The organism is Symbiobacterium terraclitae (assembly GCF_017874315.1).
Lineage (GTDB): Bacteria > Bacillota > Sulfobacillia > Symbiobacteriales > Symbiobacteriaceae > Symbiobacterium > Symbiobacterium terraclitae.
On the sequence record NZ_JAGGLG010000026.1, the window covers coordinates 1 to 57,671 of the forward strand.

General features: G+C 69.3%; 50 protein-coding genes, 3 tRNA genes and 2 pseudogenes (1 of these 55 running past the window's edge). 33 read left to right on the forward strand and 22 right to left on the reverse strand.

All coding sequences use genetic code 11. The features are described 5' to 3' along the window. Positions 1-1,010: 1,010 nt before the first annotated feature. The 7 genes from J2Z79_RS13465 to J2Z79_RS13495 form a co-directional block, all read right to left on the reverse strand. A complete protein-coding gene (locus tag J2Z79_RS13465; RefSeq protein WP_209467418.1) occupies positions 1,011-2,033 on the reverse strand; it encodes an SGNH/GDSL hydrolase family protein in 1,023 nt (340 codons plus the stop codon). Between the two features lie 19 nt (positions 2,034-2,052). Beyond that, entirely contained in the window at positions 2,053-3,018 is a 966-nt protein-coding gene (locus J2Z79_RS13470) for a GNAT family N-acetyltransferase (RefSeq protein ID WP_209467419.1), read from the reverse strand. Further along, positions 3,000-4,490: a GDSL-type esterase/lipase family protein gene (locus tag J2Z79_RS13475; RefSeq protein ID WP_209467420.1), complete on the reverse strand. Its 1,491-nt coding sequence runs from the start codon at positions 4,488-4,490 to the stop codon at positions 3,000-3,002. The genes J2Z79_RS13470 and J2Z79_RS13475 overlap by 19 nt, the downstream gene beginning before the upstream one ends. Positions 4,491-4,497: 7 nt before the next feature. After that, on the reverse strand, positions 4,498-5,700 hold the full coding sequence (locus J2Z79_RS13480; RefSeq protein WP_209467421.1) for an MFS transporter: 1,203 nt from the start codon (positions 5,698-5,700) through the stop codon (positions 4,498-4,500). A gap of 524 nt (positions 5,701-6,224) precedes the next feature. Next, positions 6,225-7,685, reverse strand: a complete 1,461-nt coding sequence (locus J2Z79_RS13485) for a nicotinate phosphoribosyltransferase (RefSeq protein WP_209467422.1) — start codon at positions 7,683-7,685, stop codon at positions 6,225-6,227. Positions 7,686-7,782: 97 nt separating this feature from the next. Continuing rightward, on the reverse strand, positions 7,783-8,658 hold the full coding sequence (locus tag J2Z79_RS13490) for a LysR family transcriptional regulator (RefSeq protein ID WP_209467423.1): 876 nt from the start codon (positions 8,656-8,658) through the stop codon (positions 7,783-7,785). A gap of 135 nt (positions 8,659-8,793) precedes the next feature. Further along, positions 8,794-10,098 carry a hypothetical protein gene (locus tag J2Z79_RS13495; RefSeq protein ID WP_209467424.1) on the reverse strand — a complete coding sequence of 435 codons (1,305 nt, stop codon included), beginning with the start codon at positions 10,096-10,098 and terminating at the stop codon, positions 8,794-8,796. A gap of 202 nt (positions 10,099-10,300) precedes the next feature. Between J2Z79_RS13495 and J2Z79_RS13500 the strand changes: the two genes are divergently transcribed. The 6 genes from J2Z79_RS13500 (at position 10,301) to fdhD (ending at position 18,379) form a co-directional block, all read left to right on the forward strand. Then, positions 10,301-11,008 (forward strand): ZIP family metal transporter, encoded by a 708-nt coding sequence (locus J2Z79_RS13500; RefSeq protein ID WP_209467425.1) that lies wholly within the window; start codon positions 10,301-10,303, stop codon positions 11,006-11,008. 507 nt (positions 11,009-11,515) lie between these two features. Further along, positions 11,516-14,572 carry a formate dehydrogenase-N subunit alpha gene (gene fdnG / locus J2Z79_RS13505; protein ID WP_209467466.1) on the forward strand — a complete coding sequence of 1,019 codons (3,057 nt, stop codon included), beginning with the start codon at positions 11,516-11,518 and terminating at the stop codon, positions 14,570-14,572. A 4-nt stretch (positions 14,573-14,576) separates the two neighbouring features. Then, on the forward strand, positions 14,577-15,368 hold the full coding sequence (locus J2Z79_RS13510; protein WP_209467426.1) for a 4Fe-4S dicluster domain-containing protein: 792 nt from the start codon (positions 14,577-14,579) through the stop codon (positions 15,366-15,368). Continuing rightward, a complete protein-coding gene (locus tag J2Z79_RS13515) occupies positions 15,365-16,546 on the forward strand; it encodes a polysulfide reductase NrfD family protein (RefSeq protein ID WP_209467427.1) in 1,182 nt (393 codons plus the stop codon). Before J2Z79_RS13510 ends, J2Z79_RS13515 begins: the two co-directional genes overlap by 4 nt. Positions 16,547-16,582: 36 nt before the next feature. After that, on the forward strand, positions 16,583-17,617 hold the full coding sequence (locus tag J2Z79_RS13520) for an aldehyde ferredoxin oxidoreductase N-terminal domain-containing protein (RefSeq protein WP_209467428.1): 1,035 nt from the start codon (positions 16,583-16,585) through the stop codon (positions 17,615-17,617). A 15-nt stretch (positions 17,618-17,632) separates the two neighbouring features. After that, entirely contained in the window at positions 17,633-18,379 is a 747-nt protein-coding gene (gene fdhD / locus J2Z79_RS13525) for a formate dehydrogenase accessory sulfurtransferase FdhD (protein WP_209467429.1), read from the forward strand. Positions 18,380-18,533: 154 nt separating this feature from the next. Here fdhD and J2Z79_RS13530 read toward each other — a convergent pair whose 3' ends face one another. Further along, positions 18,534-19,220 carry a DUF881 domain-containing protein gene (locus J2Z79_RS13530; RefSeq protein WP_209467430.1) on the reverse strand — a complete coding sequence of 229 codons (687 nt, stop codon included), beginning with the start codon at positions 19,218-19,220 and terminating at the stop codon, positions 18,534-18,536. Between the two features lie 162 nt (positions 19,221-19,382). Here J2Z79_RS13530 and J2Z79_RS13535 point away from each other — a divergent pair, with 162 nt between their 5' ends. From J2Z79_RS13535 to J2Z79_RS13545, 3 genes are all read left to right on the forward strand, one after another. After that, a complete protein-coding gene (locus J2Z79_RS13535) occupies positions 19,383-20,564 on the forward strand; it encodes an MFS transporter (RefSeq protein WP_209467431.1) in 1,182 nt (393 codons plus the stop codon). Positions 20,565-20,612: 48 nt separating this feature from the next. Beyond that, positions 20,613-20,711: transfer RNA gene (locus J2Z79_RS13540), tRNA-Sec, on the forward strand. A 352-nt stretch (positions 20,712-21,063) separates the two neighbouring features. After that, a complete protein-coding gene (locus tag J2Z79_RS13545) occupies positions 21,064-21,879 on the forward strand; it encodes a RelA/SpoT domain-containing protein (RefSeq protein WP_209467432.1) in 816 nt (271 codons plus the stop codon). 43 nt (positions 21,880-21,922) lie between these two features. Here J2Z79_RS13545 and J2Z79_RS13550 read toward each other — a convergent pair whose 3' ends face one another. Beyond that, positions 21,923-22,123, reverse strand: a complete 201-nt coding sequence (locus J2Z79_RS13550) for a hypothetical protein (protein ID WP_209467433.1) — start codon at positions 22,121-22,123, stop codon at positions 21,923-21,925. Beyond that, positions 22,107-22,907, reverse strand: coding sequence for a GAF domain-containing protein (locus tag J2Z79_RS13555; RefSeq protein ID WP_209467434.1), 801 nt, complete (start codon positions 22,905-22,907; stop codon positions 22,107-22,109). Before J2Z79_RS13555 ends, J2Z79_RS13550 begins: the two co-directional genes overlap by 17 nt. 271 nt (positions 22,908-23,178) lie before the next feature. Here J2Z79_RS13555 and J2Z79_RS13560 point away from each other — a divergent pair, with 271 nt between their 5' ends. Beyond that, positions 23,179-23,490, forward strand: a complete 312-nt coding sequence (locus J2Z79_RS13560) for a nucleoside triphosphate pyrophosphohydrolase (RefSeq protein WP_209467435.1) — start codon at positions 23,179-23,181, stop codon at positions 23,488-23,490. A 208-nt stretch (positions 23,491-23,698) separates the two neighbouring features. Further along, positions 23,699-23,956 carry a hypothetical protein gene (locus tag J2Z79_RS13565; RefSeq protein ID WP_209467436.1) on the forward strand — a complete coding sequence of 86 codons (258 nt, stop codon included), beginning with the start codon at positions 23,699-23,701 and terminating at the stop codon, positions 23,954-23,956. A gap of 58 nt (positions 23,957-24,014) precedes the next feature. On the opposite strand, the gene J2Z79_RS13570 is transcribed toward J2Z79_RS13565, so the two are convergent. Continuing rightward, on the reverse strand, positions 24,015-26,948 hold the full coding sequence (locus J2Z79_RS13570; RefSeq protein WP_209467437.1) for a DEAD/DEAH box helicase family protein: 2,934 nt from the start codon (positions 26,946-26,948) through the stop codon (positions 24,015-24,017). A gap of 170 nt (positions 26,949-27,118) precedes the next feature. On the opposite strand from J2Z79_RS13570, the gene selA reads away from it, so the two are divergent. From selA to J2Z79_RS18545, 7 genes and pseudogenes are all read left to right on the forward strand, one after another. Beyond that, entirely contained in the window at positions 27,119-28,519 is a 1,401-nt protein-coding gene (gene selA, locus J2Z79_RS13575; RefSeq protein ID WP_209467438.1) for an L-seryl-tRNA(Sec) selenium transferase, read from the forward strand. 20 nt (positions 28,520-28,539) lie between these two features. Then, a complete protein-coding gene (selD, locus tag J2Z79_RS13580; RefSeq protein ID WP_280953728.1) occupies positions 28,540-29,607 on the forward strand; it encodes a selenide, water dikinase SelD in 1,068 nt (355 codons plus the stop codon). Beyond that, the gene (gene bshC, locus J2Z79_RS13585; protein WP_209467439.1) at positions 29,607-31,277 is read left to right on the forward strand and encodes a bacillithiol biosynthesis cysteine-adding enzyme BshC; all 1,671 of its coding nucleotides are present in this window, start codon (positions 29,607-29,609) and stop codon (positions 31,275-31,277) included. The genes selD and bshC overlap by 1 nt, the downstream gene beginning before the upstream one ends. Before the next feature lie 227 nt (positions 31,278-31,504). Continuing rightward, positions 31,505-32,203: a pyrroline-5-carboxylate reductase family protein gene (locus J2Z79_RS13590; RefSeq protein WP_209467440.1), complete on the forward strand. Its 699-nt coding sequence runs from the start codon at positions 31,505-31,507 to the stop codon at positions 32,201-32,203. Between the two features lie 14 nt (positions 32,204-32,217). Then, the gene (locus tag J2Z79_RS13595; protein ID WP_209467441.1) at positions 32,218-33,471 is read left to right on the forward strand and encodes a D-alanyl-D-alanine carboxypeptidase family protein; all 1,254 of its coding nucleotides are present in this window, start codon (positions 32,218-32,220) and stop codon (positions 33,469-33,471) included. 251 nt (positions 33,472-33,722) lie between these two features. Beyond that, a pseudogene (locus J2Z79_RS19300) lies at positions 33,723-34,031 on the forward strand (SRPBCC family protein); the annotation flags it as partial. A gap of 36 nt (positions 34,032-34,067) precedes the next feature. Next, a complete protein-coding gene (locus J2Z79_RS18545) occupies positions 34,068-34,619 on the forward strand; it encodes an SRPBCC domain-containing protein (RefSeq protein ID WP_245302756.1) in 552 nt (183 codons plus the stop codon). 105 nt (positions 34,620-34,724) lie between these two features. Here J2Z79_RS18545 and J2Z79_RS13605 read toward each other — a convergent pair whose 3' ends face one another. Beyond that, positions 34,725-35,921: an acetate/propionate family kinase gene (locus J2Z79_RS13605; RefSeq protein WP_209467443.1), complete on the reverse strand. Its 1,197-nt coding sequence runs from the start codon at positions 35,919-35,921 to the stop codon at positions 34,725-34,727. Then, the gene (locus J2Z79_RS13610) at positions 35,918-36,808 is read right to left on the reverse strand and encodes a 3-hydroxyacyl-CoA dehydrogenase family protein (protein ID WP_209467444.1); all 891 of its coding nucleotides are present in this window, start codon (positions 36,806-36,808) and stop codon (positions 35,918-35,920) included. Before J2Z79_RS13610 ends, J2Z79_RS13605 begins: the two co-directional genes overlap by 4 nt. A 417-nt stretch (positions 36,809-37,225) precedes the next feature. Between J2Z79_RS13610 and J2Z79_RS13615 the strand changes: the two genes are divergently transcribed. After that, positions 37,226-38,557, forward strand: a complete 1,332-nt coding sequence (locus J2Z79_RS13615) for an SPOCS domain-containing protein (protein WP_209467445.1) — start codon at positions 37,226-37,228, stop codon at positions 38,555-38,557. 111 nt (positions 38,558-38,668) lie between these two features. Here J2Z79_RS13615 and J2Z79_RS13620 read toward each other — a convergent pair whose 3' ends face one another. Then, positions 38,669-39,283 carry a hypothetical protein gene (locus tag J2Z79_RS13620; protein ID WP_209467446.1) on the reverse strand — a complete coding sequence of 205 codons (615 nt, stop codon included), beginning with the start codon at positions 39,281-39,283 and terminating at the stop codon, positions 38,669-38,671. A gap of 138 nt (positions 39,284-39,421) precedes the next feature. Between J2Z79_RS13620 and J2Z79_RS18955 the strand changes: the two genes are divergently transcribed. The 5 genes from J2Z79_RS18955 to J2Z79_RS13645 all read left to right on the forward strand — a co-directional run bounded on the left by J2Z79_RS18955 (position 39,422) and on the right by J2Z79_RS13645 (position 46,413). Beyond that, positions 39,422-41,059 carry a hypothetical protein gene (locus J2Z79_RS18955; RefSeq protein ID WP_209467447.1) on the forward strand — a complete coding sequence of 546 codons (1,638 nt, stop codon included), beginning with the start codon at positions 39,422-39,424 and terminating at the stop codon, positions 41,057-41,059. Positions 41,060-41,160: 101 nt separating this feature from the next. Then, a tRNA-Val gene (locus tag J2Z79_RS13630) sits at positions 41,161-41,236 on the forward strand. A gap of 354 nt (positions 41,237-41,590) precedes the next feature. After that, a complete protein-coding gene (locus tag J2Z79_RS13635; protein ID WP_209467448.1) occupies positions 41,591-43,354 on the forward strand; it encodes an ABC transporter ATP-binding protein in 1,764 nt (587 codons plus the stop codon). A 234-nt stretch (positions 43,355-43,588) separates the two neighbouring features. Beyond that, the gene (locus tag J2Z79_RS13640) at positions 43,589-45,103 is read left to right on the forward strand and encodes an ABC transporter ATP-binding protein (protein ID WP_209467449.1); all 1,515 of its coding nucleotides are present in this window, start codon (positions 43,589-43,591) and stop codon (positions 45,101-45,103) included. A gap of 308 nt (positions 45,104-45,411) precedes the next feature. Then, positions 45,412-46,413 carry a stalk domain-containing protein gene (locus J2Z79_RS13645; RefSeq protein WP_342589495.1) on the forward strand — a complete coding sequence of 334 codons (1,002 nt, stop codon included), beginning with the start codon at positions 45,412-45,414 and terminating at the stop codon, positions 46,411-46,413. A gap of 276 nt (positions 46,414-46,689) precedes the next feature. Here the strand turns inward: J2Z79_RS13645 and map are convergent, their stop codons facing one another. Then, complete coding sequence (gene map, locus J2Z79_RS13650; protein ID WP_209467450.1) at positions 46,690-47,436, reverse strand: type I methionyl aminopeptidase; 747 nt, start codon at positions 47,434-47,436, stop codon at positions 46,690-46,692. Positions 47,437-47,577: 141 nt separating this feature from the next. Here map and J2Z79_RS13655 point away from each other — a divergent pair, with 141 nt between their 5' ends. Further along, positions 47,578-48,393, forward strand: a complete 816-nt coding sequence (locus J2Z79_RS13655) for a histidinol-phosphatase (protein WP_209467451.1) — start codon at positions 47,578-47,580, stop codon at positions 48,391-48,393. Between the two features lie 82 nt (positions 48,394-48,475). Here the strand turns inward: J2Z79_RS13655 and J2Z79_RS13660 are convergent, their stop codons facing one another. The 3 genes from J2Z79_RS13660 to J2Z79_RS13665 form a co-directional block, all read right to left on the reverse strand. Beyond that, a complete protein-coding gene (locus tag J2Z79_RS13660) occupies positions 48,476-48,724 on the reverse strand; it encodes a hypothetical protein (protein ID WP_209467452.1) in 249 nt (82 codons plus the stop codon). A gap of 103 nt (positions 48,725-48,827) precedes the next feature. Continuing rightward, positions 48,828-48,962, reverse strand: coding sequence for a hypothetical protein (locus J2Z79_RS18960; protein WP_280953729.1), 135 nt, complete (start codon positions 48,960-48,962; stop codon positions 48,828-48,830). A gap of 154 nt (positions 48,963-49,116) precedes the next feature. Continuing rightward, positions 49,117-49,284: a hypothetical protein gene (locus J2Z79_RS13665; protein WP_209467453.1), complete on the reverse strand. Its 168-nt coding sequence runs from the start codon at positions 49,282-49,284 to the stop codon at positions 49,117-49,119. Between the two features lie 94 nt (positions 49,285-49,378). Between J2Z79_RS13665 and J2Z79_RS13670 the strand changes: the two genes are divergently transcribed. After that, positions 49,379-50,341, forward strand: a complete 963-nt coding sequence (locus J2Z79_RS13670; protein ID WP_209467454.1) for an NAD(P)H-dependent flavin oxidoreductase — start codon at positions 49,379-49,381, stop codon at positions 50,339-50,341. A gap of 57 nt (positions 50,342-50,398) precedes the next feature. Here the strand turns inward: J2Z79_RS13670 and J2Z79_RS13675 are convergent, their stop codons facing one another. The 4 genes from J2Z79_RS13675 to J2Z79_RS13690 form a co-directional block, all read right to left on the reverse strand. Next, entirely contained in the window at positions 50,399-50,677 is a 279-nt protein-coding gene (locus J2Z79_RS13675) for a DUF3243 domain-containing protein (RefSeq protein WP_209467455.1), read from the reverse strand. 102 nt (positions 50,678-50,779) lie between these two features. Continuing rightward, positions 50,780-51,244 (reverse strand): DUF2103 domain-containing protein, encoded by a 465-nt coding sequence (locus tag J2Z79_RS13680; protein WP_209467456.1) that lies wholly within the window; start codon positions 51,242-51,244, stop codon positions 50,780-50,782. 35 nt (positions 51,245-51,279) lie between these two features. After that, the gene (locus J2Z79_RS13685) at positions 51,280-52,158 is read right to left on the reverse strand and encodes a hypothetical protein (protein ID WP_209467457.1); all 879 of its coding nucleotides are present in this window, start codon (positions 52,156-52,158) and stop codon (positions 51,280-51,282) included. A 48-nt stretch (positions 52,159-52,206) separates the two neighbouring features. Next, entirely contained in the window at positions 52,207-52,428 is a 222-nt protein-coding gene (locus J2Z79_RS13690; protein ID WP_209467458.1) for a hypothetical protein, read from the reverse strand. Between the two features lie 189 nt (positions 52,429-52,617). Between J2Z79_RS13690 and J2Z79_RS13695 the strand changes: the two genes are divergently transcribed. The 7 genes and pseudogenes from J2Z79_RS13695 to J2Z79_RS13725 form a co-directional block, all read left to right on the forward strand. Next, positions 52,618-52,692, forward strand: a tRNA-Cys gene (locus tag J2Z79_RS13695). Positions 52,693-53,042: 350 nt separating this feature from the next. Next, complete coding sequence (locus tag J2Z79_RS13700; protein ID WP_209467459.1) at positions 53,043-53,279, forward strand: hypothetical protein; 237 nt, start codon at positions 53,043-53,045, stop codon at positions 53,277-53,279. A 12-nt stretch (positions 53,280-53,291) separates the two neighbouring features. Then, positions 53,292-53,747, forward strand: a pseudogene (locus J2Z79_RS13705) (DsbA family protein); the annotation flags it as partial. Continuing rightward, positions 53,744-54,178, forward strand: coding sequence for a vitamin K epoxide reductase family protein (locus J2Z79_RS13710; protein WP_209467461.1), 435 nt, complete (start codon positions 53,744-53,746; stop codon positions 54,176-54,178). The pseudogene J2Z79_RS13705 and the gene J2Z79_RS13710, both read left to right, overlap by 4 nt. A 105-nt stretch (positions 54,179-54,283) precedes the next feature. Continuing rightward, the gene (gene ytxC, locus J2Z79_RS13715) at positions 54,284-55,204 is read left to right on the forward strand and encodes a putative sporulation protein YtxC (RefSeq protein WP_209467462.1); all 921 of its coding nucleotides are present in this window, start codon (positions 54,284-54,286) and stop codon (positions 55,202-55,204) included. 230 nt (positions 55,205-55,434) lie between these two features. Further along, entirely contained in the window at positions 55,435-57,450 is a 2,016-nt protein-coding gene (locus J2Z79_RS13720; protein ID WP_209467469.1) for a sodium-translocating pyrophosphatase, read from the forward strand. A 207-nt stretch (positions 57,451-57,657) separates the two neighbouring features. Then, positions 57,658-57,671, forward strand: the 5' end (the start) of a protein-coding gene (locus J2Z79_RS13725; protein WP_209467463.1) for a PaaI family thioesterase. It continues 442 nt past the right edge of the window; the window shows 14 of its 456 coding nt (coding positions 1-14); its start codon is at positions 57,658-57,660; the stop codon falls past the right edge of the window.

Sequence of the window (57,671 nt, forward strand, 5' to 3'; positions counted from 1 at the left end):
TCCATTGTAACAGAAGGGCGGCTTCTTTTGTATTTAGACAAAAAGAAAAGGGGGCTGTCCCTAAGTCATCCTCGATGACTTTTGGGACAGCCCCTCAGGTTGTATAGAAAGCTTCCTCGGTGCTGGTGGAGACGCGAAGGGCGCCGGCTGCACGTGCGCTGCAGTACCAGCTGGCGTCCATGAACCGCCGCCAGCCTGCAGACGCTGCTCGACTGCGACCGACCGAAAATAGGCTCCAGGAAATATGGGGAGATTTTCCCTGTGTTTTTCACGAAATGCAGGGAAATCTTCCCGTTATCGCGCCGTCTGGGAGGCACCGCGCAGCCTCTAACCGGGTGAAGCCCCCCGTGTAGAGGCGTTTTCGACAGAAGGTGGCAGTGTTCGACTTGAAGTTCGCCGGGGCCAAATCTACATAACGTGAATATAGGGAAATTCTCCCTGCATCTCGTGAAAAACAGCGGTCAGATTTCCCCATATTTCTCCGGCTAGCAATAACCCGGCAACTGCGGGTGCCGGCGAGCGCGCACCAGGGTCTCGTCTACATCCTGCGCCCGCGGCGGTCTCGCCCCGGGCCAGAGTGCCTTTGTGGTGCGATACTGCGCGGCAGCCGAACCGCCCCCGATGAGCCACCCGGCCGCAGCGTGCCGCAGCCGAACCGCCCCCGATGAGCCACCGGACCGCCGTTGTGCGGCAGCCGAACCGCCCCCGATAAGACGCCGGACCGCCGTTGTGCGGCAGCCGAACCGCCCCCGATAAGACGCCGGACCGCCGTTGTTCGGCAACCGAACCGCCCCTGATGAGGCGCCGGACCGCCGTTGTGCGGCAGCCGAACCGCCCCCGATAAGACGCCGGACCGCCGTTGTTCGGCAACCGAACCGCCCATGATGAGGCGCCGGACCGCAGCTGTGCGGCGGCCGAACCGCCCCCGATGAGCCACCCGGCCGCAGCGTGCCGCAGCCGAACCGCCCCCGATGAGGCGCCGGACCGAAGTGTGCGGCGGCCGAACCGCCTCAGAAGAGCACCGAGCGCAGGATCGGCTTCAGCCGCCGGGCCATGCGGGCGAAGCCCAGGTCGGTGGGGTGGACGCCGTCCACATAGGCGCCTTCGGTCTCTGCATCCAGCAGCCAGGAGCCGTCCACGAAGGTGAGCTGGTCGTCGCCCTCCCGGATGGCCCGCCCGTAGGCCTCGCGGATCACCCTGGTCTGACCCAGCCGCTTCTCCCGCACCTCGGGCCGGTAGAACTCCTGAGGCAGCTCCAGCATGCTGACCATCACGATGGGGACCGTTGGATGTGCCTCCCGCAGGATGCGGTAAAACGGGTAGTAGACCTGCTCCAGCCCCTCGGCGGTCTCCACGTTACAGTGGAAGTCGAGCACGTAGCAGGCCGGGTCCAGCTCGGCCAGCAGGGCGGCCACCTCGGGCTCGCCCAGGCCGTTGCCCGAGTAGCCCTGGTTGACCACCTCCACGTTCAACAGGCGGCCGAGGGTGTTGACGTACCCGTTGCCCGGCCGGGAGGCGCAGCCGCCCTGGGTGATGGAGCTGCCGTAGAAGACCACGGGGCGGTCCAGAGCAAACGGGGACGGGGGTTCCACGCGCGCCCCGGGGCTCAGCTCGATCTGGAGAGCGGTGAGGTCGTTGTACGTGGGCAGGTAGAGGGTGAACTCCCGCATTTCGGGTGCAAGGCCTGCAAAGAGCTGGCTCTCATAGGTGGGGCTCTCACCCAGCGGCGTGGTGCTCGTCCAGTAGCGCTGCACGCCCGGGCCGCCCACGTAGAGGTCGATCCCGCTGTGGCCGGTGCGGGGCATGTTCCACATGTGCACGTGCTCCGTGTGGCTCACCCGGAGTCGCATGGAGGTCGTGTCGGAACGGAACCGGACCTGGCCGCCCGAAGGCATCCGGGCGAGCCACCAGATCTCCGGGCGCACCTGTGCCCTGGCCCGCTCCGGCAGGCGCAGGAACCTGCCCCCGTTCTCGGCCATCCAGGGCAGCCCGGCGACTTGCAGCGGCGGTTCGCTGGCGGCAATCCATGTCATGCTGGCATTCCCCCGCAGGTTAAGTCAGGGACGCGGTCACGTACCACTTCCAGGGCCGGAAGCCGACGATGCCGTAGAAGCGGACCAGCACGGTCCAGTCGATAACGGCGCTCTCGACGCCGCGGCGGCGCAGCTCGGCGATGGAGGCGGAGAGGAGGCCGAGCCCGATGCCCCGGCCCCGCTGGGCGGCTCCGACGCCTATGGGCCCCAGGCCGCCGTGGGCGCCGGGGAAGAGCGGCGCCCAGTAGATGCCCGGGCCGAAGCGGCGGGAGCGGTGGGTGTGGATGCGGGCGAAGCCGACCACCTCGCCGCCGTCCACCGCCACCATCACGTCCTCGGGGTCGCCGCCCCGGTTGAGGTGCTGCTCCATCTCCCAGGCCCAGCGGCCGGGGAACTCCCGCCACATGAAGGCGAGCACGGCCTCCTCCTCGCCGGCCCCAAGCGGGCGGTAGACCACCTCCGGCGACCGGCCGATCGCCTCCAGTGCGGCCCCGGGGTGCGCGTAGTCGGCGATCTCCCGGTTGGCCAGGTCGCAGGCCAGGGTGCCCAGGTAGGCGCCGCGGCGGGCGAACCAGTCCAGGGCCGGCCGGCACTCGAGGGGGATGCCGGGGAAGAAGTGGCCCGGGTCGCCGCCGATTCCCACCGGCTCGGTGGAGAAGCGGCGCAGGTGTTCGAGGGCGTCACGCAGTAGGGCGCTGCCCAGACCCCGCCCCTGCGCATCGGGGTCCACGACCAGGGCGGAGATCCAGCCCTTCTGGTCCGCCGGCGCGTTGCCCATGGGTGCGGTGCGGCGCTTCAGCGCGATCATGCCGACGAGCCGGTCGCCGTCCAGGACGGCCCGGCTGCCCTCGGCGTCGAAGTTGGGCTCCTCCCAGAGGTTGGCCAGGAGGAGCCCGGGGCGCATGGGGAAGTGGGCGCCCAGGGCGCGGTTCCAGAGGTCCACGGCCTGCGGCAGCAGGTCCGGGGTCAGCGGTCGGTTGTGCACGACGATCCTCCGTTCGTCCTCAGATAGGCGGTGGCGTAGAAGTTCCAGTCGCCGATTCCCTGGTGGATGCGCAGCAGCAGACGGTTCTCGCCCTGCGCCACGGGGAGCCGGTATACCTCCTGTCCGGGTGCGGAGCCCCGGAAGACCGGCACCTCCGCTACCTGCTGGCCGTTCAGCCAGAGCCGGTAGCCGTCGTCAGAGCCCAGGTGCAGGATCAGCTCGCCTGCGCCGGGGGCGGTGAACGTGCAGCGGGCGTACGCCACCGCGCGGTTGACGGGCCCGCAGAGCGGCTGCAGGTCAACGAAGCCCTGGGGACCCGCGGTCTCGGCGACCTTCCACGGGAGGAACTCTCCGGGGACCGCGTTTGAACCCTCAACGGCGTCAGGCGCCTTCCCGGTGGGCTCTGGCGCATCCCCGACGGGCTCCGGCGCCTGCCCGGCGGGCTCCGGCGGGAACCGCCGGGTCATGAGCGCCTCTGGCGCGTCGGGGAAGTAGGGGCCGGAGACCTCCCAGGGGCCCAGCGCCACCGGGATCTCCGGATGGACCTCCACGGCGAAGGGCTGGGTCAGCAGCCGGCGGCGCCGGCCCTCCAGCTCCGCCGCAACCGCCTGCAGGGCGGCGGCCCCGGCCGGGTTCCGGGCTTCGTCCCAGCCCAGGGGGCCGCAGGTGCGCCACGCGGCGCGCTCCACCTGCCACAGGGCCTGGCTCAGGGCCATCACCGCCCGGGCGCGGGCCCGCAGGCCGCCGCCCCGCAGCGAGACCCCTCGGCTCAGCTCGTCCGCGGTGTAGTTGCCGGCGCGCTCCCCGTCCACGTAGACCGACCAGCGCCCCGGAGCCAGGGGGGCGGCTCTGCGCCAGTCGAGCGAAGGGTCCGGCGTGCCGTCCTCCAGGAGCCCGATCCGATCGCCGAGACCCAGCTGACGGGCCGCGGCGCGGGCCATGATCAGGTGCCCCCGGGTGGCGGGGTGGATCCCGTCAGGACTGAGGCCCGGTCCCGCCGCCAGGGTGGGGTGGAAGAGGTCGACGAACCGCGCCCCCTCCCGCTCGGCAACATGCCGGCAGCGGTCGGTCAGCAGGGCGAGCGTTTCGTTGTAGCCGGCCAGGACGGGGTCGCGCGCCTCGTCCACGGCAGGCGGCGAACAGAGGACAACCCCGGCCCCGCTGGCGCGGCCCCGCCGGACCAGCCCAGTGAGGGCAGCCTCATACGCCGCCGCCAGCGCGGGGGAGGGGGGCTGGTACTGGCCGTCGTTCATGCCGAAGGCGACGAAGAGCCAGGTCGGGGCCAGGGGTGCCGCGTCGCGGTCGAACCGCGCCAGCCCGTCGGCGGCGCGGTTGGCCGCCCAGCCTCGGTTGCGGATGATCAGCGACGGCTCGTGCCACAGGAGAAGGTTCTCCAGGTAGAGGGTCCAGAGGTGCTGTTCGGTGATGCTGTCGCCGTAGAAGAGCACGCGGTCCTCAGGGCGCAGCTGCATGAGCGCATCACGCCTTCCCTGCTTGCATTGCTTCCCGTACCCGGGGACGGACGATACCCTGCCAGACGAGCCCGAGGAGCAGGTACGCACCGATGGAGAGCCAGAGGAGCGGGAAGAGGCCGCCCCGGCCTGCGACAGCGCCGCCGAGCACGGGCGCGACGAAGCCCCCCAGGCCGCTGACCGCCGAGAAGGCCGCCAGGTAGACGGGGCGGTCGGCCCGCGGGGCGATTCCGAGGTTGACGTTGAAGATGACGAGGCTCTGCAGGGCGCCGATCACCCCTTGCAGGACGGAGATCAGGTAGAGGAGCAGCACGCTGTCCGGGCCCACGGCGAACCAGCAGGCCGCCGGGACGATGCTGAGCCACGGCAGCAGCCCCAGCACGGTCTCCTCGCCGGCGCGGTCCACGAGCCGGCCGAGGCCCAGGTGGGCGGCGATGGCCGTGGCCGTCCCCACGGCCGAGAGCTGCGTGACGAGGCCGTAGTTCAGGTGGAGAACCCTGAGCATCTGCACGGTGTAGAAGGGGCTGACCATCGCGCCGGCCATGCTGAGGCCGGAGGTGAAGAGCACCGCCGCGAGGAAGGGGCGGGACCGGAACGGCAGGGCCAGGTGGCGCCAGGGGTTCCCGGGATCCCGCCGGATGTACGGTGGCTCGGGCTGCACCAGGAACGCGCCGACGTTCAGCAGGCCGGCGCCGAGGGCCACCAGGTAGAGGGTCCGGAAGCCGGACGGGCCGGGGTGCGCGTCCAGGTAGCGGCCGGCCCAGAGCACCGTCGCCATGGTGGCCACCTGCACCACAGCGTTGCGCAGGCCGAAGTACCGGCCCCGCAGGTCGGGGGCGACGGTGTCGGCCATGATCGACTGCCACGCCGGGCCGGCCAGCGAGATGCCCAGGTTGGCTGCGAAGTAGACGGCGAGGTAGGCCCACACCTGCGCACCGGAAGGCAGCAGTAGGGGGATAAAGCCCGCCAGCGCCCAGAGGGTGCGGTGGAAGAAGGCCATCCCCACCATGAAGGGTTTGCGCCGGGGAAGATGCGTGAGCACGTAGGCGGCGAACAGGGTGGAGAGGCTGGTCAGCGGCCCCAGGGCGTTCAGGAGGCCGATCTGGCCGTTGGTGGCGCCCATGTCCAGCAGAAACGCCGTGAGCAGGTTGCCGCCGATCGCGCCGGAGAAGACCGCGAACAGCGCCCCCTCGGCGACGGCGGCCTGCATGGCGAGCCGGGTCTGTGCGGGGGTGAGACCCGCCTGTGCGGGGGTGGTTCTGCCGCGCTCCGGCGTGTTACCGGCCTGTGCGGGCCCGGAGCCCGACGGTCCGGACGCGGCGCCGCAACCTGCTTGGGCGGCAACGGCCCGCGCTGGGGCGGCTTTGGCCTGCGCTGCGGTAGTGTCCACCAGCGTTGAGGAGGTGTCTCTGCGAGTCGGCGCGGGGTTGGAATCCGCTGCTGCGCCATCCGCCTGCGTCGGGACGGCGTCGGAATCCGCTGCTGCGCCGTCCGCCTGCGTCGGGGAGGCGTCTGTCTGCGTCGGGACGGCGTCGGAATCCGCTGGTGCGGCGTCGGTCGGGGACGGGCGGCTTGGGTTCGGCACGTTGCGAGGCCTCCCGGACTGTGGCGATAAGACCTTCTTCCACCGATCGCGGGAATTTCCTCCTCAACACCACTGTATAGTGGAGAATTCCTCTACTCCGTGCGACAAGGAAGCCCGCGGGCGTCGGGCCCGCGGGCGCACGGTCAGGGTCACTGCCTTCCCCTGGCGTCGAGCATCTGCATCTTCAGCTTCCAGAGCGGCTCCGAGAGGTCCACCTTGTAGTCCGCCGGGTTGGTGAGCCGCTGGATCTCCTCGTAGAAACGCTCCCGCTGGGTGTTGACCCGCGCCCGGGCGGCCGCTGTCACCTCGGCCGGGCTCTGTTCGGGCAGCGCCCGCTTGCCGCCGCGGACGTAGGTCACCAGCAGGTTCTCCACCGTGAAGTTGCGCAGGCAGGTGCGCTTCCAGGTGTGGACCGGGTCGAAGATCAGGAACGGCTCGTCGGGCTTGGGAAGGGGCTCGTCCGGCAGCATCAGCAGGTCGGCCAGGTAGTAGCCGGTCTCCCGGCTGCGGAAGCGGATCAGCTGCTTCGGCCCGCCGGGATGGGTGACCTTCTCGGGGTTCTCCGAGACCTTGATGCGGGGCGACCAGGTGCCGTTCTCCTCGACGGCCGCCAGCTTGTAGACGCCGCCCAGGGCGGGCTGGTCCGCGGCGACCACCATGTTGGTCCCCACGCCCCACATGTCGATGGGCGCTTTCTGGAGCTTCAGGTCGCGGATGACGTACTCGTCCAGGTCGCCCGAGGCGATGATCTTGGCGTCCTTGAAGCCGGCGTCGTCCAGCACCTGGCGGCACTTCTTCGAGAGGTAGGCCAGGTCGCCGGAGTCCAGCCGGACCGCGCCGATGCGGATGCCCATCTCCTGCGCCACGGCAATGGCATTCGGCAGGCCGGAGCGGAGCGAGTCGTAGGTGTCCAGGAGGAAGGTGGGGGCGCGGCCCAGCTTCACCTGCGACTGCGCCCAGAGGCGGAAGGCCTCCTTCTCGTCGCCGCCCAGCATCACCAGGGCGTGGGCGTGGGTACCGCGCGCCGGGACGCCGAAGAGGCGGCCGGCCTCCAGGTTGGAGGTGGCGGCCACGCCCGCGATGTAGGAGGCCCGGCTGTGGTAGATGGAGGCGTCGCCGCCCTGCGCCCGGCGCAGCCCCATCTCCAGGACGGGGTCGCCCTGGGCGGCCTCCACGACCCGGAAGGCCTTGGTGGCGACCAGCGTCTGCGGGTTGACGATGTTCAGGATGCGGGCCTCCACGTAGGTCAGCTCCTCAATGGGGCCCACCAGGGTGATGATCGGCTCGCCGGGGAAGACGAAGGTCCCCTCGGTCACGGCGTGCATGTCGCCGGTGAACCGGAGGCCGCGCAGGTGCTCGACGAACTCCGGCTCGAAGCCCAGCGAGGCGATGTACTCCAGGTCCTCCTCCGACAGGCGCAGCTGGGTCAGGTACTCGGCGACCTGGTTGATGCCCACGGCCAGGGCCAGCCGGCCGCGGAAGGGCGCCTTGCGGAAGAAGACCTCCTTGACCACCCGGCGGCGGTGCTGACCGGCCAGCCAGTAGGCGCGCATCATCTCAAGTGCGTACTCGTCTGCCAGAAGCCCTTCAGAAGGCGTGGGGGAGCGCATGGATCCACCTGCTTTCCGCAGGCTGTCGGCCTTGGTCGGCAGCCTTGTTTTCCATCCAAGAGGATAGCGCAGAAGTGCCAGGGCGTCAAAACAAAGGTCAACTTTCGCGGTAGTGCTGTTTGACCATGTGGATGAATGCCCTCACCTGTTCGGGCAGGGTTCCCTCCGCGCGCACAAACGCCCGGACCGTCCGGCTGGACCCCGGCCAGTCGGCGATGGGCCGGGCGGCCAGGCGGCCGGCCCGCACGTCCTCCCGCACGGCCGAGGCGGGGAGGATGGCCACGCCCATCTGCAGCATGACGGCAGTCTTGATCGTCTCCACGGTCGGGTGCTCCACCAGCCGGCAGGTCACCCGGTGCTCGGCCAGCGCCCGCTCCACCTCCTGCCGCATGCCCGCCCGGGGGTGCAGCACCAGCAGGGTGCGCCCCTCCAGGTCGGCGAGCCGCTCGACGGGCTCCGACTGCGGGTGGCTCACCAGCAGCAGCGGGTCGGAGAAGAGGCGGATGGCCTTGGTCTCCGGGGCGGAGACGTCCGACGCGATGAAGGCGACGTCGGCCTTGTACTCGATGAGCTGCTCCAGCACGTCCTGGTGGTGGCCGGGCAGCAGGTCCACGGGGATCGAGGGGTAGGCTGCGCGGAATGCGGCGATGACGGGGGGCAGGGTGTAGAGGGTGATCATCATCCCGGCGGCGATGCGGAGCCGGCCTGGGCCGGTGCCCGAGGCCTGGGCGGCCGCATGACGGCACGCGGCCACGGCCGCGAGGGCCGCGCGGGCGTGGGGCAGCACGGCCTGCCCGGCGGGCGTCAGCTCCACCCCCTGGGGCGTGCGGTTCAGGAGCACCGCCCCCAGCTGGGCCTCCAGCGACTTGATCTGCCGCGTGATGGCCGGCTGGGACAGGTGCAGTGCCTCGGCCGCCTTGCTCAGGCTGCCGGTCTCGGCGGCGGCGCAGAAGCTCTCGAGCAGGTGCAGCAACTTGAAGTCCCTCCCACCGTTCGTCCGCCTATGAGTTTCGGCAGTCTGCGGCCGAGTCCCTACCGGCGCGCTGCGCGCCTGCAGGGTCTTGACCTGCAGGCGCGGGCGACTTCGGGCTTCGGCTGCCGGCGTCTCTTACGGCTGCTCTGCGGCGGGGGCGTCCAGCAACTGCTGCAACTGCTGGCGCTGCCGGGCGTTCAGCGGCTCGGCCGCCAGATCAGACCGGGCCCGGCTTCGGGCTGCCAGGTCATGCTCCTGCACGGCCAGCTCATAGAGCACCCGCTGCCGGACCGTCAGGTTGGCCACCGGGGAGAAGACGTTGTCCAGACCGGGCTCAACGGGCTCTCCCGCCGGGAGGCTGCCGTTCCACCAGTCGGCGACCCGCCGGGAGAGGCCGGGGTCGGGGAAGGTGAACGGCCGGTCCGCCCACGCTTCGGCCCAGGCCAGGGAGCGGTAGAGCGCCACCGCCCGGGCGGCGTCGCCCCTCACGTGGTGCCAGCGGGCCCGCAGGAAGCGGACCTCGGGATCGCCGGGCCTCTCCTTCTCCAGCCCGGAGAGCAGCCGGTCCATCCGGGCGAGATCGACGGCTGCGGGCTGCACGCGGCTGCCGGCCAGGTTGTACCAGAGGATCGCCAGGTGGTCCTCCGGGCGCTCCTCAGCCGCCACCTCTGCCTCCGTCACCCCGGCCCACTCGGAAGCCTGCCGGACGACGATGTTGGGAACCGTGGAGAGGATGAGGTCGAGATCCGGCTTGTGGGCGGCGCCGATCAGCACCGCCACCCGCTGGCCCTCATGGTCGGCGGCCATGTTGACGATCTCCCGGGCGATCATCAGGTTGCGGTAGAGCATGTAGCGCCGCATGGCCTCGCCGTAGGGGTTGGGGTTGGCGTCTGCGTTGGCGTAGATCTGGTTGATTCCGTCGCGCCACTCCGGCGCGTCGGCGAAGAGCAGGGGGGGAACCTCCCAGGCTGCGAGGAGGTCGCTTTCGGTCAGGCGCTCTTCACCCTGCCCGGTGGAGCCCGGCTCGGGCCTCACCGACGGCCAGGCGAGGGCGCCGGCCTGCTCCATCACACTGGGCATCCAGTCCACCGGCCGAACCTCCCTGCCCTTCTCCTGCGCCCAGGGGACGGCGACCCCGTACGACTCATACGCGATCTCGAAGTACACGTCGTGCTCGAACCACTGGGGCGGCGTCTCCACGCCCACGGCGGCGGGGTCGATGCGGTTCAGCAGCGCCCGGATCCGCGCCGGGCTGTGCTCCTCATACTCCAGCTGTGCCGAGTGCATGGTGCCGATGATCACCACCTCGGTCGGCTGGGTCGGGTGCCGGGGCGGCCGCACCGCACCGGTGTCCGCGGCCGCGGGGGGCGCGGCCAGGCCCGCCAGGGCGGCACAGGCGACCAGGAGCGCGGCGGCACGTGATACGAAACTGCGGAACATGCGTCGTGCCCTCCCTATCCGGTAGATCTGTCCCCCAGTGTAGCGCCCGCCGCCACGGCCTTCCTGCGATTGACCTTATAGTGGGAGGGAACTGCCTTACATTCCTGCAACAGTCGTGTCACGGTACGTCCGGGCCGGCACGGAGCGGCGGCATTCTCAGCTCGTCCGGCCGCGCGTATACATGCCCGGAGGGGGGAGTGCGATGGGCTTCGTTGCGCTGGTGTCGCTGGCTGCGGCCCTGGTCCACGTGGCCGGCGGCTGGGTCGCACTCCGCCTGGCCGACCTCCGCGGGGAGGCCGATCAGGTGTCGGCCCTCGGCGCCGGCTTCCTGCTGGGGACGGCGCTCCTCTCGCTGGTGCCCGCCGCGGCCCGCACATCCGGCGGGGCCGAGTTCCTGGCGCTGGGCTTCGCCCTCTTCCTGCTGCTCCGGGTGCTCACAGGCGCGGGGCACCACGGCGAGGAGGGTACCGCCTCGCTCTGGCCCGCCTTTGCGGGCATGAGCCTGCACAGCCTGATCGAGGGAGTGGCGCTCGGGCTGGCCGTGCGGGGGGGCGGTCCGGCGGCGCGCCTGGTCGTGATGGGGCTGATGCTGCACAAGATCCCCGAGGGGATCAGCGGCGCGGCGCTCTTTTTCACCGCCACCGGCTCGCCAAGGGGGGCCCTGTCCAGCCTCGTGCTGACCGCCCTGGCCACGGTGGCGGGGGGCGTGCTGGGCTACCTGGGCGGCGGGGCGACCGCCGCCGCGGGGCCCCAGGGCCTGGGGATCGCCGCCGGGGGCATCCTCTACGTTGGCGCGACCGAGCTGCTGCCTCAGGTGCTGCGGCGGCGGGGGCTGGTCTGGCTCTCGCTGGTGGGGATGGCGCTGGTCCTGGTCATGCTGCGCGCCGGCGGCGCGGGCCACGCGCATTAGGAGCACAGCGGAAACGGCACAACAGGACCCTTGTGCTATGCTCGTGATAGTCGTAACAAAAACGGAGGATAGACCCTATAGCACAAAGGACTATACACCAAATCACTATAGCCGAACAGAAACCGGGTTCGAACGGCGGCGGACAGAAGGCGGTGGGGTATGACCCATCCACTGCCCGCCGCTCGGCATGACCGTGCAATTCTAACAGAAAACTATCAAGAAATGAGCATAAAGGGGCTTGACAGCCTGGAATCCGGCGCAAACATACCCGTCCGAACGGCGCACTTCCCGTGCGGGTGATCCGGATTGTGAAGGGGGTCACTATCACCGCCGAACTTGTGAGCGGCCTAACAATTAGACCCGGGGGCCAACTGGTGCCATCCGAAAACCGCCACCCTGCCATATTTCGAGGTCTGTAGCCAGAAGGTATCCTGAGTGTAAACCGTTCGGCCGACGAATCTCATACCGGCATAGTACTTCTTCGGCAGGATGGTTTCGATCGACCACATGGGGGTGGAAGACTTGACCCTAACCCGACGCGATCTGCTCAAGACCACGTTGGCGGCGGGCGGCGCGCTCTCGCTCCTGGAGCTCGGCGGTACGGCCGAGGCCAAGACCGCGGAGCAACTGAAGCTGGAGGGCGCAAAGGACTACAAGACCATCTGTCCTTACTGCTCCGTCGGCTGCGGCATCCAGGTCTGGGTGAAGGACGGCGAGGTCGTTCACGTGAACGGCGATCCCGAGCACCCGATCAACGAGGGCACGCTCTGTCCCAAGGGCGCCTCAATCATGAACCTGCGCCTGGTGGCCGGCAAGGACAACCAGTACGTGCCGAACCCGCGCCGGCTGACCAAGGTGCTCTACCGGGCCCCCGGCGGCACCGACTGGGAGGAGAAGGACTGGGACTGGGCGATTGAGCGCATCGCCCGCAAGGTGAAGGAGGCCCGCGACGCCACCTTTGAGACCAAGGACGCAAACGGCGTCACCGTCAACCGGACCTTCGCCATGGCCCACATCGGCTCGGCGGCCCTGGACAACGAGGAGAACTACGCCCTCGTCAAGATGATGCGGGCGCTCGGCCTCGTGCGCGTGGAACACCACGCCCGTCTCTGACACAGCTCCACGGTGGCCGGTCTGGCCCCCTCATTCGGACGTGGAGCGATGACCAACCACTGGGTCGATTACCAGAACACCGACGTGTTCATGGTCATCGGCACCAACCCCGCGGAGAACCACCCCATCTCCATGCGCTGGATCAACAAGGCGCGGGAGAAGCGGGGTGCCAAGCTCATTGTCGTCGATCCCAAGTTCAACCGCACGGCAGCGGTCGCCGACCTCTACGTGCCGCTCCGCCCGGGCACGGACATCGCCTTCCTGGGCGGCCTGATGAACTACGCCCTGACCCACGGCCGCTACTTCCACGAGTACGTGGCCAAGTACACCAACGCCAGCTTCCTCATCCACCCGGACTTCAAGTTCGAGGACGGCCTCTTCTCCGGGGCGAAGGTGGGCGAGGACGGCCAGGTGACCTACGACACCGCGACCTGGCAGTACCAGCGGGACGAGGAGGGCAACTACAAGAAGGATCCCACCCTCCAGGACCCGCAGTGCGTCTTCCAGCTGCTCAAGAAGCACTACAGCCGCTACACGCCCGAGATGGTGGCGGAGACCTGCGGCATGACCGTGGAGCAGTTCCTGGAGGTGGCGGAGCTCTTCACCTCCACCGGCCGGCCGGACAAGGCGGGCAACATCATGTACGCCATGGGCATCACCCAGTCGTCCCACGGTTCGCAGAACGTGCGGGCGGTGGCGATGCTCCAGCTGCTCCTGGGCAACATCGGCATCCCCGGCGGCGGCGTGAACGCCCACCGCGGCGAGTCCAACGTGCAGGGCTCCACCGACATGGCGCTCCTCTGGGGCAACCTGCCGGGCTACCTGCCGATGACGACCGCGGCCGCCCACCCGACCCTGGCGGCGTACAACGCGACCACCCCCAAGTCGGGCTACTGGACCAACCGGCCCAAGTTCATCGCCTCGCTGCTGAAGGCCTGGTGGGGCGAGCACGCCACGCCTGAGAACGACTTCTGCTACGAGTACCTGCCCAAGGTCGACGGCCGCGACCACAGCCACATGTCGATCTTCGAGGCGATGGGCCGGGGCGAGCTCAAGGGCCTCTTCGCCTGGGGCCAGAACTTCGCCGTGGGCGGTCCCAACGTCTCCAAGGAGCGCTCGGCGCTGGGCAAGCTGGAGTGGCTCGTGGTGGCCGACCTGTTCGAGACCGAGACGGCCGCCTTCTGGAAGGGCCCGGGCATGAACCCCGCCGAGATCCAGACCGAGGTCTTCCTGCTGCCGGCCGCCGCCTCCTACGAGAAGTGCGGCACCATCACCAACTCCGGCCGCCTGATCCAGTGGCGCGACAAGGCCGTCGAGCCGCCGGGCGACGCCCACGACGACCTCTGGATGGCCGACCGGCTCTTCAAGAAGATCCGGGAGCTCTACGCCACCGAGGGCGGCGCCTTCCCCGATCCCATCCTGAAGCTGCACTGGGACTACGACGACGGCTCCGGCCACCCGTCGGCGGAGAAGGTGGCCTTCGAGATCAACGGCTACACCTGGGATGACAAGCAGGGCCTGACCACCTTCGGCAACCTGAAGGACGACGGCTCCACCGCCTGCGGCTGCTGGATCTACTCCGGCTACTTCGCCGACTTCGAGAACCCGAAGTGCCGCAGCCGGGTGAAGGACGAGCCGGGTACCACGCTGGGCACCCACCTGGGGTGGGGCTGGTCCTGGCCGGTTAACCGCCGCATCCTCTACAACCGCTGCTCGGTGGACGAGAACGGCCAGCCCTGGGATCCGGAGCGGCCCCTCTTCCGCTGGGACGGTGAGAAGTTCGTCGCCCAGGACGTGCCGGACTTCGTCGCCACCAACCCGCCCGCGGTCTCGGCGCAGAACCCGTTCATCATGATGGCGGAGGGCGTGGGCGGCCTCTGGGCCCCGTCCGGCATGAAGGACGGCCCCATCCCCGAACACTACGAGCCGGTGGAGTCGCCATTTGCCAACAAGCTGAACAAGCGGCAGTTCAACCCCGTCGCCATCATCTCCGGCAAGGGCGAGTTCGGCCAGCTGACCCCGCCCGCCGACCCCAACTTCCCCTACATCTGCACCACCTACCGCGTGACCGAGCACTGGCAGTCCGGCGCCATGACCCGGTCCCTCCCGTGGCTGGGCGAGATGATGCCCGACATGTTCGTGGAGATCTCGCCGAGCCTGGCCGCCAAGCTCGGCGTCAGTACCGGCGACCGGGTGGAGGTGACCACCGCCCGCGGCTCGCTGGTGGCCCCGGCGATGGTCACGCCCCGCATGCGCCCGGTGAAGGTGCACGGCCGGGAGACCGAGATCGTCGGCATGCCGTGGCACTGGGGCTACATGGGCATGTTCACCGGCGCATCGGCCAACGTGCTCACCCCGCACGTGGGCGACGCCAACACCCAGATTCCCGAGTACAAGGCGTTCCTCTGCAACATCAGGAAGGCCGGCGGCTCCGGCCCGGTAAGGGGGTAAGCTCATGGCATACGGAATGCTGATCGACCTCTCCAAGTGCATGGGCTGCCGGGGCTGCCAGGTGGCCTGCAAGCAGTGGAACGACCTGCCCGGCGAGCAGACGAGCCTGGGGAGCGACTTCACCAACCCGCAGAAGCGCTCGGCGTACACCTGGACCACCATCGAGTGGTTCACCACCGAGGTGGACGGCCGGACCGTCTCCACCTTCACCAAGACCGGCTGCCTGCACTGCCTGGAGCCGGCCTGCGAGTCGGTCTGCATCGCGGGCGCGATCCACAAGCAGGAGAACGGCGCCGTCACCATCGACCACGACAAGTGCATCGGCTGCCGCTACTGCCAGCTGGGCTGCCCCTTCGGCGTGCCCAAGTACGAGTACGACCGGGTCGTGCCCCGCATGCGGAAGTGCAACCTCTGCTACAGCCGCATCGAGGCGGGCCTGGAGCCGGCCTGCGCAGCCACCTGCCCCAACGACGCGATCCTCTTCGGCGAGCGGGATGAGCTCCTGAAGCTGGCCAAGCAGCGGATTGCCAACGGGGGCGGCAAGTACGTCGACCACGTCTACGGCGAGCACGAGGCCGGCGGGACGTCGGTGATGTACATCTCGCACGTGCCGCTGGACCTGACGACCCTCAACACCGACGTCACCACCGATCCGGTGCCCAGCTTCACCTGGAAGGCGATGCGGCAGCTTCCGGCCCTGGTGGGCGGCGCGGCGGTGCTCTCGCTGGGGCTCCTGGCCTACTCCAACCGCAGGGCCAGGCTTGAGGCGGAGCAGAAGGGAGGCGGTGCGGAGTGACGACGACGCGCATGAGCTGGTGGCGCTGGCGGATCACGCCGGGTAAGGCGGTGCTCCTGGCCCTGTTCCTGGCCGCCGCCGCGGTGGCGGTGTACCGGCTCTTCGTGGGTCTCGGCGCCAGCACCGGCCTGAACGACTCGATGCCGTGGGGCCTCTGGAAGATCTTCGACGTGGTTGTCGTGGTGCCGCTGGGCGCGACGGGCTTCGTGATGGCGTTCATCCGCTACTTCACTCCGGGCGGCGAGCGGTACGAGTACCTCAACCGCCGGGCGGTGATCTGGGCGGCCATCATGTACCTCTCGATGGGCGCACGGCTGGCGTTCGACATCGGCATCCCGTGGCGGCTGCCGAACCCGCTGATCTTCGGCGGCAACCTCCATTCCCCGCTGTTCGAGATCGCCTGGTGCGTGGCGCTCTACCTGATCGTGCTCTTCTTCGAGAACATCAGCCGGGTGGCGGAGGAGCAGCGGAGCGAGCTGGTCCACAAGCTGGACCACGCGCTGCACAAGATCCTGCCGGGGTTCGTGCTCTTCGGCATCCTGCTCTCCACCATGCACCACTCGTCGCTGGGCACGCTGTTCATGATCCTGGGCCGGCGGCTGGATCCGCTCTGGTACCACCCGTGGATCAACTACGTCTACCTGCTCACCTCGATCGCGACCGGCCTCGGCCTGATGATGGTGATCGAGGGCTGGACGAGCAGCTACTACAAGACGAAGTTCGAGACCGGCCTGCTGGCCCGGCTCGCTCCCTGGTCCGCCGGCATCCTGACCTTCGTGCTGGCCTGGCGGCTGGCGGTGCTGGCCATGGACGGCAACCTCGGGCTGCTCTTCGCAGCGCGGACCGAGACGCTGCTCTGGTGGGCTGAGATCCTGCTGGGCTACGTGGCCCCGATCGCGATCCTCTTTTCGAAGGCCCGGTTCACCAAGCGGGGCCTGGTCACCGGCGGCCTCCTGGTCACGCTGGGCATGATCGCCCTGCGCCTCAACGTCGGCTTCACCGCCGTGATGGGCGCACTGGGCGCCGAGTACCGGCCGACCCTGCCGGAGGTCCTCTTCACCGTCGGCGCCACTGCCGGCACGGTGGTCATCTACACCTGGTTCGTCGAGACCCTGCCCTCCATCCTCGGCCCGCGGGAGCAGCAGCCCGCCGAGCCGCTGGAGGCCACGGGCGACTAGGCGGGCCGCACGAGACAGCCTGAGGAGGGAGAACGCATGGTGCCCTGGGAGTACGCCGAGCAGATCCTCTATGTGGATCTGACCCAGCGGACCGCCCGCGTCGAGCCCACGCCCCTCGCACTGAAGCAGCGCTACATCGGCGGTGCCGGCTTCGTGGCGAGGCTGTTGGCGGACTCCTCAGGTGCCCGGGCCGGGGCGACCCCGCGGGTCGCCCTGGCCACCGGCCCCCTCTCCGAGGAGATGGCGGGCCGGCTCGCCCTGGGCGCCGCCTGGGCGCCTTCCCGCCGCGGTGAGGGCGAGCGGCGCCCGGTGTTCTCCTCCATGGGCGGGCGGATGGCGGCTGCGCTCAAGGGGGCGGGCTACGACGCCGTCGTGCTCGACGGCGAGCTGGACAGCCCCGGCGTCCTGGTCATCGAGCCGGGCGGCGTGCGGGTGCTGGACGCCGGCTACCTCACCGGCCTGGAGGTGCCCGACGTCACCCGGGAGCTGCTCCTGGGCGCGGGCCCGTACTGGGCGAACATGGTGCTGGGGCCCGCGGCCGAGAAGCTGGTGCCCTTCGCCACCATGGTGCACGAGGGCCACTTCGCGGGCGGCAGCGGCGTCGCCTGCGCCCTGGGCACCAAGCGGCTGAAGGCGGTGATGGTCCGGGACACGCAGGATGTACCCGCCCGCTGCACGGGCTGCACCCTCGCCTGCCCGGCGAAGCTGACGCCCAACGCGGGGCGGGCCGGCGACCTGGGGCTGGACGCGCCCACGGCCGATCGGCTGGCCGCGTGGGCCGCCGCCCTGGTGGCTGCAGGGATGCTGCCCAAGCCCGTCGAACTCCTCACGGAGATGGCCTACCGGCGCGGCGTCGGGGCCATTTTCGCCGACGGCGAGGCCGCCGCCCTGGAGCGGCTGGGCCCGGAGGCGGCGCGCATCCTGCCTGCCCTGCCGCCGCCGAAGAAGCGGGGCGGCATCGGGGTCGCCGACCTGCTGGGCACCTGCCAGCGGGTCTGGCGGGAGCGCCCAGGCGAGGTGCTGCGTTCGGCCCTGGTGGCCACGAAGGGGCTGCTGGCCGACGTCGGCTGACGGAGGAGGGGTTCCATGCCTGACCAGGAGCACCAGCCGCCCATGCCGGTGGAGCGGCCGGCCACGCTGTACATCAACGACCAGGAGGTCGTCACCCTGCAGACGACGCCCAGCCATCTCGATGACTGGGCGATCGGTTTTCTCTTCGGCGAGGGGATCATCCGCGATCTGGGGGAGGTCGCCCGGCTCTCGGTGGACGAGGACCGGGGCATGATCTGGGCGGACCTGCCCGGCCTGGAGAACCTGCCGGACGCCGGCACCCGCAAGCGCTACCTCACGGCCGGGTGCGGCAAGGGGGTCACCTTCAGCTCCCTGAAGGACGCCCTGCTGCTCCGCAAGGTAGACCATCCCCTGGCGGTGCGGGTGGACGACCTGCTGGCCTGGGTGAAGGAGATGCAGCAGAACACGCCGCTCTACGCGGCGACCGGCGGCGTGCACGCCGCCGGGCTGAAGAACGTGGCCACCGGCGAGCTGATCGTCCGGGAAGACATCGGGCGGCACAACGCCCTCGACAAGGCGATCGGCGCCGCCCTCCGGGCAGGCTGGGACTTCACGCAGGTCGCGGCGCTGAGCTCCGGCCGCATCTCCTACGAGGCGGCCACCAAGCTGGGCCGGGCGCAGATCGCCGTGGGCGCCACGCTGACCGCGGCCACCGACCAGGCCGTGCGGCTGGCCACCCACCTGGGGATGGACCTGATGGGCTACGCCCGCAGTCCCAAGCACCTGGTGATCTACACCCGGAGCGGGCGGATCTTGACCTAGTGGAGAACGACAAATGGGGCTGTCACCCCGGAGGGTGACAGCCCTGCTTGTTTGCGCCATGCGGCGCCGGGTGCCCGCGGCCGGCGGCGGATGAGACTGCCGAGGCCGCTGTCCCGGCGTGAGCGCGACGGGCCGGGGGTGTGCCAGGACGCGCCTACGACCCGCTCGTGGTGGGCGTGGCGTGGCGGAAGGTGGGAAGCGTCCGCACCGGGGGCAGGACGAGCTCTTCGCTGCGCACCACCACGACCTTGATCCCCCAGCGGGAGAGCAGGTCGATCACGCCGCCCCGGAGCTTGAGCGAGGCGTCCAGCACTGCCGGATCGCCGATCGCGTGGATCTCCACCGGGGAGGAGATCATCGTCTCGTGCACGAGGATGCGCTCGCCGACATTCCGGATGCCGGTGACGGCGGAGAGGCGCACGCCGCCCACCGAGATGGCCTCGGCGCCGGCGGTGAACAGCTCGTTGACCACCCGCCAGACGTCCTCGTCGGTCACCCGGTTCATGGCGGTGACCGCCTCCGGCGTCTCGCTCAGCGTCACGACGACGCCCGGCCCGGTGACCTCCGTCGTGCCGGCCAGCAGCGACAGCCGCTCCAACTGCGCGGCTGTGGAGGGCGAGGCCAGCGACCGGCGCAGCTCCGCGACCTCCTGCTCGAGGGCGCGGATGCGCTCCTGGGCCGCCGCCAGCTCCTCTTCCCGGTCGGTCAGCGCGGCGATCAGTTCCTCGGCCCGCATCCGGGTGGGGTCCAGGTTCTGCTGGCTGGTGATCCGGAACTGGGTCGTCAGGAGCAGGCCGAGGAACATCATGACCAGACCCAGTGCCCACTTCGCGTTCTTCACGGGTTCCCTCACTTCCGGTGGCACATTGCTGGAGCAACCGTCTAGCTTGTTTTCGCCCCTGCCGCCCGTACTCCTCCAGGGCGGCGGGGGAGGAACTTGCCGGGCGGGGGACGAACGCACACATAGCGCAACCGGCACTGCAAGGGAGGAGGACCCAAGACGTTGAACCCGGCGACAGCGGCCAACCGGCCCGCGCTCGCCCTGCTGCTCGTGCTCAGTCTCACCCACGGCGTGGTCGACCTGACCTCCGGCGCCATCATCGCGCTCCTGCCGGCGCTGCGGGAGGCATACGCCCTCTCGTACGGGATGGTAGGCCTCATCCCCCTGTTCGCCAACCTCACGTCGACCTTCACGCAGCCCGTCTTCGGCATCATCAGCGACCGGTCCGAGATGCGCTGGCTGCTGCCCCTCAGCCTGGCACTGGGCGGGCTGGGGCTCGCGGCGGTGGGCTTCGTGACCAGCTACTGGCTCACGCTGGCGGCGGTGGTCATCAGCGCGCTGGGCAGCGCCGCCTTCCACCCGGAAGGGGCCCACGTGGCGCACAACCTGGCGGGCGGCCGGCGGGCGCTGGCGATGGCCATCTACAACGTGGGCGGCAACCTGGGCTACGCCCTGGGGCCGGCCTTCGCCGCGGCGCTGATCGCCGCCTTCGGGCTGCGGGGCACCGCCTGGGCGGCCGTGCTGCCTCTGGTGCTGGCCGCCTGGCTGCTGCGGCTGCTTCCCCGCTGGCGCGCCCACGAGCAGGAGGCCGCGGCCCGCCGGAACGGGCTCGCCGGGGACGCGGCCACCAACTGGAAGGGCACCGTGCTGATCACCCTGGTGGTGATCCTGCGCTCGGTCATGCACCTGGGCATGGCGACCTACCTGCCCTTCTTCTGGATCGACGTGCTGCAGAACCCCGTCGCCACCGCCGGGCTGGTGCAGATGACCTACCTGCTGGCCGGCGTGCTGGGCACCCTGCTGGGCGCCCCGCTGGCCGACCGCTTCGGCACCAAGCCGGTGCTCGTCGCCTCCTTCGCCCTGCTGCTTCCCCTGCAGGCTATTCTTTCCTTCCTGCGGGGCTGGCCGCTGCTCATCGTCCTGTTCGGGGCGGGCTTCCTGGTGGTGTCGACGTTCACCACCACGCTGGTGATGACCCAGGAGTACATGCCCCGCAGCCTCGGGCTGGCCTCGGGCCTCAACCTGGGCCTCGCCTTCGGTATGGGCGGGCTCGGCACCTCCATCCTGGGCGTGGTGGCCGACCACTTCGGCGTGACGGTCGTCATGCGGATCATCGCGTGCCTGGTGATCCCCGCACTGCTGCTGACGCTGGTGCTTCCGCCCGTGCGGACCAGCCGGGAATGAGCCTTGCATTGCGGCGGTGCTTCAGATGTGTTATAGTCATGGTGCCATGGGAGTAGATCGGGTCCTGGTGGCCCGCACGGTCTTCAAAACCGCTTGAGCCGTAGTGATCCTGCGGCTGGTGGGTTCGATTCCCACATACTCCCGCCATGACAGCGCCGACAGCCGCAGGGTGTGATGCCCTGCGGCTTTGTCGGTGACGGCGTGTGTGTGCGTTGGGGCAATCTTCTGACCACTGGGTAGGATTATCCAGCATCGTGTGGAAAGTATATCTGGCCATGTCTGGACCGTTACGTTGGAGGATGTGTCATGCACGAACTCGATTTGAGAGCCGAGTACCATCGCCGAAAGCCTCTCTATTTGAAGTTGAACGAGGAAGTAACGCACATACTTGAGAAAGAGCTAAGGCGGTCGGGAATAAGGATCGCTGCAATCACTCACCGAGTGAAGCCGTATGACGCTTTCGTCGCCAAAGTCGAGCGCGAGCATGCCAAGAACCCGTTTGCCGACATTCCGCGATCTATCCGGCGTCAGGGTGATCTGCCTTGTCCTATCCCAGCTGAGAGGGATTGATCGACTGATCAAGGACACGTTTCAGCTTGTCTCGGAGGAGTATCAGCTCGATCCAACGTTGGGGAACGAAGGCGGGTATCCATCGGTTCACTATGTTGTACGCCTACCCATGGCGTACGAGTGGCCGCGTTGCAACGACATCAGAGACCTTGTATGTGAGATTCAAGTACGTACCGTTTTCATGGATGCGTGGACGAACGTATGTCATGCCCTGTCATGTAAGCAACCGACCGATGTTCCCAGGGCGCTGAGGAGAGATTTCGATGCCCTGAGTGGCCTGTTCTACATCGCTGATACCCACTTCGAGATGCTCTTCAAGGCCGCCACGAACTCGCGGGACCAGATCGACAGGGACGTGCGCGAGAAGAATCCGTTTCTTGATCGTGAACTGGATGTCGACAGTCTGACTGCCCTTCTTCGTGTGTTGTATCCTGGCAGATGGACACGAGACTGCGATGCGGATGTTGATGACCTGCTGCAGGAGTTGTCTTGGGCGGGATACAGGACTGTGGGCGAGTTGAAAGCAGTACTTGATGCAGGCCGTGACGATTTCCTCGAGTATGAAAGGCTCTACCCTCCACAGACCGAGACGCTACAGTTTAACTCATGCGGAGTGGTCCGCATGATCCTTCAAGCACTAGACGATAACTACGTAGAAGTACGACGGAGACGGGGTCTTGCAGTTACATCGATCAGACCGATGTTCGAGGCCATCCGGGCGGCCAGGCAGACGAAGGGACAGTAGGCGATTGCCCCCGGGGCCTTGTGGCACCCGGGGGCTGATGTTGTCAGCATACGGTGGAGGGCTGCCGGTCCGGAGTGCGCCTGCCCTTGCCGAGGAGCCGGTTGACCTGCTCGAACAGCTCGCCCCGCTCGGACTCCTCTGTCCCGGCACGGATGACCTGCCTCACGATCTGGAGTTCGTCCGACCTGCCGTACCGGAACTCCTTCCGGGCGCGCTCAATCAGGCGTTCACTCTTCGTTCGCATGGCGCGCCACCTCCCCCACAGAGTATTCTACCAGAAGCTCGATCTGCCGCAAAACGGCGGCGTACCGGGCAAACACGTGCAGCAAGTTGATGTCGTCGTTGGAGAAGGCGTCGGGCGGGACGGCGTCGACGAGCAGCACCCCGAGGTTCCGCCCGCGCACCCGGATCGGGACGCATACGAACGAGCGGTATGTATGCGTGGAGTGCAGGTTCCGCTGGAAGTAGCGGTCCTTGTCGGTGTCCTGGCAGTAGTAGGTCTCGCCGGAGTTGAAGACACGGCCGGGAATCGAGGTGCCGTCGAACTTCAGCCCCTGCTGGGCCGACGAGGAGAAGTGGAGGGAGCGGGTGAGGCCCAGCGGGAGCGTTCCGCAGGGCCCCTCCGGCAGCAGGATCGCCGCGCGGTGAAAGCCCGGCGAGCGGGTGGCCTGCGTCACGCCGGCCAGGACCGCGTTGTAGAGCCTGGTGATCCGCTCGCTGGTGGAGTCAGGCCGCTCGCTCAGATCGGCGATCAGGTCCGCCAGCTCGGCGTTGAAGAAGTTGAACAGGGGGACCAGCGCCGACAGCGCGGTCGCCTCCTCCTTGACCTTCTCGAGGAGGGAGCGCAGCTGGTGGTCGCGCCTGGCCTTGATGAGCCCCCAGAAGAACTCCGTCTGGTCCGACCGGAGGATCTTGATGACGGAGACCACCACGTAGCTCACGACGACGCTGAGCAGGACCGCGACCGGCACGTGGACCAGCGCGCTGACGAGCGACTCCTTGAGCGCGTCCTGAACAGGTTGCAGCATGCGTCCCGCCGCCCCCATGAGGTGAGATGTCCCGCCGTCTATCTTACCACGAAATTGCCGGACAACCTATGGAGATAAGAAAATTCGTGATAAAACCCGCGGCGGCCTGAGTCTCCCGCGCGCAGGTGGGACGGCGGTAGCCTGGAGCGGCCAGCAGCAGCTCCGCGGGGGCAGCGCAGAGGCGCCGCCGGAATCGGTTGAGCCTGGCAAGGTCTGCGAGGTCACGCCTCACTGATACATCACATGACATTCGCGGGGGTCTGAGCAGCCGATGATCGTGTACAACAAGCTGGTGCGAGACAGGATTCCCGAGGTCATCGCAGCCTCGGGCAAGCGGTGCGAGGTCAGGGTGCTGGATGACCAGGAGTACATCCTCCGCCTGAACCAGAAGCTGCAGGAAGAGGTGCAGGAGTACCTCGCAGACCAGAGCGTGGAGGAGCTGGCGGACATCGCCGAGCTCATCCGCGCCATCCTCGAGTTCCGGGGCGTCAGCCCGGACCAGTTTGAAGAGATCCGGCGAGCGAAGCAGGAGGCCCGGGGCGGGTTCAGCAAGCGCCTCCTCCTGGTCCACGTCTCCGACTAGCCGGGTCACCCGGGCCACTGCCGTTCACGTGACCTTGCATTCGGTGCTGCAGCCGCGTTGTTTACGGTCAGAAAACTCCAGCGCTTTTCGAATGCTCTACCGGACGTGCCATGACCGGGCCCACCGCTCGGTGTGTACGTCACAAGCCGTAACAGGGTGGTAACAGAAGTCATGCTACCGTCGCTTCACCGGAAGGGGGGAAGTGGCCGTGAAGCAGCGCCGAGTGGACAAGTCTCCTGAAGAGCCCCGGGCCGGGGGGACGCCCTACCCGGAGAGGTACACCGCCGCTCTGGAGCGAGCCCTCCAGGAAGCCCTTCTCGCCCTGGTCGCCCTGAGCCATCAGCGGCAGGAGCTCAGCCATCGCCTGCGCGAGATCACGCAGGTGGTGGCCACGGCGGAGGCCCCGGCCGACGCCGTCCGGCACGTCTGCCCGGAGGAGCGGGCGGCCGCGGGCGGCATCGCCTGAACACCGGATCGCGTGGAAACGAGAGCGTTGAAGGCATAAAGACGGCTGAGCCAGCGGCTCAGCCGTCCTTGATTTCCCGGAGCCTGTCCCAGTCGCCGGGCGCCACAGCCAGGTACCGGATGCCCGCCTGGCTGCAGATCCCTGCGGCGGGACCGGGCTCGCCCGCCTCCAGCTCCACCACGGCCAGCGGCAGCAGGCTGTCCCGGTCCAGGACGGTGACCAGCGGGTGGACCGCCGGCACGGCGTCCCGCAGCGGGCCGGGCAGGTTCGCCAGCGCCGGGCCCAGGGTCCAGGCCAGCGGCAGGCGGGGGGCCAGCAGCACGTTGCGCTGCCGCAGCAGCGCGGCCAGCCGGTTGTACAGTTCCCGCGCCGGGCCGGTGAGCCCCTCCGTGACGGCGTTCTCGGCGGCAAGGCAGGCCTCGTGCTGCGCCCGCTCCGCGGGCAGGAAGCCCAGCGCCTCGGGCCGGAGACCCGGGGCATCCGCCTCGGCCCGCCCGGCCTCGCCGTCCAGGAGCCCCGCCACGGCGGGGATGCCGGCCAGGGTCTCCCGGCGGCCCACCAGCACCGCCCGCTCGGTGGCGCAGTCCAGGGCCCGGGCCAGATGCCGGCTGCGCTCGTTCAGCCAGTTCAGGCTCTCCGGCGTGGCGCCGCCGGCCAGCACCAGCGAGATCAGCACCGCCCGGTGCCGGGAGGCGATCTCGTCGGCGGCGTACACCCGGATGGCGCGCAGTGCCGCGGCGCGGCCGGGGTCGCGCTCGGCCTCCGCCAGGCGCGCGAGCAGCTGGCGCAGCAGGTGGACCTGCCCGCTGAACGGGCTGCAGAGGGCGATGTCGGAGACGCCCGCATCGATCAGCCGCGTGGCCTGCAGCAGGACGGCCCGGGCCTCCAGCGGGTTCTGGGCCTGGCTGACGGCGGCCGGGGCCGGGAAGAGCGTCTGGCCGTCGTCCACGTTGACGAACTGCGCCCGCTCGCGGGGGTGGTAGCGCCCGCCCAGCCGCAGCGTCTGGGGACCGGTGACCGCGAGCGCCCGGTGCAGCGGCGTGACCTCGGTGTAGGCGAAGGCCGCCAGGTTGTGTCCCTCCACCTGACCCAGGAGGCGGGAGTCCTCCTCGGGCCCGAGGCAGGAGATGGGTGCGGCGCCGGACTCATCGCCCAGCAGCACCGCCCGCCTGGCCCGGTAGAGCACCGGCAGGAACGCCGGGATCGAGACCTGGCTGGCGTCGTCCAGCACGAGGAGGTCGAAGAGTTCAGGCTCGTTGGGCACGACCCCTGCGACGGCGAGGTGCGGGCTGACCACGACGGGGAAGGCGCGCAGCAGGTCGGTGAACCGCTGCCGGCTCAGCACCGACCGCTGCGGGCCGCCCTTCTCCAGCGCCTCGATCTCGCCGGTCACCGCGGCGATGATCTGATCCAGGTGGGGGCGGAGTCCGGCCGCCCTGCGGAGCCAGGCCGCCCGGAGCAGCTGCCGGTCGACGGCGGCCTTCCGCTCCGCGGCCGCGGCGGCGTTCGCCGCCGCCTGTGCGGGGCTGTTGCCGGCGACGGCGCCGGCCAGCAGGCGGCGCGCCCGGACCAGCAGCAGCGGGTAGGCCTGGATCAGCAGGCTCAGGCCGGCGACCTGCTCCCGCAGGTCGCCCTCGGGGTGGCAGAAGTCGGGTACGCCGGCCTGCCGCAGTGCGGTCTTGATCTGGCCGGTCCGGCGCCGCTGGCCCAGCAGGCCCAGGGAGCCGCTGTCATCCAGCCAGGCGAGCGCACGCAGGTGCAGCTCCCGCAGGGCCGTCAGCTGCTCGGGGCTGAACTGGGCGGCGTTGGCCGCCGTGACCTGCCCGGCCAGCGCCTCGATCCACGCCCGCCGGGGATGCCGGGTCACCTCGGCCTCGACCCGCGCCGCCACCGGCTCCACGGCCACCCCCAGCGTCGCGAGCGAGGCGAGGTGCCGCTGCTCGGCCTGCAGCCGGTCCAGCTCGCGGCCGAGCTCCCGGCTCTGGGCGGTCAGCGCGCTCGCGTCAGGGGGAGCCGCGTCCTGCTCCTTCAGCTCCTGCAGCACCCGCAGTGCGTACTGCAGCGAGGAGAGCCAGGCCTCCCTGCTGCCGATGTGCAGGACGCCGGGGAAGGCCGCCGTGAACTCGTCCGGCAGGCGGCCGCCGGGCGTCACGTACAGCACCAGCCTGCCCGCCGCGGCTGCGGTGGCGACGAGGTTGGCGGCGGTGCGGCCCCTGCCGGAGCCGGCGGGGCCGGTCACGGCCATGAAGGGCACCTGCCACCGCTTGAGGACCCGCACCTGGTCGGCGTCTGCGGGCAGCACGGCGAGGTAGTCGTCGGTCTCGCGCGCCGAGGGCAGGCCCTGCTCCCCGGAGAAGATCCGGATGGTGTCGGGCAGCCGGTCCTTGCGGAGCTGCTCCATCAGCTGCAGCTCGCGGGCGGGGCCTCTGACCTGGCCCAGGCCCTCGGCGCCGAACAGCACGGCGTCGTACTGGAGGTCGACGCCCGCCAGGTACTGGTCCAGCAGCTGGGCGGGCTCGGGGCCGCGGCTGCTCAGCCAGCTGCGCGTGAGCTCGCTGATCTCCGCGTCGGTGAGGCCGGCGTGGAAACGCAGGAAGCGGCGGTTGAAGAGCAGCTCGCGCGCGCCGCGGGTCAGCACCACCGTCTGCGGCGCCGTGCCGGGCTCCAGGCTGACCTCGGTGTAGCAGACCGGGTAGAGCTGCTCGCCCTCCCGGGCCAGCGGGTAGCCGTAGATGAACGTGCCGGTGATGCCGCGCCCGCGCCGGTTGAGGTAGGCCAGGATGGGCTTGGTGTGGGCAGGGTCGGCCACGATGGTGGTCGTCGCCTTGCGGCTGATCAGGTGCTCGTCCGGGGATCGCAGCAGGACCCGCGCATTGGGGTCCGCGGGCACCTGCAGCGCCAGCTCCTGCTCCCGGCTGAGGCAGCTGCGGTAGTACCGGACGAGGCTGGTCCAGAACGGCGTGGTCTGTCCGGGCGGCCTGAAGGTGGACATCGGGCTAACCCCCTTACCGGGCTGTTTCATGCATATGGACATTTAGATATTCCTGATTACCCCGCTCAGTTCCTCTCTCCGCTTCTGGCCCCGTCTTTCCGGAGGGCGTATAATCAGTAGTGGTTGGTTAGAGTCGGAACAGGAATCCAGGCGATCGGAGGAACTGAGAGATGAAGCCATGGCAGCAGGCGGCGCTGCGGGAGATCCCGCCGGTCAACGCGATCCTGGAGAGCCCGACGGGGCAGCGGCTGCTGGCCGAGCGGGCCCGGCCGCTGGTGGTGGCCGCCGTCGGCGAGGCGCTGGACGCGCTCCGCCGGCAGATCGCGGCCGCGCAGGACGAGGAGGAGCTGGCCGCGGCCGACCGGTCCCCCGAGGGGCTGGCGGCGCTGGCCGCGGAGATGCTGCGGCGCAGGCTCCGGCCCCGGCTGCGCCGGGTGGTCAACGCCACCGGCGTGGTGATCCACACCAACATGGGGCGCGCCCCCCTGGCCGAGGAGGCCGTCGAGGCCATCGCGGCCACCGCCGGCCGCTACAACAACCTGGAGCTGGACCTCTCCACCGGCGAGCGGGGCTCCCGCTACGCGCACGTCGAGGGGCTGCTCGCCGAGCTGACGGGCGCCGAGGCCGCCATGGTGGTCAACAACAACGCAGCCGCCGTGCTCCTGATGCTCTCTGCCCTCGCCGCGGGGCGGGAGGTCGTGGTCTCCCGTGGCGAGCTGGTGGAGATCGGCGGCTCCTTCCGCGTGCCGGAGGTCATCACCCAGGGCGGCGCCCGGCTGGTGGAGGTGGGCACCACCAACAAGACGCACCCCCGCGACTACGAGGCCGCCATCGGGCCGGAGACCGGGGCGCTGCTCAAGGTGCACCGGTCCAATTTCCGGCTGGTCGGCTTCACGGCGGAGGTTCCGGTGGCCGAACTGGCGGAGATCGCCCACCGGCACGGGCTGCCCTGCCTGGTGGACTGGGGCTCGGGCGTGATGCTGGACCTCACCCGCTTCGGTCTGCCCCACGAGGCGACCATGCCGGAGCTGATCGCCGACGGCGCCGACCTGGTCACCTTCTCCGGGGACAAGCTGCTGGGGGCGCCGCAGGGCGGCTTCATCGTGGGCCGGCGGGAGCTGGTGGAGCGCTGCCGGCGCCACCCGCTCACCCGGGCGCTCCGGGTGGACAAGCTGACGCTTGCGGGCATCGAGGCCACCCTGAAGCTCTACCTGGAGCCCGAGCGGGCCGTGGAGCGGGTCCCGGCGGTGCGGATGCTCACGGCCCCCCGGGAGCAGATCGCCCCGCGGGCCGACGCCCTGGCCCGGAAGCTTGAGGCCGCAGGCATCGCCTGCGAGGTGATCGACGGCGTCTCCCGGGCCGGGGGCGGGGCCCTGCCGGCCGTGGACCTGCCCACCCGCCTGGTGGCGGTCCCCCACCCTGCGCCCCAGGAGGTGGAGGCGCGCCTCCGGGCGGGCGACCCTCCCGTGATGGTGCGGATCCAGGCGGGGGCGCTGCTCCTTGACCCCCGTACGCTCTGGGACGACGAGGTCGACCTGGTGGTATCTGCCCTCCGGTCGGCCATCGTCTAACTGCTGAGGAGGTGAGCCCGATGAGGCTGTCCGGCGAACCCGACGCAGTCCGCCTTACGCAGTACACAGCGAAGTCCGGCTGAGGGTGCAAGATAGGTCCGGGGGACCTGTCCGAAGTGCTGAGGCACCTGCCTCCCTCGCTGCCCAACGCCGACGTGATCGTCGGCCTCGAGTCGCCCGACGACGCCGGGGTCTACCGGCTGACGGACGACCTGGCCCTGGTGCAGACGGCCGACTTCTTCACGCCCATCGTGGACGACCCCTACTGGTTCGGCGCCATCGCCGCGGCCAACGCGCTCTCCGACGTGTACGCGATGGGCGGGCGGCCCGTCACCGCGCTGAACCTGGTCAGCTTCCCGATCACGAAGCTGGACGGCCGCATCCTCGCCGAGATCCTGCGGGGCGGCGCCGAGAAGGTGGCCGAGGCGGGTGCGGTCCTGATCGGCGGCCACTCCATCGACGGTCCCGAGCCCACCTACGGGTTGGCGGTCACCGGTCTGGTCCACCCGGACCGCGTGGGCGCCAAGGCGGGCGCGCGGCCGGGCGACCGGCTGATCCTGACCAAGCCCATCGGCATCGGCGTCATCACCACGGCCATCAAGCGCGGGCTCGCCAGCCCGGCCGACGCGGAAGAGGCGATCCGGGTCATGGCGAAGCTCAACAACGTGGTGGACGTCCTCGCGCCCTTCGCGATCCGGGGCATGACCGACATCACCGGCTTCGGCCTGCTGGGGCACGCCTCCGAGATGGCCCGCCAGGCCGGCGTGGGGCTCCGCATCTCGTCGAAGGCCGTCCCGGTGCTGCCCTCGACGTACGGCTACGCGGAGCAGGGCGCCTTCCCCGGCGGCTCCAAGGCCAACTTCCGGTTCCTGACCGGCGAGGGGCACGTGGCCTTCGCCGACTCGGTGCCCGAGTTCCAGCGGATGATCCTCTGCGATGCGGTCACCTCCGGCGGCCTCCTGATCGCCGTCGCGCCCGACCGGGCGGAGGAGCTGGCCGCGGCCCTTACAGCACATGGGACGCTCACCGCCGCCATCATCGGGGAGGCGGTGGAGGAGCATCCCGGAAAGATTATGGTGATAGACTGATGCACATCGAACCGGTACCGGGGGTGGCGCTGAGCCCCAGTCCGGCGGCCCTGGCGTACCTGAATGACTTCGCGCGCGTCGCCCCCGCCTACGAGTACGACTGGACCCGGCAGGAGAGCTTCGCCCGGCGGGCCGCCTACCTGAACGGCGGCGGCTGGGCCGGCGACCGGGCGGCGGTGTCGGCTGCGCTGGAGCGCTACAACCGGGCCCTGGGGGCCGACGAGGCGGCCCTGGCGAACGCCCGGCTGCTGGGCCAACCGGGCACGCTCGCGGCGGTGACCGGCCAGCAGGCCGGCATCCTGACGGGGCCGGCGTATTCCATCTACAAGGCGATGACGACGATCCGGCTGGCCCGGCAGCAGAGCGAGCGGCTGGGCGTGCCGGTCGTGCCCGTGTTCTGGATTGCCGGCGAGGACCACGACTGGCACGAGGTCTCCTGGGTCATGGTGCCCGCGGGCGACCGCGCCCACCGGCTGGCCCTGGCGGAGCGCTTCGAGGGCGAGCGGCGCTCGGTGGCGCTGGCGCCGATGCCGCCCTCGGTGGAGGCGGTGATCGCCGAGTTCGAGGCGCTCATGCCCGAGACCGAGTTCAAGGCCGAGGTGGTGGCGCGGGTGCGGGAGGCGGCGGCCGCCCCGCCTGCCCTGGAGCCCGGGGCCTCCGGCGGCCGGCCTTCGCTGGCCGACTGGTTCGGCCGGCTGATGGCCTGGATCTTCCGCGGCACCGGGCTGGTCTTCCTCAACTCGGCTGACCCGGCGCTCCGGCGGATCGAGGCGCCCTTCTTCGTCCGGGCACTGGAGCGGCAGGCGGAGGTGGAGGCCGCCTGCGAGCGGGGCGTTCACCGCTGGGAGCGGCAACTGGGCTTCACGTGTACGGTGGACCTCGTCCCGGGAAGCCTGAACCTCTTCCTCTACGTCGACGGCGACCGGCTGCCGCTGGTGGGCGAGGGCGACCGCGTCTGGGTGCGGGGCAACCCCGAACTCTCCTGGAGCCGGTCGGAGCTGATCGATCTGGCCTGGCGGAGCCCGGAGCGCTTTTCCACCAACGTGGTGCTGCGCCCGGTGGTGCAGTCGTTCCTGCTGCCCGACCTGTTCTACGCCGGAGGTCCGGGGGAGATCAACTACCTGGGGCTCTACCGCGACGTCTACCGCACCATGGGCCAGCAGATGCCGGTGCTGGTGCCCCGGGAAGGCTTCACGCTGGTGGAGCCGCCCATCGCCCGGGTGCTGCAGAAGCACGGCCTCACGCTGGACGACGCCTTCCACCGCCTGGAGGAGCGCAAGCAGGAGCTGCTGGAGCGGGAAGACCGGCTGGGGATCGTCCCCGCCTTCGCCGCCTTCCGCCGGGACTTCGCCGGCCGGTACGCCGCGCTGGCCGACCTGGTGCTCCAGCTGGACCCCCAGCTCGGGCAGATGGTGGAGGAGAACCGGCGGCAGATCGAGCACCAGATCAACCGGCTCGAGGAGAAGGCGCGGCAGCAGCACCGGAAGAACTGCGAGACCTCCATCCGCCAGTTCGACCGGGTCCGGGCGCACCTGACGCCACACGGCCTGCAGGAGCGGGCGTTCTCGATCCTGCCCTACCTGGTGAAGTACGGCCCCGACCTGGTGGGCCGCCTCGTGGACGAGGTGCCGCTGGAGCAGGGCTGGTCGCACCGGGCGATATACCTGTGAGGGATCCCGGCGGCGGAGGGCCGGCCGTAGCGGCCGGCCTTTTCCGCGACCTCCCTGCATCTTGCATCGTCCTACTCATGTATAATGATACACGTTGAAGCAGGCGTGCTGTCTGTCCGCCTCAGTCGGACCCAGCGCCCTGGCCAGTTTTTCCCCGATGCGGTTGCCTCTCGAATGGGATGGGCAGACTTTAACTCACCTGTACCCATGATCGAGGAGGCAGCGCGGTGAACGACAAGATCGCGATCCTCGGAGCCGGTCCGCTGGCGTCAATCCTGGCGCGTCGCATTCCCAGGTCGGTCCGCAAGGTGATCATCGGGCGTCCGAAGGCGGCTGCGGTGGCCCTGGCCGACGAGGTCGGCGGCATCGCCTCCGACCAGGCGAGCAGCGTGCGCGGCTGCCGGGTGATCTTCCTCACGGTTCCGGCCGGGGAGGTCGCCCAGGCGCTCACCGAGATCCAGCCCCACCTGTCCGCCGGCGCCCTGGTGGTCAACATGTCCGCCGAGCTCACGGTATCGGACCTCGCGGAGACGGCGGGCGTCCGCATCGTTGCGGCCAAGGTGATCGGCCACACCGACGACATGGAGCAGGGCTCGCCCGGCGTCGTGGTGCTCGACCAGGTCGGCCCCGACGAGGCCGGGCTGCTCGAGGCCCTGCTGGAGCGGGTGGGCCCGGTGGTGCGGGGCGACGAGCGCAGGGTGCAGGCGGCGCTCGAAGCCATCCGTGACGTGATGGTCGGCGCGCGGGACGAGCTGCGCCGGCGCCTCTCGGCGACGGGACTGCCGCCCGCCGTGGTGCCGGTGGCGATTGCGGCTGCGGCCCCCGGTGTGCTGCGGGCCGTGGCGGCGGAGGGGGAAACGGCTGGCAGGGAGGGCTGGCGGTACGCAGGGGCCGATGAGACCGCTGCTTCGCGAGTCTCACAATAGGAGGGTGCCCATTGTTGGATCGCAAGCCATATCGCCCGGTCTGGGCCATCGCCCTGGTGGCCCTGCTGGCCGTGCTGCTCCCCGGAACGCTCGCCGCACCCGCTCAGGCGGCACCCGCCCTGGACCTGGAAGCCCGGTCGGCGGTGCTCCTGGACTACGCCACGGGTCAGGTGCTCTACGAGAAGAACCCGGACGAGGTGATCTCGCCGGCCTCGCTGACGAAGCTGATGACGCTGCACCTCGCCTTCAAGAAGATCGCCGCCGGCGAGATCAGCCTCTCCGACCCCGTGCAGGTGAGCGAGCGGGCCTGGGCGGCCAACTTCCCCGACTCGTCGCTGATGTTCCTGGAGCCTGGTGACAAGGTGACGGTGGGCGAGATCATGAAGGGCGTCGCCATCCTCTCGGGCAACGACGCCTCGGTGGCCCTGGCGGAGCACATCGCCGGCTCGGTCCCGGCCTTCGTGGAGATGATGAACGCCGAGGCGAAGGAGCTGGGCTTCACTACGCTCCACTTCGTCGACCCCCACGGACTGAGCCCGGAGAACAAGATCACCGCCCGCGAGTTCGCCGAGTTCGCCCGGCTCTATATTCAGCTCCACCCCGAGTCCCTGGCGGAGCTGCACAGCCAGAAAACCTATACCTATCCCCTCTATGACAACCTCTCTGACGCCCGCAAGGCCGTGACCTCTCCGGAGGCCCACCAGCCGATCACGCAGGAGAACCGCAACGGCCTCCTCTGGACCTACGACGGGGTCGACGGACTGAAGACGGGCTTCGTGGACGAGGCCGGCTTCAACCTGGCGGTCACGGCCCAGCGGGGCGGCATGCGGCTCGTGGGCGTGCTGCTGGGGATCCAGGCCAACTCGATCCCCGAGGGCTCCGCCAAGCGCGAGGCTGAGGGCGCGGCCCTGCTCAGCTGGGGCTTCAACAACTTCGTCACCGTCCGGCCCCAGCTGCCGGAGGTCAAGCCGGTGCGGGTGTGGAAGGGCGCCGCCAACGAGCTGACCCTGGAGCCCGCCGGCGGCGCGCCGACGCTGGTGCTGGAGAAGGGCGCCGAGTCGTCGCTCACCGTCTCCGTGCGGCAGGAGGAGACGGTGACGGCCCCGGTGGCCAAGGGGCAGAAGCTGGGCGAGGTCATCTTCGCCGCCGACGGCAAGGAGGTCGCCCGCCTGGACCTGGTGGCCGCTGAGGAGGTCGCCCAGGGCGGGTTCTTCAAGCGGCTCTGGGACTCGCTCCGGCTCTGGATCACGGGGTTCTTTAATCGGTAAACCCGAGGGACCCGGGAGCATCCTCCCGGGTCCTTCTCTATGGGCCGGGCTGTTGACTGCCACCGGGGTTGCACCGGAGCGCATGAGCTCTGTTCGGGTTGACCGTGGATGGCGCCAGGGGCAACGGGTCCACGCGGACGTGCGGGACGGTCCAGGGATGGACAGGGAGGGGTACTTGTCTTATAGATACAATTCAGAACACCGGCGGGCGGGCCGCCGCCCATCCGATCCGAGAGGGTTGGTGAACAGGCATGACTACGGGAGTTTCCCGCTGGATCCACGTGGATGGTTCCCCCCGTCAGGTATGGCAGGCCCTGACGGACCCGGAGCACCTGAGAGGCTGGTTCTGCGATGAAGCAGAGGTTGACTTTTCCCCCGGCGCCGGCACCTATCGCTGTACCGGCAGGCACGTGCCCTGCGGGGCCCGTCCGGAACGGCTGCTGGAATGGGAGCCTGGGCGACTGGTGCGCTTTCACTGGACCCCGTCGGGCGACGAGACCGTGACCTTCCGTCTTACTCCCTCAGAGGGTTTTACCCGGTTGGAGGTCACGCACGTCTGCCAACGCAACGACTGCGCTACAGAGGACTGGCGGCTCATGACCGACTGCCTGTGGGCGTACTTCACCCTTCTGCTCAAGCAGTGGGTGGAGACGGGGAGCACCGGCTATCGCCTGACCTTCGACCCCGATCCGCCGTCGGTGATCAGGTTCCGGATCACCTGCCCGGTGCCCGCTGACGAGGCGTTCGCCGCGCTGACGAGGCCGGACAGGCTGGACTGCTGGATCTCCTCGGGCGCGCAGGTGGAGCCCCGGGTGGGCGGCAAGTACAGTCTTGGCTGGGGGACCGCCGGCGAGGACGGGCCCGGCCGGATCACGGCGTGGACCGAGGGCCGCCTCCTCGCCTACACCTGGTTCGAGTCCGGCCGTCAGACCGAGGTGGTCTGGCGGATATCGCCGCACGACGGCGGGTGCACGGTAGAGTTGGAACATGGCGATTTCGGCGGGTACACGGCCGCCTGCCTTGGATGCCGCCTGGGCTGGGCCGACTGGATGAACGTGCTCTGGCTGCACCTGCGGGGGCGGCCCGCCGCTCGGACCTGGCGGGGCGCGCTGCCCTTCGAGCACAGCAGAACGACCGCCCTCTCGTGAGGGCGGTCGTTCTGCGCGGCCGTATCAGCGTCATCGACGCGTCGTCTCTGAGACGGGTCTGCCGCGCTTCACAGAGAGCTGCTCCGCCATAGTTGGTAGGGCAGCTTACTTTCCAGAGACCAGCTCTGCCGTCTCCCGGGCGATCATGAGCTCCTCGTTGGTCGGGATGACCATGACCGTGACCTTCGAGTCGGGGCCGGAGATGATCTGCTCCTTGCCCCGGACCTTGTTGGCCTCCTCGTCGAACGTGACCCCGAGGAACCCGAGGTTCTGGCAGACGGCCCGGCGCAGCAGGGGCGAGTTCTCGCCGATGCCACCGGTGAAGACGATGCCGTCCACCCGGCCCAGCGCGGCGGCGTAGGCGCCGATGTACTTGCGCAGCCGGTATTCCATCATGTCGAAGGTCTCGATGGCGCGCGGATCGCCCTTCTCCATCTCCTCCTCGATCTGCCGCATGTCGCTGGAGATGCCGGAGATGCCCAGCATGCCGCTGTGCTTGTTGAGCATCGAGTTGACCTCGGAGATGCCGATCTCCTCCCGGGCCATGATGTAGGGGATCACGCCGGGGTCGAGGTCGCCGGAGCGGGTGCCCATGATCAGGCCGGCCAGCGGGGTGAAGCCCATGGAGGTGTCGATGGACTTGCCGCCCTCGACCGCCGCCACCGAGGAGCCGTTGCCCAGGTGGCAGGTGATCAGGTTCACCTCCTCGAGGGCCTTGCCCAGCATGGCGGCCGCCCGCAGCGAGACGTACTTGTGGGAGGTGCCGTGGAAGCCGTAGCGGCGCACCTTGTGCCGCTTGTACATCACGTAGGGCAGGGCGTAGAGGAACGCCTTGCGGGGCATGGTGGCGTGGAAGGCGGTGTCGAAGACGGCCACGCCGGGGGCGTGGGGGAGGGCCGCCTCCGCGGCGAGGATGCCGGTGAGGTTGGCCGGGTTGTGCAGCGGCGCCAGGTCGAAGAGCTCGCGCAGGGTCCGCTTCACCTGGTCGTCGATGATGACCGACCGCACGAAGGCCTCGCCGCCGTGGACCACCCGGTGGCCCACCGCCGCGATCTCCTCGGGGTTCTTGATGACCCCGTGCTCAGGGTCGGTCAGCGCCTTCAGCACCTTGCGCACGCCGGCGGTGTGGTCGAGGATGGTGCCGATCTCCTTGACCTTCTCGCCCGAGCCCTTGTACTCGAAGATGGCGTCCTCCATGCCGACCCGCTCCACCTTGCCGATGGCGAGGACGGACTCGGTCTCCATGTCCAGCAGCTGGTACTTGATCGAGGAGGAGCCGCAGTTCAGCACCAGGATTTTCATCGCCCAGTCCCCCCGTTCTTGATCCGGTCGCCGTCGGCGTCGTACTTGAAGAAGCCCTCGCCGGTCTCCACGCCCAGGTGGCCGGCGCGCACCAGCTTCTTCAGGTTGGGGGCGGGCCGGTACTTCAGGTCGCCGTACTCGCGCCAGAGCCGCTCGGCCATGACCAGCACGGTGTCGAGGCCGATGCGGTCGGCGATCTCCAGCGGCCCGCGGGGCATCTCGAAGCCCAGCCGCATGGCGGTGTCGATGTCCTCGGCCGAGGCGACGCCCTCCAGGAGCAGCTGACAGGCCTCGTTGATCAGGGGGACGATCAGGCGGGTGGTGATGTAGCCCGGCGACTCGTAGACCTCGACGCCGGTGCGGTCGAGCCGGTCCACGAGGGACATGACCTCGGCCACGGTCTCGTCGCTGGTCTTCAGGCCGCGCACCACCTGCACCACCTTGGTGCGCAGGATGGGCTGCAGGAAGTGGCAGCCGATGACCCGGTCGGGCCGGTTGGTGGCAGACGCCATCTCGGTGATGGAGAGGGTGGAGGTGTTGGAGGCGAGGATGACTTCCCCGCGGCAGATCTGGTCCAGCGTGCGGAGGAGCTCCTGGTCTTCCTTGATGTCCCCGATCCGCGCCGTGAGGACGAAGTCGGCCTTGGCCAGCTCGGTCATGTCCGTCGTGAAGCTGATGCGGGAAAGGATGGCTCGCTTCTCCGATTCCGTAATAGCCCACCGCTCAATCTCGTGCTGCAGCGACAGCTCGATCTGCCGGCGGGCCTGCGCCAGATCCTCAGCCGTCTGCCCGACCAGGATCACTTCCAGGCCCTTGGAGGCGACCAACTGGGCGATGCCGCGCCCGTTGGGCCCCGTACCGACGACACCCCAGGTACGAACCGACATAGTCACACTCCTTACCATGACGGTGGTCCCATCTTCTTGTGCGTTCGTTCCCAATCCCCAATCATAGCGACAATCGGCACCGTTTCCTAGACTCAAAGGACCAAATGTGAGCGCGCACTAAGGGGGGCAGACCGCTCCGTCGTTCAGCGGAGCCACCCTCATTCGGAAGTTCACCCGGCTCCTCCTCTCGGAGTATATATAGACAGTCTGGTTGCGGACGGAGCCGGGCATGCGGAGCGGGGCGGGCAGGGCGGCCATTTTCGCCCCGGCCCGCACCGGACGTCGGCAGGGTACATATCATGACCAGCAGGAGGCGGGCCAGTTCCCGCTGTCCCACTCCCCGAGTGCGGGCCGCCACATAGCAGACCCTTGCGGCGCCGCCCCTGGGGTCATCGCGATGGAAGGGGGAAGTCGAGCGTGGCCGACTTGCTCAGCACCCAGCTCCTGAAGCTTCAGTGCCTGGTGTGCGAGAACACTGGCGAGGCCTGCATCGAGTCGCGTTTCAAGTTGCCGCGCCGGGCTAAGAAGATCGCCGAGATCCAGGCCCGAATCGTCGACCTGGAGGCGGACGTCATCGACGGCCAGGTCTGCATCTCGGGCGTTCTGCACAAGCAGATCTTCTTCGTAGGCGAGGATCACCACGTACATCACGTTCCGGAAGACGTACCGTTTACCACCTTTGTGGACTGCCCCGGGGCGAAGGCCGGCGACGTGGCCGAGGTCAAGGCCAACATCGCCAAGGTCAGCTTCACCCTGGAGTGGTGGCAGGAGGTGGTGCAGCGGGTCATCGTGCAGTTCGTCGTGCGGGTCGCCGAGGACTGCCAGGTGAACGTGCGCCTCAACCCCCGCGGGCCGCGGGTGAAGGCCGAGTGCGTGGTCGGCGAGGCGACCAAGGCCGTCACCATCGAGAACATCGTCGAGCTGGACCGGCGGGCCATCAAGATCCGCGACCTGCAGGTCTCGCTGGAGGACGTGAAGGCCGAGGCCACCACCGATCAGGTGATGTTCCAGGGGACGCTCGTGAAGAATATCTTCTTCATCTCGGAAGACGATGTGGAGATCTTCCAGGAGGAGCGGGTCCCCTTCTCGGGCATCGCCGACGTCTGCGGCGCCGAGCCGGGTGACAACGTGACCCTGCAGGCCCAGATCATCCGGGTCGACAAGGTGCTCTCCGACGGCGTGCAGCTGCGCCAGCGGGTCGTGCTCTCGCTGTTCATCAAGGTCACCCGCACCTGCGAGATCAACGTGGCCGAGGATCCGACCGGCCCGCAGGTGATGGCCTCCCGGGTCATCGCCACCGGCGAGCGGCAGGTGCTGGTGGAGAACGTGACCGACCTCAACAAGCCGGCGCAGAAGATCCAGGAGATCCAGGCCCGGGTCGAGGACCTGGCCGTCGAGATCATCCCCAACAAGGTCGTCATCACGGGCGTTCTGCACAAGCAGATCTTCTTCGTGGGCGAGGACGACATCGTGCGCCACCAGGGCGAAGACATCCCGTTCACCACCTTCGTCGACCTGCCGGGCATCAACCCGGGCGACGAGGTCTCCATCACCCCGATTGTGGAGCACGTCGGCTTCGACCTGCTCGACAAGGTGTGGGTCGAGCACCACGGCCATGACGACGACGAGGGCCGCCCGGTCTTCCGGCGGCTGCTGCAGCGGACGGTGATCCTGCTCTGCGTGACGGGCAGCCAGGAGCATCCCATCCGCATTGCCCAGGCGCCCTTCGTGCCCCTGGCGGCCGGCTAGTCTCCGGCCCGCCCGCCGGCGCCAGGGCGCCGGGTGGCTGTACAGCAGTCCTGACGCCGGGGGCGGAGTGAGGGAGGCAACCCGTCAAGGGGCTGCCTCCCTCGGCGCGCTCTACTCGCAGCACCACTCGTGCCACCACCACTGCTCAAACTCGGCGATCAGCCCAGGCGGGTTGACCAGCCGGGTGGCCTCCAGGCACCAGTCGTCGTAGTCCCACTGGTGGACCAGGAGGGGCACGGGCCGGCCGAACCGGGCGAGGATGACGCCCGACTCCTGGAGCCGGCGGGCCACGCCCGTCACCAGGTTGAGCAGGGCCCGCCGGGCGGCGGTTTCCCAGGCGTCGTACCGCTCCGCGTCCTCCAGGAGGGCGGCGATCTCCTCCGGGCTCCGGTAAAGGCCCTGCCGCCGGAGCCAGCGGGCCAGGAGCCGGTGGCTCTCGGGGTCGGCCAGGCGGTCGCACTCCTGGCGGCTCAGCCCCACGGCCGTGACGAACTCCGGCTCCCACAGGGCGAAGTACCAGCGGGCCTCGCCGGGCTCCTCCCCCTGGCTGATGGCCTGCTGGAGGTGGTCCGGGGTGTTGTAGTAGAGCCAGAGCTTCATCCGGTGGGGGCCGTCATCGAAGTCGACGTAGAGGGAGAGGACGTACGCGTCCTGCAGGCGCGGGCGCTCGGCGAGCAGGAGCCCCTCGGCCAGGCGCTCGTAGAGGTGCTCCGCGAACGGTTCCATCCCGTTCACCTCGAATCCGCTTAGCTTGGGATGGAAGCTGTTCGACGGAATGACGTATTTTTCCTCTCAAGGCGAAATGATGAAAATGCGGTTCTGACCCCTGCGGGCGGGTCGTATACCTCCCGCGAGGTGGGACAGGTGCTCTTCTACCGCGCACGCCTTGACGGGCCCGCCGAGGTGCTGGACGTCTCGCTGAGCCCGGTGCGCCCCGCCCGCCGCGCGGCCGGGGCTCCACCGGCCGTCCTCGGGCAGGCGGACTGGCTCCACGGTCGGGTGCGGGTGGTGCTGCGGTACGGACCGGCGGAGGGACCGCTCCGGACCCACAGGGGATGGCTCTGCACCGACCTGCAGCCGGGGCGGCGCCTGCGCCTGGCGGGTTGCCAGCTGGACGGGGGCGAGGTGCTGCTCTCACTGGTCCCCGTGCCCGCCGGCGCCGGGCGGGAGCACCTGCGGGACCGGTTCCGGCTGCCCTTCCACCTGAACGCCTGGGGCGTGGAGGCGGTGACGGGGGTCCGGGCCGAGCTGTTCTGCATCCCGACCGTGCGCCCCGGCGCCCTGGCGCTGCGGGGCCGGGGCGTGGTCGTGCTGGAGACGCCGGCGGCCCGCCTGGTGCGGGCGATCCCCTTCTGCCGGCGGGTTGCCGTGGAACTGAACGCGCAGCTGCGCTGGCGGGCCCGGGCCGCCGTCGAGGGGGTGGAGGTGCGCGTCGGCCCCGGCGGCGCCGTGGAGGGATGGCTCCACGTGGCGGTGGACTGCCGTGGGGAGCCGGGGCCGGCGGGCGGGGCGGGACCCGGGATGGTGGACTCGTCTAGGATTGCCGCGGTGGCGGCGGTGCGCAGGGTGGACGCGGCGGTGAAGCGGCTGGAGGCCGAGGTGGTCGGCGGCGGGCTGGCGCTGGTCTCGGGCGGGGTGGAGCTGGACGTCGCCTGGGCGGACCGGTCGGGGCGGGGCCGCTGGTCGTCCCGGGAGGTGACCTTCAGCGCGCTTCTGCCGATCGCCGGCCTCTGCGAGGGGGACAGGCTGGAGCCGGTGGCGCAGGTGGAGCGGCTGTCCCGGGCGGGGAAGGGACGGGACGAGCGGGCCTTCGTGCTCGTGGGGGTCGGGCTGACCGCACTGCGGGCGGTCCACCTGGAGCTGGGCGGCGCCTGGTACCGGGCAGAGCGGGTGGTCGGGCAGGCCGTGGCGACGGTGGAGCTGAACGAGCCGCTCTTCCCGCGGGAGAGCCGGCCGGCGGCGGCTGAGAGGGAGCCGGACCGCAGGCTGGAACTGGCGACCGGACTGCAGGCGCCGTGGACGGCCCTCCGGGCGCGCATCCGCCGCACCGGCGGCCGGGCTGCGCTGGAGGTGCGGGTTGAGCCGTATGGGGCGGGCTCAGCCCGGGCGGATGAGCGGGCAGAACCGGACGGGGATCGCTCGGCCTCTGCCACGATGCGCGTGGAACTGCCTGGCGACCCTGGCGCGGTGTTGAGCCTGGCAGCGGTGGGGGCGCAGGCCGTGATCCGGGCGGGGCGGCCACTGCGGGACGGAGGGGTGGAGGTTGCGCTGCCGCAGGGGACGGCCACCGCGGCCTGGCACCCGCTGCCCGTGCCCGCGCGGTGGGCCGTCGACGTGCTGCCGCATCCCGGTGGCGTCACCTGCCTGGTGCGGGGCGACGGCGGTCTGCGCCGGGTCGCCCTGCCCGGCGCCGGCGGCGTGCCGGCCGCGGTGACGGTGGCCGGAACGGTCGTACCGGGCGCCGCGCTGAACAGACTGTGGGTGGAGGCGGTCAACGCATGACGGAAACGAATGCGAGCGTGTTCCTGCCGCGCGGAATCTGCCAGCGCGCATCGCTGGACAGCAACAGGTCGCCATGCTAAAATACGATGTGCTTGCAAAGCGGTCGCTTAGCTCAGTTGGTAGAGCACGTGCTTTACACGCATGGGGTCGGGGGTTCGAGTCCCTCAGCGACCACCATCGAAGTTCAGGCCGGGCCTTGTGCCCCGGCCTTCTTTGCTTTCCTGACCACCTGACGTGGCCGCTCGGAACCGCGCGTCTGCTCCGGGCGGCCTCTCCGGTATGCGGCGCCCGCTGCCGGCGGTGCGGGACAGTCGGGAGTGCCCGTGCTTCGTGATCCCGGGACCACGGGAGACGGTCATGCCCCACGGTTGTCGGGTCGATTATAGAGGTCGGAAACATCTATCGAATGGCTAATTGACGCAACACACACGCAGCCTTAACAATAGGTTCTGGCCACCGGATGCCAAACACGCCGCCAGCCCGCAGCGTGTTCGCTCTGGCGCGGCGTTTTCCAGGGGAGGGGTGCATTCCTTGCAGCAGCCGATGCGCTCGTACTGGCACATCCTGCGCCAGTACATCGCGCCCCAGAGGGGCACGGTCCTCCTGATGGTCGTCGCCCTGCTCGCCAGCGTCGGCCTGCAGCTGGCCGGGCCCAACGTCGTCAGCCGGTTCCTGGACGCCGCCCGGGCCGGCGCCCCGCAGCCGCTCTTGGTGTGGATGGCCCTGACCTACGTCGGCATCATGGCCCTGGCCAAGGTCTGCGACGTACTGGTGGGCTACTGGGCCGCACAGGTGGCCTGGACCGCCACCAACGCCCTGCGGGAGGAGCTGACCGCCCACCTGCTCTCCCTGGGTCCCTCCTTCTGCAAGGCCCGCCTGCCAGGCGAGCTCATCGAGCGGGTCGACGGTGATGTCAACGGCCTGGCGGAGTCGTTCTCCAGTTTCTGGGTGAACCTGGTGGGGAACGGCCTGCTGCTGGCCGGCATCGTGGCGGTGGGGTTCTGGAAGGACGTCCGCATCGGCCTGGCGCTGCTCCTGTTTGCGGCGGTCGCGGCGGCCGTGCTGGCCCGGGTGCGGCGTCCGGCCGTCGCCTACGTCGTACGGGACCGGGAGCAGAGCGCGGCTCTGTACGGCTACCTCGGCGAGGCCATGGCGGCTTCGGAGGACCTCCGGTCCCAGGGCGCGGTGCCGTACGCCCTGCGCCGTCTCTTCGAGCACCTCCGCAGCTGGGTGCCCGTGCGCCTTCAGGCCGACCTCCGGCGCAGCGCCGTCTGGATGACCGCCGTCACACTCGTCGTGCTCGGCACCGCCGTCGCCTTCGGGGTGGGCGGCGCCCTGTATCAGCTAGGCGCCATCTCGCTGGGTACGGTCTACCTGGTCATCGCCTACATGGGGATGATGGCCGGCCCCATCGACATGCTCCGCACCGAACTGCAGAAGCTGCAGGGCGCCGAGGCCGGCATCCAGCGGGTGCGGGAGCTGCTGGAGACCCGGTCCGTCCTGGTCGACGGCACCGTCCGGCTGCCCGCGGGCCCCCTGGCGGTGGAGTTCAGGGACGTGCACTTCCGATACGATGACGAGGCGGTGACCGGCCAGGACGAGGGGCCCAGCGTCCTGCAGGGGGTGAGCTTCCGGCTGGAGCCCGGCCGCACGCTGGGGCTGCTGGGGCGGACCGGCAGCGGCAAGACCACCGTGGTCCGGCTGCTGTTCCGGTTCCACGACCCGCAGCAGGGCGAGGTGCTGCTGGGCGGCGTCAACCTGCGCGACGCCCGGCTGGAGTCCGTCCGCTCCGCCGTCGGCCTCGTCACGCAGGATGTGCAGATCATGGAGGCCACCCTGCGGGACAACATCACCTTCTTCGATCCGGAGGTGCGGGACGACCGGCTCCTGGCGGTGATCGACGGTCTGGGGTTCCGACAGTGGGTGGACCGGCTGCCGCAGGGCCTGGACACCCCGGTCTCCCCCGCGACGCTCTCCGCCGGCGAGGCCCAGCTGGTGGCGCTGGCCCGGGTGTTCCTCAAGAATCCGGGCCTGGTCATCCTGGACGAGGCCACCAGCCGGCTGGACCCGGCCACCGAGGCCCTGCAGCTCAGGGCCTTCGAGCGCCTGCTCCGGGGTCGGACCGCGATCGTGGTGGCCCACCGGCTGTCGACGGTGGAGCGGATGGACGACATCCTGATTCTGGAGGGGGGCAGGGTGGTGGAGTACGGGCCGCGCGCGGTGCTGGCGGCCGATCCCCGCTCGATCTTCGCGCGGTACCTGCGCACCTGGGGGCGGTGGTCGGATGAGGGGTAGCGCACATTCCATGCCGTCGACCAACTACTTCGTCTGGCGCCTGATCGCGTACGGGCGGCTCCTGTACGCTGCCAAGGCCGCGTGTTGGATCGCCTATCACGTCTGGCCCCTCATCCCGGGCCTGTTGGCCAAAGCCCTGTTCGATTTCCTGGAGGGGGACGCGGCGGCGGGCTTCAACGTGCCCACCGCACTGGCCCTCCTGGTCGCGGCCGGGCTCGGCCGGCTGGGGATCATGTGGGGCGCGGTGGTCTCCGGCACCTGCTGCTGCGCAACCTGCTGGAGCGGATCCTGCGGCGGTCCGGCTCCGGGACCGCCCCGGGCAGCGTCGGCGAGGCGATCTCCACCCTGCGCGACGACGTGGAGTCCGTGGACGGGGTGGTGGACTGGCCGTTCGACGTGACGGCCGCCCTTGCCTACGCCTCCGGGGCCATCGCGGTCCTTCTGACCGTCGATGCGCGAATCACCGTGGCGGTCTTCCTGCCGCTGGCGGCGGTCATCGCCACCGCCCAGCTCCTGCGCACGAGGCTTCAGCACTACCGGGCCGCGAGCCGCCAGGCCACGGCCCGCGTGACGGGGGTCATCGGCGAGATCTTCACCGCCCGCCAGGCGATCCAGGTCGCCGGCGCGGAGGCCGCGGTCGTGGCCCGCCTGCGCAGGCTGGGCGAGGAGCGCAAGCGGGCCGTCCTGCGCGAGCGGCTGCAGGACCTGTCGCTGGACGCGGTCTTCACCGGCACCGTGAACCTGGGCACCGGCCTGACCCTCCTCGCGGCGGCCTCCGCGATGCGGGCCGGGACGTTCACCATCGGCGACTTCGCCCTGTTTGCCACCTACCTCTCGCAGGTTGCGGAGTTCACCTCCTTCGTGGGTTACCTGGTCGCGATGTACCAGAAGACCCGGATCGCCTTCCGGAGGCTGGTGGACCTGCTGCAGGGCGCCCCGCCCGCGGCGCTGGTGGCCCACCACCCGGTGCCGCTGGCAGGTCCGCTGCCGGACCTCCCCGCACCGGCCAGGAGCGCCGGGGACCGCCTCCGGCACTTCGCGGTGAGGGGGATCACGGTCCGGCATCCTCGGGGCGGCGGGATTGAGGACGCCTCCCTCGAAATCGAGCCCGGCACGCTGACGGTGATCACCGGCCGGGTCGGCTCGGGCAAGAGCACGCTGCTCAGGGCCATGCTGGGCCTCGTCGAGACCCAGTCCGGCGAGCGGTTCTGGAACGGGCGCGCCGTGGCACGCCCCGGCGAGTTCCTCGTGCCCCCGCGGGTCGCCTACGTGCCGCAGGTGCCCGTGCTGCTCTCCGGAACCGTCAGGGAGAACATCTGCCTCGGCCTGCCCTGTGCCGACGAGGCGCTGCGCCGGGCCGTGCGCGACTCGGCCCTGGAGCGGGACCTCCTGGCGTTCCCGCAGGGGCTGGACACGGTGATCGGGACCCGCGGGGTGCGGCTCTCCGGGGGGCAGATCCAGCGCACGGCTGTGGCCCGGGCGCCGGTCCGGGAGCCGGAGCTGTTCGTGTTCGACGACATCTCCAGCGCCCTCGACGTGGAGACGGAGCAGCAGCTGTGGCGGCGGGTTCTGGCCCGCGGGGTCGCGTGCGTGGCGGTGTCGCACCGCCCCGCCGTGCTGCGGCAGGCGCACCGCATCATCGTCCTCGACGGCGGACGCATCGTCGGGTGCGGCCGGCTGGAGGAACTCCTCGAGACCTGCCCGGCGATGCGGGACCTGTGGTCCGCATCCGCGGAGGGCGCTCCGTAAGAACCGAAGCGGTGGCGATGGCGGTGCCGGGCGGCCGGCGATGAGCTGCCCCGGGCTGCCTCCCGCAGCGGCGGAATGGCGGAGGGGGAGGAGATCCCACTCGCGGGGTGCTGGAGAACTCGGGTGGATCCCTCCGACCGGTCTGGGAGCTATGCCTTGACAGGCAGGGGTAGTACTTTAGTACTATTAATACTGGCCTGTAGGGAGTAATACCCGCAACGAAAGTGCCAGTTCGGACCATACCAGCTTCCTGATATACTGAATCGCACAGTCCAGGATTTAGCAACTGATCACAGGAGGTCGAATTCGTGCACAGGTCCATGAAGGTTATCTCTGCAACAGTGGCTCTGGGTATCGTGGCATCCCTGTTCGCTGTGTCCCCGGCCCTGGCGGCCGAGGAGGTGCGTGTCGACGTCCAGTCCGGCCGTGGTGCGTACTTCACGGTTACGAACGTCGTGGAGCGGGTGGAAGCCTTTCCTGTCCTTCTGAAGGCCGAGGCGCCCGTGACGGTTTCCTTCCACGGCGACACTCCTCTCTGGGTGAACGTTGACGAGTACGATTCGATCGTGGTCTCCGGCGGGTTCGTTATGTTTGGGAACCATGTCCGCCCGGTCCAGTTTGAAGGCGACTCCTTCACCCTCACCACCCCCGGTTACTACCACGTGATGGCAGCCCCTGAGGCCGCCATGGCGACGGAGGTCGCGATCGAGCTCGTGGCCCCGGGGGCCGGCGAGCCCGCCACCGAGCCTGCTGAGGAGCCGGCCGCCGAGCCTGCCGAGCAGCCTGCTGAGGAGCCGGCCACCGAGCCTGCCGAGCAGCCTGCTGAGCAGCCGGTTGCTGAGCCCGCCGAGGAGCCCGCTCCGGAGGCCCAGTCCGAGGCCGTCGCCGCGGTTCCCACCCCGTCCACCGTGCTGGTGAACGGCGAGGCGGTCGCCTTCGAGGCCTACAACATCGACGGCTACAACTACTTCAAGCTCCGCGACCTGGCCGCGGCCCTGAGCGGCAGCGCGAAGCAGTTCGAGGTGACCTGGGACGAGGAGAAGAACGCCATCAACCTCGTCTCCGGCACGGCCTACACCCCGGTCGGCGGCGAGCTCACCGCCTCCGGCGAGGCTGCGGCCCAGCAGGCCACGCCCACCACGGCCAAGGTCTACGTCAACGGCGCTGAGGTGGAGGTCACGGCCTACAACATCGGCGGCTACAACTACTTCAAGCTGCGCGATATCGCCAAGGCCATCGACTTCGGCGTCACCTGGGATGCCGAGACCAGCACCATCGGCATCGACCCGGCCAGCTCCTACACGGAGTAAAGCCAGGATAAACGAGAAGGCACTTCCGGAACGGGCCGTCTGCCCTCCGGAAGTGCTTTTTCCTCCGCAGCGGAACACCTGCGCCGGGTCCACGTGCATGCGCGGGGCAGACGATGGGGCCCGGCCGGGACGAGCCCGGCAAGCTGCGCCCCGGAGCGAAAGCGGACGAGCGGTACGCCAACAGCGCCCCCGGTCCGGAGCTGATGGAAGACGGCGCAGCCGAGCCGTAGAACCACAGGAACCCGCGGGTGGCAGGCACCTGCGGGTTCCGTCGCGCTATAGCTTCGTCAGGATCTCAGGCCCGTTTTCCGTGATCGCCACCGTATGCTCGTACTGCACGCAGATGGACCCGTCCACCGTGCGGGCGGTCCAGCCGTCGGGGTCGACCTTGGCCCGCCAGTCTCCCATCGTGATCATCGGCTCGATGGCGATGGTCATGCCCGGCCGCAGGGTGAGGCCCGTGCCCGGCGTGCCGTAGTGGGGCACCTCGGGCGGCTCGTGCAGGTTCTGCCCTACGCCGTGGCCGATGAAGTCCCGGACCACGCCGAATCCGTGGGCCTCGGCCAGCGTCTGGATCGCGTGCCCGATGTCGCCCATCCGGTTCCCCGGCAGGGCAACGGCGATGGCGGCGTAGAGCGCCTCCTCCGTCACCCGCATCAGTTCCCTGACCGAAGGCGAGACCTCGCCCACCGCGTACGTCCAGGCGGAGTCGCCGTGATAGCCCTTGTAGTAGGCGCCGATGTCGATGGTGACCACCTGGCCGGGCTTCAGCTTCTTTCCGGAGGGGAAGCCGTGGCAGATCACGTCGTCCACCGACGCGCAGATCGACGCCGGGAAGCCGTTGTACCCCTTGAAGCTGGGCGTGGCGCCCCACCGGGCGAGGAACTGCTCCACGAAGCGGTCGAGCTCCCGCGTGGTGACGCCCGGCTGCACCTTCTCCGCCAGGGCGGCATGGCACTCCGCCACGATCCGGCCGGCATCCCGCATGATGGCGATCTCCCGCTGCGATTTCAGCTTGATCAATACATAGCCCCCTAGCCAGAATGCTTCTCCATTCATCCTACCGCATCTGGTTCACATCAGGAAGTCAATCATGCGAATCTGTCCCAGGAGGAGTCCCGTCCGGCCGGGGCGAACCTCACGGCCAAGGAGGCGATTCCCATCGTGCTGAACCGCCTGGCAGACTACCACACCCACACCGTCCGCTGCGGCCACGCCACGGGCAGCATGGAGGCTTACGTGGAGGCGGCCATCGCCCGGGGCCTGGGCGAGATCGGCTTCTCCGACCACGTCCCCATGTACTGGCTTCCCGAGGAGCGGCGCGACCCCACCTGCGCCATGGCCATGGCGGAGCTGGAGGAGTACGTGTCCGACGTGCTGCGCATCCGGGAGCGATACCCGGAGATCCCCGTCCGCCTGGGTCTTGAGGCCGATTACGTCCCCGGCCACGAGGAGGCCCTCTCCCGGCTGCTGGAGGCCTACCCGTGGGACTACGTGATCGGCTCGGTCCACTTCCTCGGCGAATGGAACTTCGACCACCCCGACTACGTGCGCCGCTACGACGAGTGGGACATCGGCGCGCTGTACGACCGCTTCTTCGCCCTGGAGCGGGCGGCGGCAGAAAGCGGTCTGTTCGACTTCCTCGCCCACATCGACCTGATCAAGAAGTTCGGCCACCGGCCTGCGCACTCGCTGGACGCCGCCTACGCCGAGCTGGCCGACGCCATCGCCCGGGCCGGCGTGGCCATCGAGCTCTCCACGGCCGGCCTGCGCAAGCCCGTGGGCGAGGTCTACCCCGCCCCGGCCCTGCTGCGGGCCTGCTGCGAGCGCGGCGTGCCGCTGGTCATCTCCTCGGACGCCCACGCACCCGGGGAGGTGGGCTGGGGCTTCGAGGACGCCCGGGACCTGGCCCTGCGTACGGGCTTCACCCAGGTGGCCCGGTTCGAGGGGCGGCGCCGCCGGATGGTGCCGCTGGCGTGAGCGCGTGAGAGAACAGAGCGAGCGGGTCCTCCCTGACGGGAGCCCCGCTCGTCTCGTCTTTTCGCTGCACGGCTCAGGAGGTCTACACGCCCCAGAAGCCCTTGCCCGCCGGGTAGGCTGCGATCCCCGGAATGCCGGCAGTCGTTGGGTACGCGGAGGGAACGGTCGCAACGGTCGTCACGGGAACGGCGTACTCGTAGACGCGGTAGACCGTTGCGTTCGCGGCGGGATAGGCCGCCGCACCCGGGGCGATGAACAGGTCATCAGCGCCGGCCTGCGCGCCGATGAAAGGGGAGAATGCCGGGATCTTGCCAAAGCCACCGTATTGCAAAGCGGTGCACCTCCTCTCCTACACAGTCTATGGATGCCGGAGGCGGCTGGTGAAAGCGGCCGCAGAGTTCCCCGGGGTCCGTGGGGCCTGCGGCTCCGCCACATCATACGTCCGACGGCGAGCGGGGGTGCCCGGGGAGCCGTTCCAGGCGCAGGTGGCTGTACGCCACCGTGAAGCCGAGCCGGCGGTTCAGCGCGCGCATCATGGCCTCGCACCGGCGGATGGGCTCCTCTGCCACGGGCGGAAGGGAAGCAACCTCCTGTACCAGGTGCAGCGTGCGCTGATAGGGACGGAAGCCCCGCTTCATCAGGAATCCGGTGGAGTCAGACGCGTCGCCGGCGGTGGCCGGGCCCGGTCACTGCCGTGCGCCAGAGGGACTCCGGGCCTTTCGCTCAGCGCTGACCGGAGCCCTGCTGGCCGGATCCTTCGAGCTGCTCCTCATCTCCTGGCGCCTCGTCTGTGGGCTCCCAGGCGACCAGCGTGAGGCCCAGGTCGTTTTCCAGCGCCTCGATCAGCGCGAGCTGCTCGTCGGTGAGCTGGGCCAGGCGGTAGGGAGGCATGGGCACACTTCCTTTCAATCCAGAATTGCGCTTCTCACGAGCAGGATTCCCCAGCGCCCCGGGTTAATTACTCGCACGAGGAGGTTGAGTGCACATGCTGCGGACCCGTCTGTGTGACCTGCTCTCGATCCAGTACCCCATCATCCAGGGCGGGCTGGCCTACCTGGCCCTGGCCGACCTGTGCGCCGCCGTCTCCGAGGCCGGCGGCCTGGGGCAGATCACCGCGGCCACGCTGGGCGACCCCGAGGCGCTCCGGGCCGAGATCCGCAAGGTGAAGGCCCGCACCGGGAAGCCCTTCGGTGTCAACTTCGCGATGGGCTACCGGACCCTCGAGGCCTACATCGACGTCGCCCTCGAGGAGGGGGTGCGCATCGTCACCATCACCGGCGGAAACCCCGAGCCCTACATGAAGTACATCGACGCCCGGGTGCCGGGCGTGAAGAAGATCATCCTGGTGGCCGGCGTGCGGGCGGCGCAGAAGGCCGAGTCGCTGGGCGCAGACGCGGTGATCGCGGTCGGGTACGACGGCGGCGGCCACCTGGGGAAGGACGACGTGGGCACCATGGCGCTGATCCCCCGCATCGTGGAGTCGGTGAAGATCCCCGTCGTGGCCAGCGGCGGCATCGTCGACGGCCGCGGGCTCGTGGCCGCGCTGGCCCTCGGTGCGGACGGCATCGAGATGGGCACGCGCTTCGTGGCGGTGCAGGAGTGTCCGGCCCACGAGAACTACAAGCGGCTCCTGCTGGAGACCCGGGAGAACGAGACGGTCATCATGGAGCGGTCCATCGGCCGGCCGGCCCGCGTGCTGAAGACCGGCGGGGCCGAGCGGGTGCTGGAGGCCGAGGCGCGGGGCGCCACCCTGGAGGAGCTCCTGCCGCTCATCTCGGGGCAGGTGAACGCGAAGGCGGCAGTGGAGGGGAAGCTGGACGAGGGGTTCGTCTACGCCGGGCAGGGCGTGGGCCTGATCCGGGACATCCCCACGGTGGCCGAGCTGTTCGGGCGCATCCTGGCCGAGGCGAGGGCCGTGGGCGAGCGGATGCGCGCCCTCGGCGTCTGACCGGCGGCAGCGAGCACACGGAAAGGGCGGCCCGCAGGGACCGCCCCCTCGCCATTCCTAGTGGACCTTGCCGTCGGAGACCATCTTGGTGATCATGCTCGCCAGGGCCTGCTGCTCCTCCTTGGTTCCCACGTCCCAGAGCTCCTTCAGCAGCCGCTGCTCACGGTTGCGGGGGTCGACCTTCTGGGCGAGGAAGTTGCCGATGTTGGCGGCCGCAGTGGCGATCGTCGACTCCGAGGCACCGGCCCGCTTCGCCTCATTTACCCGTTCCGACAGAAACTGCTTCCACTGCTCAAAGGATTCCAGGATCGGGGTGTCGGGGGAGACGTTACTCATACTCGCTTTGACCTCCTGTGCCGCATACACGGAATTCGGCCACCCTTGGCCTCAGCCAGTAGTCTGCGCACAGGAGCGCGCGATCATGCCTGCAATCCCAACTCACTTCTGCGCGCAGCGGACGTGGGCGTAGGTGTACCGCTTCCGCCCCAACTGGGCGGCGCGTGTTCCGGCGCGCATCGCCCGCCCGCAGACGGAGCAGGCCATGTCGGAGGGCAGCACGACCGTCCTGAGCGGCTCCGGCACCGGGCGGCGCTGCGGGGTCGCCTTGCGCGGGGGCTTCCAGGCCACGATCCCCTCGGCGGCCAGCCATTCCAGGGTCGACTGCTTGTCGGGCGCGACCAAATAGACCTCCTGGACTGCGGCGCCGTTTTTCGCCAGCAGCCGGAGGCCTGTCTCGGTGAACCGCTGGAAGGTGACCTCGAAGCCGTGGGTACCCAGGGGGCTGATCGGGCCGGGGATGATGCTGGTGACCAGGTCGCACTCGGCGATGTGCTCCAGCACCGGCCAGAGCTGTTCGATCACGCTGTGCTCCCGCTTGATCTTGCCCGCGCGGTACTTCTTCAACAGGCCTCAATCCTCGCTACGTCGTGCTCGCGGTGCTAGCCGTCGTCCTGCCGGCGGGTGCGGATTCTGCGCTGCAGGTCGAGAATGCGGTTGATGAGACCGGGCGAGTTGGCCTGCATGGCGTGATCCATGGCCCACTCGGCAAACAGGTGGGCCTCCTCCAGGCGTCCGATCTCCAGGGCGTTCTCGCCCATGACCCAGGCAGCCTCGCCGATGTGCCCCGGGGTAACCCCCGGGCGGCCGGGGACGAACACCTCCTGGCAGAGCCGGGCCGAGCCGGCCAGATCCCCCTCCAGGTGCGCCTGCAGCGCCCGGGCGCAGAGCAGCTCGGCGGCGAGCGTGTCCGACGGGTTCTCCCTCAGGTACTCGTTCACCGCGGCGAGGGGCGGTTCCGCCAGGTCCGGTGCGCCGACCCCCAGGTAGCAGCGGGCGATGCCGAGCAGGGCCCGGGCCCGGTCGTGCGAGCGCCGCCGGGCGGTGAAGCTGGCTGCGGCCTCCTCGAAGTGCCCGATGGCCGCCGCGTAGTCGCGCAGCTGCTGGTGCGCCATCGCCAGGAACCAGTGTGCGTCGCCGTCGTGAGCGGCCATCTCCTCGGGCCGCCGGGCGAGATAGGTGGAAAGGTGGTCGGCCGCGCGGCGGGCCTCGCCAATGCGGAGACACGCCTCCCCCAGGGAGAGGCGTGCGCTGCTCTCGGTTGCAGCGTCGCCTGCGGCCGCGGCGGCGACGGCGGCCTGCTCGGTCAGACGCACGGCGGCGTAGAGGTCGCCCAGCAGCAGGGCGGCACGGCCGGCCAGACAGAGGACCTCGCCCCGCTCCGCAGCGGTGAGATCACCGGGCAGCAGACGCTCCGCCTCCCTGCGGGCCTGGAGGTAGGCACCTGAGTCGAATAACTGCCGCAGCCTGGCTAGCGACATTGCATCTCCCCCCGGCGCAGCCCCCCGCTCCCGAAGCGATCCGGGCGATCAGTGGCCGGTGATCGCGGCGATGGTCGCCTGCAGGAGGTTCTGCTTGCCCGCAACCAGGAACAGGGTCAGGCCGCAGATGAAGAGGAAAGTGGACAGCAGCGCCGGTACGCGGACCCTGGCAAAGGGCCCGGCCTTCACCAGCAGGCCGGTGGCGGCGGCGAGGATGGCGTTGCTGACCAGGAACAGAGACCACCAAAGCACCAGTTCGTTGAGACTCACCAGAGCGCCTCCCCACTGCAAGTATCACATGACATGCACGAAAGCACTGCGGTGCTAAGGACTTATTATAGACGATCGGTTCAGAAGGGTCTAGTATGAAAAGATCGACGCCCACTCTGCTTGCCTCGGGCGCGGCGGGCGATTGACGGCTCGCCGCGCACTGTGATAGAATGGGCCGTGCCGCAGAGCGGTGGGTTGGCGAAGTGGTAACGCGGCGGTCTGCAAAACCGTTATCCGTGGGTTCAAATCCCACACCCACCTCCAGATGAAGTCGCCCGGTTGCCGTGTGCAGCCGGGCGACTTCCGCGTCCGGCCGCCGGAACGGATAGGTTAACATAACATGAGAAGCCGGCATACGCTGGACCGGAGGTGGGGACCCACTATGTTCGGTAAGCCTTTCTTTAAGAAGCCATTCTTTAAGTTCCCCTTCTGGAAGTTCAACAAGTTCCCTTGGTGGGGCATCTAGTCTCCAATCGGGCGGGCCGACCGAGGGCCCGCCCGCTGCGCGCCTTCGGGGCGACGCGCGGCTGCGGAAGGAGAAGCGGCGGTCGCGCGTGGAATAACAAGGGCGTGACCGCTGAAGCCAAACACGAGTCGAAGGGTGTGCAAGAACGGTGAACACACGGCAGCGCGGCAAGGGTCGCTCCTCCACAGCCATCTGGGCGGTGTCGGCAGTCGCCGTCCTGCTCGCGGGCGGTCTGATCGGGGCCAGCCTCTGGTCCACCCGGGGCGGCGGTTCCGAGGCGCCGTCCGGCGGCGTGCTCAGCGACGCCGAGCGGGGGGCGGTGCGGAACGCGATCGGCAGAGAGGATGCCCCGGTCACGGTCATCGAGTACATGGACTATGCCTGACCGGCCTGCGCCACGGCCCACGAGGTCGTGAGTCCGCAGTTGGCGGACCTGGCAGCATCCGGCGAGATTCGGTTCGAGGTCCACTACCTGCCCATCTTCCAGGCCACGGGGCGCGCCATCGTCGCCGTGGAGTGCGCGGGCGAACAGGGCTACTGGTGGGCCATGCACGGCCACATCCTGAGGAACCAGGCGCAGGGGATCCGGGCGCAGAAGACCGTCGACGACCTGGACGCCCTGCTGAACCGGTACGCGGCCGACCTCGGCCTCGACACCGCCGCCTTCGCCCAGTGCCTGGCCTCGGACGAGAAGGCGGACGAGCTCCTGCCCCGCGTGATCGAGCAGTACGAGGCCGCGCAGGAACTTGGTATCAACGGAACCCCGACCTTCGTCCTAAATGGAAAACCGCTCTCGATCAAAGCCTGGGATGATGTTCTCGAGGCGGTGAGAGAGGAGTTGAAACGCAAGTGAGTCTGAGACGGCTGTTGCAGGGAATCGGCGTGCTGGCCGTGGCCGGGCTGGCCATCTCCACCTACCTGACCTACGTCTACACCACGGATTCGGTGGCGATCTGCTTCGGGGGCGGCGGGTGCGATACCGTGCAGCACAGCCCCTATGCCTGGATCATGGGGATTCCGATCCCCACGCTGGGCGCCGCCGCCTACCTGCTGGTGCTGGGGCTTGCCGCTGTCGCCCTGCGCGGCCGGGAGCCGGCTGAGTGGACCGTGCTGGCGCTGTTCGGCACGTCCCTGGTCGGCCTGCTGTTCTCCGCCTACCTCACCTACCTGGAGCTGTTTGTCATCCACGCGATCTGCACGTGGTGCGTCGTCTCCGCCGTCATCCAGGTCTTACTGTTCGGCATGGCCGTCGTGCTCTGGCGGCGCCACCAGCAGTCTGTATAGCTTTTTCGCGGCCGGTCATATACTACTACGGCAGATACCCTCGGCTTCGAGACGCTTCGTGCGATCCCTCGGAGCCGATTTCCTGCAAAGAGGGGTGAAACGGCCGTGCACGCGATCACGATAGGGACTGCGGCAGGGATCGACGAGATTCGCCAGCGCCTGGACGACGAGTTCAGGCTGCTCGAGGAAGAGGGCGTCAGGGTCCGCATCGGGCAATCGCACAGGGGCCACTTCGCCTTTCTCGACTGCGAGATCGACGGTGGGGACGCCCGGTCGTCCCGGACGGATGCCCTCCTGCGTCACTATGTCGCCAGCGCCCTGTCTGACGTGATCGTGGAGAAATGGGAGCGCGACCTGATCCGCAAGATCATCCGCGGTTCGTACTCCTACTTCTCTCGGGACGAGCAGGATCTCATCGCGGACTATACAGGACGCACCCTCAGGGGAAACGGCGACTCTCACCACGGGTATGCGGTCAACCGCAAGAGCAAGATCCTCCACCGGTTGCGCGACTACCTCGACACAGCCGACGAGCTGGTGCTGGAGGGCTTCGTGAACTTCCGGCTGCGCGATTACATCGAGGAGCTGGAAGACGCCGTGGACCGGGCGGTTGACGAGTTCCTGATGGAACGGGAGTACCGCGAGTTCATCCGACTCCTCAGGCACTTCGTCGAGATCCAGGAACCCCGCATTGCGCATGTCCACGTGCTACTGGGCCCGGAAGGCTCCTTCCGGCTGGTGGACGACGACGGCGGCGCCATCCGCAGCGAGGCCCTGGAGGAGTTCGTCGTCGAGATGGTGGAGAGCGAGGTCAACTACGAGGACCTCCTGATCTCGGCGCTGATCACCCTGGCGCCCCGCACGCTCACCGTCCACCGGACGGGCCGGCCGCCTGGGCGCGACGAGGCATGGGAGACGATCCTCGGCGTGTTCGGCGACCGGACCGTGGAGTGCGAGGGCTGCGCCATCTGCAGCCCGGCCCGGGCGGGCACCTGCGAGCCGTCGCCGGCGTCGCTTCACCACTAGCCGTGAATGGAGTACCACGATGGTCTAAGTTCTCACAACCTTTGTCGCTCCACAAGGAGGGTGGCTGCCCTCCTTGTGTCATTTCCGACTGATCGGTTGGTACTGACGAGGCTGCATCTTCCCTCCACACAATGTTGTGCCCGGAATGGGAGGAATTATCCCCTGTCCTGGATAACTAGCATTGGGTCAGTCTATGCTAGAGGTTGGAAAGGAGATCGGATTCAGTGAACATGGCAAGCTTGGCCTGGACCGCGCCAGTGGCCGGAGCGCTGGCACTGCTCACAGCCTACCTGCTGGCGAGCAAGATCAACCGGCAGGATCCAGGCACCCCCCGCATGCGGGAGATCGCGGCCGCCATCCACGATGGCGCCATGGCCTTCCTCAATCGGGAGTACCGGACCCTGGTCTACTTCGTGCTCGCCCTCGCAGCCATCATCGTTATTGCTGGCTTTACCACCGATGCCATGCAGTGGCAGACGGCCATCGCCTTCGTCACCGGCGCAGTCTGCTCCATCCTGGCTGGCAACTTCGGCATGCGCGTGGCCACCCAGGCCAACGTCCGCACCGCGAACGCTGCCCAGCACGGCCTCAACAAGGCGCTGGACATCGCCTTCTCCGGCGGCGCCGTCATGGGTCTCTCCGTCGTGGGCCTCGGCATGCTCGGCGTCGGCATCATCTATATGATCTTCGGCAACCCGGACATCGTGAACGGCTTCGCCCTGGGCGCCTCCTCCATCGCCCTCTTCGCCCGCGTCGGCGGCGGCATCTACACCAAGGCTGCGGACGTCGGCGCTGACCTGGTGGGCAAGGTGGAGGCCGGCATCCCCGAGGACGACCCGCGCAACCCGGCCGTCATCGCCGACAACGTCGGTGACAACGTCGGCGACGTCGCCGGCATGGGCGCCGACCTCTTCGAGTCCTACGTCGGCGCGACGATCGCCGCGATGGCCATCGCGGTGGTCAACGAGGACATCGACCCGAACCTGGCCGCCCTGCCGCTGCTGATCTCCGCCGGCGGCATCGTCGCTTCCATCATCGGCACGCAGTTCGTCAAGGGCAAGGAGGGCGCCAACCCCGCCAAGGCCCTGAACATGGGTACTTACGCTGCCGGCATCGTCACCCTGGTCATCGCCGGGCTCATCTCCTTCCTGGGCTACGGCACCCACATCTACTTCACCGCGGTGGTGGCGGGCCTCGTGGCCGGCATCCTGATCGGCCAGCTGACCGAGTACTACACCTCGGGCGATTACGGCCCCGTCAAGTCCATCGCTGACGCCTCCGAGACCGGCCCGGCCACCAACATCATCGCCGGTCTCGGCGTCGGCATGATGTCCACCGGCCTGCCGATCCTGGTCATCGGCATCGCGACCCTGGTGGCCTACGCGGTGGGCGCCGGCTCCGGGCAGGGCCTCTTCACCATCGCCCTGGCCGCCGTGGGCATGCTCTCCACCACCGGCATGACCGTCGCCGTCGACGCCTACGGCCCCATCGCCGACAACGCCGGCGGCATCGCCGAGATGAGCCACCTCGATCCCAAGGTCCGCAAGACCACCGACACGCTCGACTCCGTGGGCAACACCACGGCCGCCATCGGCAAGGGCTTCGCCATCGGCTCCGCCGCCCTGACCGCCCTTTCGCTCTTCGGCGCCTTCGCCACCGCGTCCGGCCTGGGTAACGTCTCGATGACCGACCCGAAGCTGATCGTCGGCCTCTTCATCGGCGGCATGCTGCCGTTCCTGTTCGGTGCGATGACGATGAACGCCGTCGGCCGGGCCGCCATGCAGATGGTGGAGGAGGTCCGCCGGCAGTTCCGGGAGATCAAGGGCATCATGGAGGAGAAGGCCAAGCCCGACTACGCCCGCTGCGTGGAGATCTCCACCGGCGCGGCGCTGAAGGAGATGGTCGTCCCCGGCCTGATGGCCGTCGCGGCGCCGCTGGCGGTGGGCTGGCTCCTGGGCGTCACGGCTCTGGCCGGGCTGCTGGCCGGCGCGCTGGTCACCGGCGTGATGATGGCCATCATGATGGCCAACTCCGGCGGCGCGTGGGACAACGCCAAGAAGTACATCGAGGGCGGCGCGCACGGCGGCAAGGGCTCCCAGCCCCACAAGGCGGCCGTCGTGGGCGATACGGTGGGCGACCCCTTCAAGGACACCTCCGGCCCGTCCATGAACATCCTCATCAAGCTGATGACCATCGTCTCGCTGGTCTTCGCCGCCACGTTCGGCAACGGCCTCCTGCCGCTCTAGCTGCTGAACAGGTTGAGGGCCGCCCTCCGGGGCGGCCCTTTGCGCGCCATCGTGCGGCGCGGGAGACAGGTATTGGAGCGGTGGGCGGAGAAAACTAGTTACGGAGGGAGGGGCATGCGCACCTGGCCCAGGCCCTCTGGCCGGCGGCGCCGGCGGATTCGTGGTAGAATACACCAGGAGGATCTCCTGCCGAAAGGGGCAGTTGGTATGAGCGAGTCCTT

Coding starts and splice junctions, on each gene's coding strand:
- J2Z79_RS13465 (WP_209467418.1), bottom strand. CDS start 2,033: ATGACATGGATTGCCGCCAGCGAACCGCCGCTGCAAGTCGCCGGGCTG.
- J2Z79_RS13475 (WP_209467420.1), bottom strand. CDS start 4,490: ATGCAGCTGCGCCCTGAGGACCGCGTGCTCTTCTACGGCGACAGCATC.
- J2Z79_RS13480 (WP_209467421.1), bottom strand. CDS start 5,700: ATGCAGGCCGCCGTCGCCGAGGGGGCGCTGTTCGCGGTCTTCTCCGGC.
- J2Z79_RS13485 (WP_209467422.1), bottom strand. CDS start 7,685: ATGCGCTCCCCCACGCCTTCTGAAGGGCTTCTGGCAGACGAGTACGCA.
- J2Z79_RS13495 (WP_209467424.1), bottom strand. CDS start 10,098: ATGTTCCGCAGTTTCGTATCACGTGCCGCCGCGCTCCTGGTCGCCTGT.
- J2Z79_RS13500 (WP_209467425.1), top strand. CDS start 10,301: ATGGGCTTCGTTGCGCTGGTGTCGCTGGCTGCGGCCCTGGTCCACGTG.
- J2Z79_RS13510 (WP_209467426.1), top strand. CDS start 14,577: ATGGCATACGGAATGCTGATCGACCTCTCCAAGTGCATGGGCTGCCGG.
- J2Z79_RS13520 (WP_209467428.1), top strand. CDS start 16,583: ATGGTGCCCTGGGAGTACGCCGAGCAGATCCTCTATGTGGATCTGACC.
- fdhD (WP_209467429.1), top strand. CDS start 17,633: ATGCCTGACCAGGAGCACCAGCCGCCCATGCCGGTGGAGCGGCCGGCC.
- J2Z79_RS13550 (WP_209467433.1), bottom strand. CDS start 22,123: ATGCGAACGAAGAGTGAACGCCTGATTGAGCGCGCCCGGAAGGAGTTC.
- J2Z79_RS13555 (WP_209467434.1), bottom strand. CDS start 22,907: ATGCTGCAACCTGTTCAGGACGCGCTCAAGGAGTCGCTCGTCAGCGCG.
- J2Z79_RS13560 (WP_209467435.1), top strand. CDS start 23,179: ATGATCGTGTACAACAAGCTGGTGCGAGACAGGATTCCCGAGGTCATC.
- J2Z79_RS13570 (WP_209467437.1), bottom strand. CDS start 26,948: ATGTCCACCTTCAGGCCGCCCGGACAGACCACGCCGTTCTGGACCAGC.
- selA (WP_209467438.1), top strand. CDS start 27,119: ATGAAGCCATGGCAGCAGGCGGCGCTGCGGGAGATCCCGCCGGTCAAC.
- bshC (WP_209467439.1), top strand. CDS start 29,607: ATGCACATCGAACCGGTACCGGGGGTGGCGCTGAGCCCCAGTCCGGCG.
- J2Z79_RS18545 (WP_245302756.1), top strand. CDS start 34,068: ATGACCGACTGCCTGTGGGCGTACTTCACCCTTCTGCTCAAGCAGTGG.
- J2Z79_RS13605 (WP_209467443.1), bottom strand. CDS start 35,921: ATGAAAATCCTGGTGCTGAACTGCGGCTCCTCCTCGATCAAGTACCAG.
- J2Z79_RS13610 (WP_209467444.1), bottom strand. CDS start 36,808: ATGTCGGTTCGTACCTGGGGTGTCGTCGGTACGGGGCCCAACGGGCGC.
- J2Z79_RS13620 (WP_209467446.1), bottom strand. CDS start 39,283: ATGGAACCGTTCGCGGAGCACCTCTACGAGCGCCTGGCCGAGGGGCTC.
- J2Z79_RS13665 (WP_209467453.1), bottom strand. CDS start 49,284: ATGCCTCCCTACCGCCTGGCCCAGCTCACCGACGAGCAGCTCGCGCTG.
- J2Z79_RS13670 (WP_209467454.1), top strand. CDS start 49,379: ATGCTGCGGACCCGTCTGTGTGACCTGCTCTCGATCCAGTACCCCATC.
- J2Z79_RS13675 (WP_209467455.1), bottom strand. CDS start 50,677: ATGAGTAACGTCTCCCCCGACACCCCGATCCTGGAATCCTTTGAGCAG.
- J2Z79_RS13685 (WP_209467457.1), bottom strand. CDS start 52,158: ATGTCGCTAGCCAGGCTGCGGCAGTTATTCGACTCAGGTGCCTACCTC.
- J2Z79_RS13720 (WP_209467469.1), top strand. CDS start 55,435: ATGGCAAGCTTGGCCTGGACCGCGCCAGTGGCCGGAGCGCTGGCACTG.